Source organism: Streptomyces sp. NPDC053432, assembly GCF_055585365.1.
In genome coordinates this window covers 323,293-378,647 of record NZ_JBVJKF010000005.1, presented here as the reverse complement: position 1 = coordinate 378,647, position 55,355 = coordinate 323,293, and the positions used below count along the sequence as shown (strand labels likewise).

The window sequence follows — 55,355 nt, the reverse complement described above, 5'->3', positions numbered from 1 at the left end:
GGGCGCATGTCCGACATGAACGCCCTTTAGCAGACAAGACACTTGCCTGTCGCGCACACACGCGCAGGGTCCCTCTCATGTGTGACAGTCAGCACACCCACCAGGTAAAGCTCTCATCAAATAGTTTGTGATACCGTTCACTAAACCCGGCGACAGAGCCGAAGGACCGTAGTGCGACGGTCCATTGGCCCGAGGACCTCACTCGGACCGGGCTTACGCTCGTCCCGTACGAGTCCCGTGCCCCCACCACCACGCGGAGCAAACCGCCATGCGGTCAAACGACGTCCGATCTCTCCTGCAAGCCGCTGTACCCACGGCTGTCGCCGGCGCTGTCGCCGCTGCGATCAGTGCCGTCGTGGTCGGCGGCAAGGGTGCGCTCGGGGCCGTCATCGCGACGCTGCTGGTGATCCTGTTCATGGGCATCGGATTCGTCGTTCTGCAGCGCACGGCGAAATCACTTCCGCATCTCTTCCAGGCCATGGGGCTCATGCTCTACGCGGCCCAGATCCTGCTGCTCTTCGTCTTTCTCGCCGCGTTCAAGAACACCACTCTGTTCAACCCCAAGGCATTCGCGATCACGCTCGTGGCCACCACCCTCGTGTGGATCGGCGCACAGACCCGTGCTCACATGAAGGCCAAGATCCTTTACGTGGAACCGGACTCGACTCCGGGCGACAAGCCCGGAAATTCGGGACCGAAGACGTGAAGGGTAGGGCCGGGATAAGTGCGCGTTCGAGATCCTGCTATCGTCCGGTGCCATATGCGGCACTGCGGGCGCGGGCACCTGAGCTGACGCCTGTTCCATCGCGAGGCTCGATGCCTGAATGCCGCCCCACCATCCGTAACACCAGTCCAGTGCCGAACCGCGGCTTCGCGCCGCGCCGACACAACGAGGTTGCCGTACCTATGCGCCACGCTGAAGGAGCCCGCGGTGAGTGCTGACCCGACGCAGGTCCTCGCCTTCGAGACCGACTGTCACATCTTCGACGGATGTGGCTTCCCCGGCCCGGGCCTGCACTCGTTCCTCTTCGAGCCGCTGTGGGGCGAACCCGGCACCACCAGCACGTACTTCAACAAGCCGATGCTGCTGGCCCTCCTGGGCTCCCTGATCATCGTGGGCTTCTTCTGGGCCGCCTTCGGCAAGCCGAAGGTCGTCCCGGGCAAGCTCCAGATGGTCGCCGAGGCCGGCTACGACTTCGTGCGCCGCGGCATCGTCTACGAGACGCTGGGCAAGAAGGAGGGCGAGAAGTACGTCCCCTTCATGGTCTCGCTGTTCTTCTTCGTGTGGATCCTGAACGTCTGGTCGATCGTCCCCGTGGCCCAGTTCCCGGTGACCGCGATCATCGCGTACCCGGCCATCCTCGCCGCGATCGTGTACTTCATCTGGATGTCGGTGACGTTCAAGCGTCACGGCTTCGTCGGCGGCTTCAAGAACCTGACGGGCTACGACAAGTCGCTCGGCCCGGTCCTCCCGCTGGTCATGGTCATCGAGTTCTTCTCGAACGTCCTGGTGCGCCCGTTCACCCACGCGGTCCGACTCTTCGCGAACATGTTCGCCGGTCACACCCTGCTGCTGCTCTTCACGATCGCCAGCTGGTACCTGCTGAACGGCATCGGCATCGCCTACGCGGGTGTCTCGTTCGTGATGGTGATCGTGATGACCGCCTTCGAGCTCTTCATCCAGGCTGTCCAGGCGTACGTCTTCGTCCTCCTGGCCTGCAGCTTCATCCAGGGCGCGCTCGCCGAGCACCACTGAGTCCGGCCCACTCCCAAACCCCCTTGTCGTCCGGTGGCCAACCCCCACCGGATCCGTGAAAGAGAAGGAAGAACTGGCATGTCCCAGATCCTCGCCGCCGCCGAAGGCGTCACCGGTTCCCTCAGCTCCATCGGTTACGGCCTCGCGGCCATCGGCCCCGGCGTCGGCGTCGGCATCATCTTCGGTAACGGCACCCAGGCCCTCGCCCGCCAGCCCGAGGCCGCCGGTCTGATCCGCGCCAACCAGATCCTCGGCTTCGCCTTCTGTGAGGCGCTCGCCCTCATCGGTCTGGTCATGCCGTTCGTCTACTAAGACGAGCTGCACCCACTAGTCCGATTAGACGAAAGGCACTGATGTGAACCTCCTGGTTCTCGCGGCTGAGATGGAAAACCCTCTCATTCCGCCGATCCCCGAGCTCGTCATCGGTCTGATCGCCTTCGTCATCGTCTTCGGTTTCCTCGCGAAGAAGCTCCTCCCGAACATCAACAAGGTTCTGGACGAGCGCCACGCGGCGATCGAGGGCGGTATCGAGAAGGCAGAAGCCGCTCAGACCGAGGCTCAGAGCGTTCTGGAGCAGTACAAGGCCCAGCTCGCCGAAGCCCGGCACGAGGCCGCGCGCCTGCGCCAGGAAGCGCTGGAGCAGGGCACTGCGCTCAAGGAAGAACTGCGCGCAGAGGGCCAGCGGCAGCGTGAGGAGATCATCGCTGCCGGCCACGCCCAGATCGCGGCCGACCGCAAGGCCGCCGCTCAGGCGCTGCGTCAGGACGTGGGCAAGCTTGCCACCGACCTGGCCGGAAAGCTCGTCGGCGAGTCCCTTGAGGACCACGCCCGGCAGAGCCGTACGATCGACCGCTTCCTCAGCGAGCTCGAGGAGAAGGCCGAGGCGGCCCGATGAACGGAGCGAGCCGCGAGGCGCTGGCCTCCGCGCGCGAGCGTCTCGACGCGCTGACGGACAACTCGTCCGTCGACGCGGCGAAGCTCGCCGGCGAGCTGGCAGCCGTCACCGCGCTGCTCGACCGTGAGGTCTCGCTGCGTCGGGTCATCACGGACCCGGCGCAGTCCGGTGAGGCCAAGGCCGAGCTGGTGGGCCGACTGCTGTCCGGCCAGGTGGGCGGCGAGACCGTCGACCTGGTGTCCGGCATGGCGCGGTCCCGCTGGTCGCAGTCCCGTGACCTGGTCGACTCGCTGGAGGAGCTGGCGGCCACCGCCGACCTCACGGCGGCCCAGAAGGCCGGCGCGCTCGACGACGTCGAGGACGAGGTGTTCCGCTTCGGGCGGATCGTCTCCTCGAACACCGAGCTGCGTGCCGCGCTGACCGACCGGGCGGCCACCGCCTCCGCCAAGAGCGAGCTGCTGCGCAGCCTGCTCGGAGGCAAGGCGAACGCCGTCACCGAGCGCCTGGTCACGCGTCTCGTCACGCACCCGCGTGGACGTAGCCTGGAAGCGGGACTCGAGTCCCTTTCCGTGCTCGCCGCGGAGCGCCGCAACCGCATGGTCGCCACCGTGACCAGCGCGGTTCCGCTCAGCGACGTGCAGAAGCAGCGTCTCGGCGCGGTGCTGGCGAAGCTGTACGGCCGCCAGATGCACCTGAACCTCGACGTGGACCCCGCGGTCCTCGGCGGAATCCAGGTGCGGGTCGGTGACGAGGTCATCGACGGCACCATCGCGGAGCGTCTCTCCGAGGCGTCCCGTCGCATGGCCGGCTGACCAGCCACCAAGTAGTACAACGCATTCCTAGCGGCCCGGTTGGGCCGTGCAGAACTTGCAGAAGATTCCTGGGGGTCGCCCCCAGACCCCTAAGAAGCTTCAGGCCCAACAAGGAGAGCAGGGAACCCAGATGGCGGAGCTCACGATCCGGCCGGAGGAGATCCGGGACGCACTGGAGAACTTTGTCCAGTCGTACCAGCCGGACGCGGCCTCGCGCGAGGAGGTCGGAACGGTCAGCGTTGCCGGCGACGGCATCGCGAAGGTGGAGGGCCTGCCCTCCGCCATGGCGAACGAGCTGCTGAAGTTCGAGGACGGCACCCTCGGTCTCGCCCTCAACCTCGAGGAGCGCGAGATCGGTGCGATCGTCCTCGGCGAGTTCAGCGGTATCGAGGAGGGCCAGCCGGTGCACCGCACCGGTGAGGTTCTCTCCGTAGGTGTCGGCGAGGGCTACCTCGGCCGCGTTGTCGACCCGCTCGGCAACCCGATCGACGGCCTCGGCGAGATCGCGACCGAAGGCCGCCGCGCCCTCGAGCTGCAGGCCCCGGGCGTAATGGTCCGTAAGTCGGTGCACGAGCCCATGCAGACCGGCTACAAGGCCGTCGACGCGATGGTGCCGATCGGCCGTGGCCAGCGTCAGCTGATCATCGGCGACCGTCAGACGGGTAAGACCGCTCTGGCCGTCGACACGATCATCAACCAGCGTGACAACTGGCGCTCCGGCGACGTGAACAAGCAGGTCCGCTGCATCTACGTCGCCATCGGCCAGAAGGGCTCGACCATCGCGTCCGTTCGCGGCGCCCTGGAAGAGGCCGGCGCGCTCGAGTACACGACGATCGTCGCCGCCCCGGCGTCCGACCCGGCCGGCTTCAAGTACCTGGCGCCGTACACCGGTTCCGCCATCGGCCAGCACTGGATGTACGCCGGCAAGCACGTCCTGATCATCTTCGACGACCTGTCGAAGCAGGCCGACGCCTACCGCGCCGTGTCGCTGCTGCTGCGCCGCCCGCCGGGCCGTGAGGCCTACCCGGGTGACGTCTTCTACCTGCACTCCCGTCTGCTGGAGCGCTGCGCGAAGCTGTCCGACGAGATGGGCGCCGGTTCGATGACCGGTCTGCCGATCGTCGAGACCAAGGCGAACGACGTGTCGGCGTTCATCCCGACCAACGTCATCTCCATCACCGACGGCCAGTGCTTCCTGGAGTCCGACCTGTTCAACGCGGGCCAGCGCCCGGCGCTGAACGTCGGTATCTCGGTCTCCCGCGTCGGTGGCTCCGCCCAGCACAAGGCCATGAAGCAGGTTTCGGGCCGTCTCCGCGTCGACCTGGCCCAGTACCGCGAGCTGGAGGCGTTCGCCGCCTTCGGTTCCGACCTGGACGCCGCGTCGAAGGCCTCGCTGGAGCGCGGCAAGCGCATGGTCGAGCTGCTGAAGCAGGGCCAGTACCAGCCGATGCCCGTCGAGGAGCAGGTCGTCTCCGTCTGGGCCGGCACCACCGGCAAGATGGACGACGTCCCGGTCGAGGACATCCGCCGCTTCGAGTCGGAGCTGCTGGAGCACCTGCGCCGCGAGCGCAAGGACCTCCTGACCTCCATCGCCGACGGCGGCAAGATGTCGGACGACACGCTGGGCTCGATCGCCGACGCGATCGCCGCCTTCAAGCGCCAGTTCGAGACCTCGGACGGAAAGCTCCTGGGCGAGGACGTTCCGGCCGTCAACGTCTCCAAGTGACGACGGAAGGGACCTGACTCATGGGAGCGCAGCTCCGGGTCTACAAGCGTCGCATCCGTGCCATCACGGCGACCAAGAAGATCACCAAGGCGATGGAGATGATCGCCGCCTCGCGCATCGTCAAGGCGCAGCGCAAGGTGGCGGCGTCGATGCCGTACGCGACCGAGCTCACCCGTGCGGTGACCGCGGTGGCGACCGGTTCGAACACCAAGCACGCCCTGACCACCGAGGTCGAGGCGCCGACCCGCGCCGCGGTCCTGCTCATCACGAGCGACCGCGGTCTGGCCGGCGGCTACTCCTCGAACGCCATCAAGCAGGCCGACCGGCTCACCGAGCGGCTGCGGGCTGAGGGCAAGGAGGTCGACAGCTACATCGTCGGCCGCAAGGGTGTCGCCTACTACGGTTTCCGTGAGCGCAAGGTCACGGACTCGTGGACCGGCTTCACCGACAGCCCGGCCTACGCCGACGCCAAGCGCGTCGCGGCGCCGCTGATCGAGGCCATCCAGCTGGACACGGCCGAAGGCGGCGTCGACGAGCTGCACATCGTCTACACGGAATTCGTGTCGATGATGACGCAGAACGCGGTGGACGGCCGGATGCTGCCGCTCAGTCTTGAGAAGGCTGTGGAGGAGGACGGCGCGAAGGGCGAGATCCTTCCGCTGTTCGAGTTCGAGCCGTCGGCGGAGGACGTCCTCGACGCCCTTCTGCCGCGCTACGTCGAGAGCCGCATCTACAACGCGCTGCTGCAGGCCGCCGCTTCCGAGCACGCTGCCCGCCGCCGCGCGATGAAGTCGGCGACCGACAACGCCGGAGACCTCATCAAGAGCCTCTCCCGGCTTGCCAACGCGGCCCGCCAGGCCGAAATCACCCAGGAAATCAGCGAGATCGTCGGTGGCGCCAGCGCCATGGCCGACGCGACCGCGGGGAGTGACAAGTAATGACGACCTCTGTTGAGACGGCCGCTGCCACGGGCCGCATCGCCCGGGTCATCGGCCCGGTCGTCGACGTGGAGTTCCCCGTCGACGCGATGCCCGACATCTACAACGCGCTGAAGGTCCAGGTCGCCGACCCGGCCGAGGACGGCGCGCTCAAGACGCTGACCCTTGAGGTCGCCCAGCACCTGGGTGACGGCCTGGTCCGCACCATCTCCATGCAGCCCACCGACGGTCTGGTCCGCCAGGCCCCGGTGACCGACACGGGCGAGGGCATCACCGTCCCGGTCGGCGACTTCACCAAGGGCAAGGTGTTCAACACCCTGGGTGAGGTGCTCAACTACCCCGAGGCGAACGCCGAGGTCACCGAGCGCTGGCCCATCCACCGCAAGGCCCCGAGCTTCGACGAGCTCGAGTCCAAGACGGAGATGTTCGAGACCGGCGTCAAGGTCATCGACCTTCTCACCCCGTACGTCAAGGGTGGAAAGATCGGTCTGTTCGGTGGTGCCGGTGTCGGCAAGACCGTTCTGATCCAGGAAATGATCTACCGCGTCGCCAACAACCACGACGGTGTGTCGGTGTTCGCGGGCGTCGGTGAGCGTACCCGTGAGGGCAACGACCTCATCGAGGAAATGGGCGACTCGGGCGTCATCGACAAGACGGCGCTCGTCTTCGGCCAGATGGACGAGCCCCCGGGCACCCGTCTGCGCGTCGCGCTCGCCGGTCTGACCATGGCGGAGTACTTCCGCGATGTTCAGAAGCAGGACGTGCTGTTCTTCATCGACAACATCTTCCGGTACACCCAGGCCGGTTCCGAGGTGTCGACCCTGCTCGGCCGTATGCCCTCCGCGGTGGGTTACCAGCCGAACCTGGCCGACGAGATGGGTCTCCTCCAGGAGCGCATCACCTCGACCCGCGGTCACTCGATCACCTCGATGCAGGCGATCTACGTCCCCGCGGACGACCTGACCGACCCGGCGCCGGCGACCACCTTCGCCCACCTCGACGCGACGACGGTTCTCTCCCGTCCGATCTCCGAGAAGGGCATCTACCCGGCCGTGGACCCGCTGGACTCGACGTCCCGCATCCTCGACCCGCGGTACATCGCGGCGGACCACTACGCGGCCGCCATGCGTGTCAAGGGGATCCTGCAGAAGTACAAGGACCTCCAGGACATCATCGCGATCCTCGGTATCGACGAGCTGGGCGAGGAGGACAAGCTCGTCGTCCACCGTGCCCGTCGTGTCGAGCGCTTCCTGTCGCAGAACACCCACGTGGCGAAGCAGTTCACCGGTGTGGACGGTTCGGACGTTCCGCTCGACGAGTCGATCACCGCGTTCAACGCGATCTGCGACGGTGAGTACGACCACTTCCCCGAGCAGGCGTTCTTCATGTGCGGTGGCATCGAGGACCTGAAGGCCAACGCCAAGGAGCTGGGCGTCTCCTGATCCGGTGCGCTCCGCGAGGAGCGCATCCGGTTCGCAGGTTTCGAAGGAGAGGGGCGGGTGTGTCCCGTCCCTCTCCCCACGCCCATTAGAATTTGACCCAACACCCGGCTGACCCGCCGGGTGGTGACCCGAGGAGCCACCTTGGCTGCTGAGCTGCACGTCGAGCTGGTCGCGGCGGACCGCAATGTCTGGTCCGGCGAGGCCACCCTTGTTGTCGCCCGCACCACGTCCGGCGACATCGGCGTCATGCCCGGTCACCAGCCGCTTCTCGGTGTGCTGGAATCGGGCCCGGTGACCATCCGTACCAGCGAGGGCGGCACCGTCGTCGCCGCGGTGCACGGCGGATTCATCTCGTTCGCGGACAACAAGCTGTCCCTGCTGGCCGAGATCGCCGAGCTCGCGGACGAGATTGACGTCCAGCGTGCGGAGCGGGCACTGGAGCGCGCCAAGTCGGACGCCGATGCGGCATCCGAGCGACGCGCCGAAGTCCGGCTGCGCGCCGTAAGTGCGGGGCACTGACCCCGTACCACTGTGTGAAACCTCAGCCGCGGTCCGTTCCGGAATTATCCGGAGCGGGTCGCGGCTGAGGCGATGCAGGTCTGTTTTTCGTCTGTATTCGATGAGCGAGGAGGTCGGTGAAGATGCTCCTCGCTCTGCTTGTGAGCGGCCTGGTCGTAGCCCTGGTGGTGATCGGGCTGTTCGTGTTCGGGCTGCGGCGCCGTCTGATCCAGCGTTCGGGCGGCACCTTCGACTGCAGCCTTCGCTGGGGTGTGGCCGAGGAACCCGACGTGTCCGGCAAGGGCTGGGTGTACGGGGTCGCCCGCTACGGCGGTGACCGCATCGAGTGGTTCCGGGTCTTCAGCTATGCGCACCGCCCGCGCCGGGTGCTGGAGCGGGCCTCCATCGAGGTGATCGCGCGCCGCGCGCCCGAGGGCGAGGAAGAGCTGGCCCTGCTGTCCGACGCCGTCGTGCTCGGCTGTCTCCACCAGGGGACGCGCCTGGAGCTGGCGATGAGCGAGGACGCGCTGACCGGGTTCCTGGCGTGGCTGGAGGCCGCCCCGCCCGGGCAGAGGGTCAACGTCGCGTAGGCGCGTACCGCGTACAGGACGTGGAGAAGCCGGGAAGACGGGGGCGGACCCGTCTTCCCGGCTTCCGTCCTTACTGCCCCGCCGGCCTTACTGGAGACCGGTGTGGATCGCGTTCGCGAGTTCACCGTTCGTGGTGTCGCCGCTGAACTCCCAGAAGAAGGCGCCCTTGAGTCCCTGCTGCTTGGCCCAGGTCATCTTCCCGGCGATCGTGGCGGGGGTGTCGTAGCTCCACCAGTTGCTGCCGCACTTGGCGTAGGCCGTGCCGGCGACGGTGCCGGTGGCCGGGCAGCTGTTCTTCAGCACCTTGTAGTCCTCGATGCCCTGCTCGTAGGTGCCCTGCGCGGGGCCGGTGGCGGTGCCGCCAGGGGCGGCCTGGGTGACGCCGGTCCAGCCGCGGCCGTAGAAGCCGATGCCGAGGTTGAGCTTGGAGCCGGGGATGCCCTTGCCCTTGAGCTTGGTGATGGCCGCCTCGGAGTTGAAGCCGGCGATCGGGATGCCGGCGTACGAGGTGAGGGGGGAGTGCGGTGCGGTCGGGCCCTTGGCGTCCCACGCGCCGAAGAAGTCGTAGGTCATGACGTTGTAGAAGTCCGCGTACTGCGCGGCGCCCGCGTAGTCGGCCAGGTCGAGCTTGCCGCCGTTGGAGCCGTCCGCGGAGATCGCGGCGGTGACCAGGTTGGAGCCGCCGAACTTCGCGCGCAGCGCCGACATCAGGTTCTTGAACGCGGCCGCGCCGCTGGTGTCGCAGGACAGACCGCAGGCGTTCGGGTACTCCCAGTCGATGTCGATGCCGTCGAAGACGTCGGCCCAGCGCGGGTCCTCGACCAGGTTGTAGCAGGACTGGGCGAAGGCGGCCGGGTTGGCCGCGGCCTGGCCGAAGCCGCCGGACCAGGTCCAGCCGCCGAAGGACCACAGGACCTTGATGTTCGGGTACTGCTTCTTCAGCTTGCGCAGCTGGTTGAAGTTGCCGCGCAGCGGCTGGTCCCAGGTGTCGGCGACGCCGTCGACGCTCTGGTCGGCGGTGTACGCCTTGTCGTAGTCGGCGTAGGCGTCACCGATGGTGCACTGGCCGTTCTGGACGTTGCCGAACGCGTAGTTGATGTGGGTGATCTTCGCGGCCGAGCCGGAGGTGACCAGGTTCTTCACGTGGTAGTTGCGGCCGTAGACGCCCCACTCGGTGAAGTAGCCGAGCTTGACGGGGCCGCCGGGCTGCGGGGGCTCGGTGGTGCCGCCGGTGGTGGTGACCGCGAGGCTGCCGGAGGAGGGGCCGGTCTGGTCGATGGTGTCGCGGGCGGTGACGGTGTAGGTGTACGTGGTGGCCTTGGTCAGCCCGGAGTCCGCGTACGTGGTGCCGGTGACCGTCGCGATCTTCGTGCCGCCGCGGTAGACGTCGTAGTTCTTGACGCCCTTGTCGTCGGTGGCCGCCCCCCAGCTCAGGGTCAGCGAGGTCTCGGTGACCCCGCTCGCGGTGGGGGTGCCCGGTGCGGTGGGGGGAGCGTCACCGGGCTGGGTGGTGCCGTCGCAGGAGCCGCCGTTGACCTTGCAGCCGCTGGGGGAGCCGCCGCCGGTGCCGTTGAAGCCGAAGCTGGCGGTGGCGCCGGGGGCGAGGGTGCCGTTCCAGCCGACGTTCTTGCCGGTCCAGTGGGTGCCCGAGCTGGTGACGGTGCCGTCCCAGGCGGAGGTGACCGCGGTGCCGGCGGGGAAGTCCCATTCGACGGTCCACGAGGTGATGGTCGTGGTGCCGGTGTTCTTGACCGTCCACTTGCCCTCGAAGCCGGTGCCCCAGTCGGAGACCTTGGTGTACGTCGCGGTCGCGGAAGCGGCGGCCTGGGCCGGTCCGGCGAGCGCGACGAGCCCGGTGACGGGCACGGCGAGGGCGGCGACGACGGCCGCGACTCTGGTGAAGAACCGGCTGCGCCTGGTGCGGGGTGGGGATGCTGTGCTCAAGGGTGCTCCTCCGTAGGTCCGTCTGCGTCGTGGGGCCGACGTCGACATGGGGGTGGGACCTGCGCCGCCCGTGAGCACGCTTTGTCATGGCACGCTCACCACAGTGTTGCGGTGAGCGTAGAAAGGTCTGGACCAACCGTCAAGAGGTCCAGACCGGTGTCCGCGGGGCTCTGCTAGAGGCCCAACTCCTGTGCCAGTACGGCTGCTTGGAGGCGGCTGCGGAGTTCCAGCTTGCCCAGGAGGCGGCTCACGTGCGTCTTCGCCGTCGCCTCCGCCATGTCCAGCCGTACGGCGATCTCCGCGTTCGACAGCCCCTCGCCCAGGCACGACAGCACCTCGCGCTCCCGGCGGGTCAGCGTCTCCAGGGCCGGCGGGGCGGCGGGCCGGGCCGGGCGCGCCGGGGCCGCGAACTCCGCGATCAGCCGCCGCGTCACCGCCGGGGAGATCAGGCCCTCCCCGCGCGCCACGGTCCGTACCGCCCCGATCAGCTCCGCCGCCTCCGCGTTCTTCAGCAGGAAGCCCGCCGCGCCCGCCCGCAACGCCCCGAACACGTACGCGTCGAGGTCGAAGGTGGTCAGTACGAGGACGTCCGCCAGCCCGTCCGCGACCACCTGGCGGGTCGCCGACACCCCGTCGAGCTTCGGCATCTGCACGTCCATGAGGACGAGGTCCGGCCGCAGCTCCCGGGCCAGGCGCACCGCTTCCTCCCCGTCGGCGGCCTCGCCCACCACCTCGATGTCGCCCGCGCTGCGCAGGATCAGCACCAGTCCCGCTCGTACCGCGCTCTGGTCCTCCGCCACCACCACCCGGATGGTCATGCCTCCACCGCCTCCAGTTCCGCGGGCAGGATCGCCCGCACCCGCCACGATCCACCGCTGTGGCCCGCCTCGAACTCCCCGCCGAGCAGTTCCGCCCGCTCCCGCATGCCGACCAGCCCGGCCCCGGAGCCCGGCGCGCGGGGGCCGGGGCGGTCCCCGTAAGGGGAGTCCACCGCCACTGTCAGGGCGGCGTCGGTGCGCACCACGCGGACCGTGACCGTGCCCGGGCAGGCGTGCTTCAGGGCGTTGGTCAGCGACTCCTGGACGATCCTGTACGCCGCCAGCTCCACCGGCGCCGGCAGGGCCAGGCCGGGGGGCCGCTCGTCGGCGAGCACGAAGTCCAGCCCGCTCGCCGATCCGTTGGTCCGGGCCTGCTCCAGGAGGGCCTCCAGCCCGTCCAGAGAGGGCACGGCGGCCGCCTCCTGCTCCGCCCCGGCGTCGCGCAGCAGCCCGATCAGCCGACGCATCTCGGCCAGCCCCTGCACGCTGTTCTCCCGGATCACCCCGAGCGCCTCCCGGCTGGTCTCCACCCGGTCGATGGTCAGCGCGGCGGTGGAGTGGATGGCGATGGCCGAGAGGTGGTTGGCCACCATGTCGTGCAGCTCCCGCGCCATCCGGGCCCGCTCGGCGGCCACGGCCTGGCTGCGGTCCATCTCGGCCAGCAGCGCGGTCTGCTCGGCGCGCAGCCGGGCGGCCTCGGCGGCCTCCCGGTGATTGCGCAGGGTGGCGCCGGTCAGTGCGGGGGCGAAGCTCACGATGCCGGTGATCGTGCCGATCAGCAGGGCCTGCGGGGTGCGCAGCCAGGCCACCGACGCGATGGTGACCACGACGGTGATCAGGCCGGTGGTGACGGGAAGGCGGCGGGCCATGGAGGGCGTGCCGTACACGACGGCTGCGTACATCAGATCCGTGAAGATCACGACGGTGGCGAGGCTGCCGACCGTGAACTGGTCGGCGATCACCCCGGCGGTGCCGACGGCCAGGGTCAGGGTCGGCAGGGTCCGGCGCACCAGTTCCATCGAGCCGAGGAGCACGAGCGGGACCAGGGCCGCCCAGGCCGGCAGCGCGTCCCGGCCGGGGCTGCTGTAGACGCCGAGCGACCAGAACAGCAGGCCCGCGGCCGTGCTGACCACCGCGAGGAGGACGTCGTCACGGTGGGGGCGCAGGTTCTTCCGGGTCACGGTCCCATCCAACAGGGTGTGCGGGCTCCGCACCTCGGCGGAGAGGGCGAGGTGCGGGTACATCGAACGATGCAGGCCCACATGGTCAGTGGAGACGACGTATCGGGACCGGCCGGACGGGAGCCTTGGAGGGAACGGAGAAACCGAGCGGACGGAGAGTCCCGTGATCGTCGCGCTGATCATCGCCTGCGAGGCCGGCTTCTGGGTGCTGCTGGCGGCCGGCCTGGCCCTGCGCTACCTCGCGAAGCGCCCCGGGCTCGGGGCGGCGGTCCTGCTGTGCGAGCCCCTGATGGAGCTGGTCCTGCTGGTGGTCACCACGGTCGACCTCAAGAACGGTGCGGAGCCGGACTGGAAGCACGGACTGGCCGCCCTGTACATCGGCTACACCGTCGCCTACGGCCACTACACCGTCACATGGCTCGACGGCCACGCCGCGCACCGGCTGGCCGGGGGACCGAGGCCGGCCGGCCCCGGACACGGCAAGGCCCGGGCCGTCCACGAGTGGAAGCTGTGGCTGCGCACGGTCGTCGCCGCGGCCGTGGCCCTCGGCCTGCTCCAGGCCGCGATCGCGTACGTGGGCGACGCGGGCGACGTGAGCTCGCTCCGGGCCTGGCAGGCCGGTGCGCTGCGGGCGGTCGGCATCCACGCCCTGATCGCCGCCACGTACACGATCTGGCCGAAAAAGGCCCCTGCGGCGCAGGGGCCGCAGCCGGATCGTGTCCAGCCGGACGGCGTCCGGCCGGGTCGCCGCTAGCGTTCGCCGCCGGGGACCCACAGCACGTCGCCGACCTCCTTGTTGGCCACCCGCGCCAGGATGAACAGGAGGTCGGACAGGCGGTTGAGGTAGGTGGCGGTCAGCGGGTTCATCACCTCGCCGTGCACCTCCAGCGCCGCCCAGGTGGAGCGCTCGGCGCGGCGGACGACGGTGCAGGCCTGGTGCAGCAGGGCCGCGCCGGGGGTGCCGCCGGGGAGGATGAAGCTGCGCAGCTTCTCCACCTGCTCCAGGTACGTGTCGCAGTCCGCCTCCAGCTTGTCGACGTAGAACTGCTCCACGCGCAGCGGCGGGTACTCCGGGTTCTCGACGACGGGGGTGCACAGGTCCGCGCCGACGTCGAACAGGTCGTTCTGCACGCGGACCAGGACCTTCACGACCTCCGCGGGCAGGCCGCCGAGCGCGATCGCCGTCCCGATGGCCGCGTTGGCCTCGTTGGCGTCGGCGTACGCGGAGATCCGCAGGTCGGTCTTGGCCGTACGGCTCATGTCGCCGAGGGCGGTCGTGCCCTTGTCGCCGGTACGGGTGTAGATGCGCGTGAGGTTCACCATGCGGCCAGGGTAGACGGGGCCGCCGGGGAAATTCCGGGCGCGGTGGCGCCCGCCCCCCGTACTGTCGGGCGGTGATCCGGGGAAGGAACAGATTGACCGACTTCTACGCGATACGGCTGCGGGCCGAGGCGCTCCAGCAGATCGACCTCCTGGCCGGCTTCCTCGCCGCCTGCCACCGGGACAGCCCGGACGTCCGGCGCGAAGTGGACGAGTGCGCCGGGCGCGGGCGGGCCCTGGCGGCCGAGGGGCGCGTGGGCGAGGCCTGGGACCGTGTCCTCGACCTGCGCGACCACGCGCACCCCTGGACCGGGCACCCGCACCACCCCGGGGAGCCCGGCGCCGCCGAATACGACGCCAGGGTCTGGGACTACACGAAGGACCTGCTGCGCGAGGAGCTCGCGGCCGGGGACCGCCGCGTTCCCGAGGCCGCTCACACCCTCTCGATGCTGGGCTACCTCCGCCGCACGGTCTGTTCGCTGCCCGGCGCCGACGAGCGGGCCAGGGCGGACGCCCACTACATCCACGGACGCGGCGTCATGGCCGTCGAACTCGGACATCCGGGGCCGGCGCGCAGGGAACTGGAGCGGCTGCGCGAGCTGGCCCGCCGGTTCGAGGAGGACGACCCCGACCGCGACGACGCGTGAACTGTGAGGCAGCGCACGGCTGCTGGGCCGGACCGGTGTGATGTCCGTCATCTGAGACGTGACGCGTGTTACTTCAGGGTCACTCCGCGCCGCACGGGCGCTAGTCTCCGCCGGAGTGGCTACGAGACCGGGCCCTGACGGGGCCGGGGTCCAATCGAGAACTTGGGGTGTGCAGTGGCTGGGAAGCTCGCCGTCATCGGTGCCGGGCTGATGGGTTCCGGAATCGCTCAGGTTTCCGCTCAGGCGGGTTGGGACGTCGTGCTGCGCGACGTCACCGACGCGGCGCTGACCCGGGGCACGGACGGGATCAAGGCCTCCTACGACAAGTTCGTCTCCAAGGGCAAGCTGAGCGCCGAGGACGCCGAGGCCGCGCTCGCCCGCATCACGACCACCACCGACCTCGACGCCGCCGCCGATGTGGACATCGTGGTCGAGGCCGCCTTCGAGAAGATCGAGATCAAGCACGAGATCTTCCGTGCCCTCGACAAGATCGTCCGCGAGGACGCGATCCTCGCCTCCAACACCTCCGCCATCCCGATCACCAAGATCGCGGCGGTGACGGAGCGCCCGGAGCGGGTCGTCGGCGCGCACTTCTTCTCGCCCGTCCCGATGATGCAGCTCTGCGAGCTGGTCCGCGGCTACAAGACGAGCGACGAAACCCTCGCGGCCACCCGCGCGTTCGCCGAGTCCGTCGGCAAGACCTGCATCGTCGTCAACCGCGACGTCGCCGGTTTCGTGACGACCCGTCTGATCTCCGCGCTGGTCGTGGAAGCCGCGAAGCTCTACGAATCGGGCGTGGCCTCCGCCGAGGACATCGACATCGCCTGCAAGCTGGGCTTCGGTCACGCGATGGGCCCGCTGGCCACCGCCGACCTCACCGGCGTCGACATCCTGCTCCACGCCACCAGCAACATCTACACCGAGTCGCAGGACGAGAAGTTCGCGCCGCCGGAGCTGATGCGCCGCATGGTGGACGCCGGCGACATCGGCCGCAAGAGCGGACAGGGCTTCTACAAGCACTGAGCCGCCGGCCCCAGGCCGGGCCGAGCGGGCCCGGCCACTGAGCACCAGTTCGAACGCCATCACCCGTCGGGGTGAATTAGGTATCGGTTCGCTCACGGTCGGCAACTTCCCTGCCCGTGCGGCAGTCAGTTGCAGTGAGAGTTGCCGACCACGGACCAGTCGGACCATACGTACGCGGTACTGCCGGGAGCACACATGCACATCAGGGGCGACCACGCCGAACTCGCTGTCGGGGGCCGCCTCGACGTGCGCAGCGCGGCGGACGCCCGTACGGCCCTCCACACCGCCCTCGACGACGGACACGGCGACCTCGTGCTCGACCTGACCGGACTCGACTCGTGGGACGCCACGGGACTCGGCGTGATCATGGGTGCGCACCGGCGGGCCGGCCGGACCGGACGGCGTCTCGTCCTGCGCGGGGTACCGCCCCAGATGCAGCGGCTGCTCGTGGCGACCCGGCTGCACCGGATCCTCGCGATCGAGGGCGGCCTGGAGGCCGAGTCCCTTCCCCGGGTCTGACCCGCCGCGGCCACGGTGACCACGGTGACCGCCCCGACCCCAGGCCCGCCACCTGCACATTTCCTGCGGAAACGTAACGGTCCGGTGGTGATGGCACCCCTGCGGTTCCCCGCACGACCGGCCACCGTCTAGGGTTCGGGCGGAAACCGGACCAGTAGCGAGAGCGGCGTGTGCGAAGGCCGGGCGGGAAGACGGCGACGGCGCGCAGCGCGATCGGGGGACTTGGTCATGGACCTTACGCAGGGGCAGACCGATCCGGAGAAGCGTTCCGGAGCGGCGGCCGGACGGTCCGCCGGTGCACCCGCGTCCGCGTCCGCCTCCGCTTCCGCGCCCGCCGCGCGGCTGGTCCGCCTGACCGCGGGTGAATACACCCTCGCCGTCAACCCCGTCGACGGCAGCGAGATCGAAGTGCTGCGCCCCGGCACCGACGCCGGCCGCCCCGCCAAGCGCGACGCGGCCTCCCGCGCCGCCCGGGACACCGCCGCTCGCCCGCCCGCGCTGCCCGGACCGCCGATACCCGCCCGGCCGCTCCTCGGGCGCGAGCAGGAACGCGATCGGCTCGTCGGGCTGCTCGCCCGCGGCCGCTCCGTACGGCTGACCGGCCCCGCCGGATCCGGGCGCACCACCCTGCTCGACGCGGTCGCCGCCCGCTGCGCGAACCTCGCCCCCGACGGCGTCGTACGCCTCTCCGGCCACGGGCACCAGCAGTCCGGCGAGCTCCTCCAGGCCCTGTACTCCGCCGTGTACGAGGCCCCGCGCGAGCGGCCCGACCGGATCACGCTCCTCGCCCGGGTCCGGGACATCGGCGCCATCGTCCTCCTCGACGACCTGGACCTGAGCGGCAACGCCCTCGACGAGCTGCTGCGCGCCACCCCCGAGTGCGCCTACCTGCTGGCCGCGACCCCCGAGGCCAAGGGCGCCGCCGACGACGCGCACCTCGAAGAGGTCTTCCTCGACGGCCTCGGCAAGGCCGAGTGCACCGCGCTCCTGGAGGCGGGCGTCGGACGCCGGCTGACCGAGCCGGAGGCGGCCTGGGCGGCCGACCTGCGGTTCGCCTCCGAGGGGCTGCCGCTGCGCTTCGTACAGGCCGCCGCGCTGCTGCGGCAGCGCGACGAGCTCAACCACAGCGAGACGGACGATTTCGAGGAAGAGCCCGGCGTCTTCGAGGAACGCCCCCGCGGCGGTGCCCACGTCCCGCTCCCCACGCTCGCCGAGGGCGCGGCCCCGGCCGAGCTGCTGGCCTCGCGGGTCAGCGAGTCGGCGCGCGCGGCCCTGCGGATCGCGTGCGCGCTGGGCGGGGAGATGCCGCACCACACGCACCTGCCGGCGCTGGTGGGGGACACCCACGCGGACTCGGCGGTGGCGGAACTGCTCGCCTGCGGGCTCCTGACCCCGGTCGGTGCCCGCTACCGGCTCGCCGAGGGCGTCGCACGCCAGCTGGAGGAGGCCGGGTACGGGGACACCGCCGCCGAGGAGGCCCGTACGGCCGCCCGGCACTACGCCTGGTGGACCGGCCACGCGTCGGTGACCCCCGAGCGCGTCGCGGTGGAGGCCGAGGCGGTGCTCGCCGCGCTGGGCGGCGCGGACGTGGTGGCGGCGGTGCTGCTCGCGCGGACGGCCGCTCCGGCGTTCGCGGCCTCGCTGCACTGGGAGGCGTGGGAGCGGGTGCTGCGCGCGGGCGCGGAGGCCGCGCGCAAGGCGGGGGAGGTCGCCGAGCAGGCGTACTTCCACCACGAACTCGGCGTGCTCGCCCTGTGCGAGGCACGGCTGGACCGGGCGCGGGCCGAGCTGGAGACGTCGATCGGGCTGCGGGGCGCGCTGGCCGACAAGCGCGGCACGGTGGCCGGACGGCGGGCGCTGGCACTGGTGGTGGACCGCGAGGCGGCGGGGGTGACGTCGTCCCCGCCGCTGCGCCTGGAGCCCCCGGCGGCGACGGGTGGTCAGGCGGCCCGCCCCGGCCCCGGCAACGCGGCACGCTGGGCGGGCACGGGCGGCGGTGGCCCGGCCGGGCAGGGCGGCCCCGGTGCCGGCGCCCCCGCCGGGCAGGGCGGTACGGCCGGGCTCGCACTGCGCGGGCCGGGCGCGGCCGGTGCGGGCGTTCCCGGTGTTCCCGGTGTTCCGGGTGTTCCTGACGGTGCGGACGGCGGTCCGGGTGTTCCCGGGGGTACGGACGGCCTTCCCGCGGGTCCGGTGGGCGCGGGCGGCGCCGCGGGTGCCGCCGCCCTGCCCGGCCCGGGCGGTGCGGTCGGGGCGGCGGGCGGACTCACGCTGCGCGGGCCGGGCGCGGCCGGCGGCCGGGGCACGGCCGGGGCCGGGAGCGCGGCCGCCTCCGCGGAGGGCCGGGCCGGCTCGGCCGGCCCCGCGGGCGACGCGTCCGCCGGGCGCGGTGGCGCCGGCACGGCCGGAACCTCCGCCGGCTGGCCCGCGGTCCGTGGCCCCGGCGTCGGCGGCGCGAAGGGGGCGGGGAGCACCGGGGCGGTGACGTCGCCGTTGCCCGTGCCGGTCTCGCCGGAGGCGGTGACGCGGGTGACCCCCGTGGTGCCCGTGCTGCGGGGTACGGACACGCCCACGACGCTGTCCGCGGTGTTCGAGGACGCGTTCCCGCTGGACCCCAAGCCCACCACCGCCCCCGAACCGGAGCCCGCCGCGCGGCCGGACGCGGACCGCGGCCGTCGCCGCACGGTGCTGCTGGCCGCGGCCGGTGCGCTGACCGTGGTGGCGCTGGGCACCGTCGTGAGCCTCTCCATGAGCTCCGAGGACACCGCGCCCCCGGCGAAGAGGCCCTCGGTGTCGGGGAACCCGACCCGGGTCGCCCCGTCGTCCGCGCCCGGCACCACCGACTCCGCCGTACCGCCGCCCGTGGCACCCGCCACGTCGGAATCCCCGGCGCCGGGAGAGAGCACCGCGCAGACCACCCCGGGCAGGACCCCGTCCCGCAAGCCGTCCGCGAGCCCGGCGAAGAGCCGGCCGCCGTCCTCGGCCTCGCAGCCGCCGGCGACGTCCGCGGAGCCGACGCCCACGCAGTCGAGCCCGTCCCCGTCGGCCTCCGGGGGCCCCACGCCCTCGGCGAGCGCGACGGGCCCGCAGCCGGGCACCCCGTAGGGCGCCCCGGCGTACGGGCCCGTCGCGTCGGCCTCAGAACAGGCGGAGCTTGTCGTCCTCGATGCCGCGCATGGCGTCGTAGTCCAGGACCACGCAGTCCATGCCGCGGTCCGTCGCCAGCACCCTCGCCTGCGGCTTGATCTCCTGCGCCGCGAACACGCCGCGGACGGGGGCCAGGTGCGGGTCGCGGTTCAGCAGCTCCAGGTAGCGGGTCAGCTGCTCGACGCCGTCGATCTCGCCGCGCCGCTTGATCTCCACGGCCACGGTCGCGCCGGAGGAGTCCCGGCACAGGATGTCCACCGGGCCGATGGCCGTCATGTACTCGCGGCGGATCAGCGTGTAGCCCTCGCCCAGCGTTTCGATCCGGTCCGCGAGGAGCTCCTGGAGGTGCGCCTCCACGCCGTCCTTGATCAGGCCGGGGTCGACGCCGAGTTCGTGGGACGAGTCGTGGAGGACTTCCTCCATGGTGATGATGAGTTTCTCGCCCGCCTTGTTGACGACCGTCCAGACACCGGCCTCGTCACCGTTCCCCTCCTTGAGGGTGCACGGGGGCGACATCCAGTTGAGCGGTTTGTACGCCCGGTCGTCCGCGTGGATCGAGACACTGCCGTCGGCCTTCACGAGGATCAGACGGGGTGCCGAGGGCAGATGGGCGGTGAGCCGGCCCGCGTAGTCGACGGAGCAGCGGGCAATGACGAGACGCATGGTCGGCAACGCTACTCGACGGGGAGGCCTCCACGCGATTCGCCCCTGAAAGCCCCCTTCGCCGATGGCGCGTTGTATGCGCATTCTCCTGGTGCGTCACCCATGGGGCGCCTACCGTGGTGAGCGGGAGGTTGCGGAGCGTGCACGCTGCGTCGCGATCTCCTTCCCTGCCCGTAAGGCTCCGGCAACCCAATGGGCCGGGGCCGCGAGAGGAGAACCCATGTCGCTCGACGTCTCACCGGCCCTACTCGAACAGGCCGAGCGAGGCGAGGTCGACGAAGCCGCCTTCGTCGACTGCGTCCGGACCTCCCTGCCCTATGCCTGGGAGATGATCAGCTCGCTGGTGGCCCAGCTGAAAGTGGACGGCGGAGAGTTCGCCGACAACCAGACGCCGCCGCCGGACGAGCAGGCGCGTGGGCAGCTGCTGCGCGCTCTTGCGAGTGACGCGATACGAGGTGCCCTGCAGCGGCACTTCGGAGTGCGCCTGGCATTCCAGAACTGTCACCGGGTAGCGGTGTTCCCGCTCGATTCCTCGGTGGACGACCGGCTGGCCAAGTTCACTTCGATCCGCGGTCAGCTGCTCAACCAGTCACCGGAACTGCGCGACTGCTAGCCAGTCCCGTCCGTACCACCCGCACCACCAGTACTGCCCTCCGGCGGACTCAGCCGAGACGGGGCAGGACCTCGGCGCCGAGGCGCCGTACGTTCTCCTCCGTCGCGGCGAGGTCCCCGGAGCCCTCCGTCAGGAGGGCGAAGCGCGTGATGCCGGTCCGGGCGGACGTGGCCGCCAGCCGGTCCGCCGCCAGGGCCGGGGTTCCCACCGGGTGCAGGTCGCACAGCAGTTCCGTGTACGCGACGGGATCCCGCATCGAGCGGAGCCGGCCGTCCACCGTCACGTGCGCGTCCAGCCCCTGCCTCAGCCAGCCCGGCATCGACTTCAGCAGCGTTTCGCGGGCGTCGGCCGTGCTGTCCGCCAGCTGGCACACCCCGGCGGACACGTGCCCCGCGCCGGCCACGACGTCCCGCGAGTGGCCCGCCGCCAGGGCGGTGCGCCGCCACAGCGCGACCATCTCCGCCTTCTCCTCGTCCCCGCAGTGCATGCCGAGCAGCATCGGCAGCCCCCGCTGCGCGGCGAGCCGGACCGACTCCGGCGACGTGCAGGCCACGATGACCTCCGGTCCCGTCCCGTCCCCGTCGATGGCTTCCGAGGGGCGCGGTACGACGGCCACCTCGCGGAAGCCGTACCGATCGCCGTCCGCTCCCACGCGGGGCTCGGCCAGCCAGCGCCGCAGCAGGTCCAGCGCCTCCGGGAAGCCGTTCTCGTACGAGTCCAGGCCGCCCCCGAAGACCTCAAGGTCCACCCACGGCCCACCGCGGCCGACACCGAGCGTGAACCGGCCGCCGGAGGTCAGGTGCAGCAGGGCGGCCTGCTCGCCGAGGGCCACCGGGTGCGCGTTCGGCAGCACGCTCACCGCCGTGCCCACCCGCAGCCGCCGGGTCCGGCCCAGCAGCAGCGCGGCCAGGGTCACGGCCGAGGGGCACACCCCGTACGGGACGAAGTGGTGCTCGGCGAGCCAGACCGCGTCGAGCCCGGCCTCCTCGGCCACTTCCGCCGTCCGCACCGCCCGGTGCAGTGCCTCGCCCTGTCCCTGGCCCGGGAACTGGGCTGCCAGTACAAACGCTCCTACGCGCATCGCCTTTAGCCTCCTCGCGGCTGACGCGGCCTCCCCCAGGTGGACCGGTTCTTCCTATGGCAACAACGTCTGACACGTGCCAAAGGCACGGGCTGACAGGAAAGTTATTGGGATTGTCGGGCCATCTCCCGTCGAGCGGCCGCCTTCTCCGACCACCCTGCGGGTTGCGGGGCTCGCTGCGCGTAGTCTGGGAGAAAGTCCCTGCCGCCCGCTCATCCGTGAGGTATACGTGTCACCGCGCCACAACCGCCCCCGAGGCGGCGAGACCCCGGAGGAACGCCCCAGCACCGGCTTCGACCGGTACGGGCTGGAGCGCACCGAGGAGTACCTGGGCGAGGACTGGAAGGTGCGGCACGTCGCGGGCGCGAGCGCGGCGGGCAAGCGCTACCGCTGCCCCGGCTGCGACCAGGAGATCCCCTCGGGCACCCCGCACCTGGTGGCCTGGCCGGAGTACGGCGGCGTGGACGACCGGCGGCACTGGCACAAGGCCTGCTGGAACGCGAAGGACCGCCGCACCTCGAAGGTGCAGCGGTCCCGCAACGCGCCCAGGTACTAGGCCGTCACCTGGAACTCCCCGGCGCTCAGACGTCCCGGCGGCCGACCGCCACGTAGGAGGCGGTCACCGCGGCGCCGGTGACCAGCAGGATGAGCACCAGGTGGGAGAGGTCGCTGGTCGGGACACCCATGTCGGCCCCGGCCGGCATGCCGAACAGCTTCATCAGCGCCACCGGCGCGTTGTGCCGCAGGATCGTCGCGCCGATGGGCTGGAGCGCCTCCCAGCTGCTGAGCATCCCGCCTATCACCGGGGGCAGCGTGACCACGCCGAGCATCACCGCGATCGCCCCGGCCGAGTGGCGCAGCAGCGCGCCCACGGCCAGCGCGAGCACGCCCAGCAGCGTCACGTAGAAGGCGCCCGCGACCGCACCGAGCCACTCGGCGGCCGCGTGCGGTCCGGCGGCGGAGCCGTCGTGGACGAACGCGGCGAAGATGCCGACCAGGAAGACGGAGCCGGCGGTGGTGAGGAAGGCCGTGAGGCCGAAGACGAGGTACTTGGCGGTGAGCACCCGGTGCCGGTCGGGCGCGGCCGTGAAGGTGGTCCGGGCGAGACCGGTGGCGTGCTCCGAAGTGATCGTCAGTACGCCGAGGACCATCACCGCGAGCTGTCCCACCAGCAGGCCGAAGAGGGCAGGGGTGGTGAAGGAGATCTCCGCGTAGTCCCGGTCCACGGTCTGCGCGACGAACAGCAGCCCGATGCCGACCACGGTCGCGACGAGGGCGCCGAGCGTCCACAGGGTGGAGCGGACCGAGATCATCTTCGTCCACTCCGAGGCCAGCGCGTGCCCCAGGTGCGGCCGCGGTGTCGGCAGCGGCGAGCTGTAGGTGGCCGGGGCGGTCATCGTGCGTCCTCGGGGTCGTTCTTGACGGCGCCGGCGAGCCGGCCGGGGTCGCTGGGCATCAGGAAGGGCCGCCCACCCGCTCCGGGCGGCGGGGGAGCGAAGAACCCGGCCTGCGGGACCTCCGGCGCCGCCGCGTCCTCCTCCCACGCCGGGACCGTGAGCGGCTCCGGCTCCCACAGCTCGGCCCGGGGGTCCTCGGTGGAGGTGTACTCGACGGAGGACTGGGTCATCCGCATGTACGCCTCCTCCAGCGAGGCCCGGTGGGGCGACAGCTCCCACAGCCGTATGCCGGCCGCGTGCGCGAGGTCGGAGATCCTCGGCAGCTCCAGGCCCGTCACGCGCAGTGCCCCGTCGGCCTCCTGCAGGACCCGGCCGCCCGCCTCGCGCAGGACCGCACCCAGTGCGTCCCGGCCACCGGGGCCGGTGTCGGCCGCGCGGACCCGAGCGAATCCGGCCGAGTTGTGCGTGATGAATTCCTGCGTGCCCATGTCGGCCAGCAGCCGGCCCCGGCCGATGACGATCAGGTGGTCGGCGGTCAGGGCCATCTCGCTCATCAGGTGCGAGGAGACGAAGACGGTACGGCCCTCGGAGGCGAGCCGCTTCATGAGGTTGCGCACCCACAGGATGCCCTCGGGGTCGAGACCGTTGACCGGCTCGTCGAACAGCAGCACCTGGGGGTCGCCGAGCAGGGCGGTGGCGATGCCGAGCCGCTGGCCCATGCCGAGCGAGAAGCCCTTCGTACGCGTGCCCGCGACGTCCTGGAGACCGACCACGGCCAGCACCTCGTCCACCCGCCTCTCGGGGATGCCGGAGAGCTGGGCGATCGACAGCAGGTGCTTGCGCGCCCGGCGGCCGCCGTGCACGGCCTTGGCGTCGAGCAGGGCACCGACGTGGCGCTGGGCGTTCGGCAGCTCCCGGAAGGGGTGGCCGTTGATGGTGACCCGGCCGGACGTGGGCCGGTCCAGGCCGAGGATCATGCGCATGGTGGTGGACTTCCCGGAGCCGTTCGGGCCCAGGAATCCGGTGACGTGACCCGGCTTGACCTGGAAGGACAGCTGGTCGACGGCGGTCTTGGCGCCGTAGCGCTTGGTCAGGCCGACTGCCTCGATCATCTTTACTGCCCCTTACCAGGCCGGGACGACTCTCGCCCGCGTAAGGCTTAAGAGGATAACGAGCTTCCCGTGGTTCCGTCCCGGGCCGATCCCCGAGCCGGCCCCTGAGACCGACCCGGGGATGACCCGTAGTCCTTGAGACGGAGGCGGGACTCAGGCGTCCCTCTTCTTGAGGACGAGGTAGCCCCCCAGTACGGCGGCCAGTGCCCACAGCGCCATGATCCCGAGACCGCCCCAGGGCCCGTAGGGCGCGTCGGCGTCCGCGGCCGTCACGGTCTGCATGATCGCGGAACCGGCCATGTTGGGCAGGTACTGGGCGATCTTGCGAGTGGCGTCGACCAGGTTGAGGACGATGGGCAGGATCAGGATGAAGCTGATCAGGATCGAGATCGAGGCGGCCGAGTTCCGCAGCATCATCGAGACGCCGATCGCGAAGACCGCCAGCAGGGCCATGTACAGGCCGACACCGATCACCGCGCGCAGGACGTTCTCCCCGTCCAGCCCGGTGGAGTGGTCGCCGAGGAGCGCCTGGCCCAGGAAGAACGACAGGAAGCCGGTGGCCAGGCCCACCACCAGGGCCAGGGCGGCGGCGACGCCGACCTTGCCGAGCAGCAGGCTCCCGCGGTGGGGAACGGCGGCGAGGGAGGTGCGGATCATGCCGGTGCCGTACTCGCTGCCGACCACGAGCGCGCCGAAGACGAGCATCGCGAGCTGCCCCAGGAGCATCCCGGAGAAGCTCATCTGCGTGGCGTCGAAGGTGATCTGTTCGCCCTTGGGCATGTCCTCGAAGGTCGCGTTGACCGCGGCGCACAGCCCGGCGCTCATGCCGACGGTGACGGCCAGGGCGGAGACGAGGGTCCAGGTGGTGGAGGCGACCGTGCGGATCTTGGTCCACTCGGACTGAAGGACGGCGGGGAAGGAGGGCACGGTCACTCGCCGCCCTTGCGCGTCGCCTCGAAGCCGGCGCCCCACGCGGGGACGTCGGCCGGCCGGGCCGGACCGCCCGCGATCCCCGCGGGCACGGGCGCGCCCGGAGCGTGGGCGTGGTACTCGACGGAATCCGCCGTCATGCGCATGAACGCTTCCTCCAGTGAAGCCCGTTGCGGGCTGAGTTCGTGCAGCACGATCTGGTGCTGGGCGGCGAGCTCGCCGAGCCGCTCCGACTCCACACCGTCGATCTCCAGCACGCCGGTCGCGGGGACGCTGACGGCCTGGATGCCGGCCTCGTGGAGGACGTCCTTCAGACGCTCCTGCTGAGGCGAGCGCAGTCGTACGTAACTGCGCGAGTTCTGTCGGATGAAATCGGCCATCGACAAATCAGCCAGCAGCTTTCCCTGTCCGATGACGACCAAATGGTCTGCGGTCAGGGCCATTTCGCTCATCAGGTGGGACGAAACGAAGATCGTCCTGCCCTCGGCCGCCAAGCCCTTCATCAGATTGCGGATCCAGAGAATTCCCTCCGGGTCCAGACCATTGACGGGTTCGTCGAACATCAGGATTTCCGGATCACCCAGCAGCGCGGAGGCGATTCCGAGGCGCTGGCCCATGCCCAGTGAAAATCCTTTGGCCTTCTTCTTCGCCACGGCCGTCAGTCCGACCAGGTCCAGCACCTCGTCGACCCGGCGCTTCGGGATCCGGTTCGACTGCGCGAGGCAGAGGAGGTTGTTGTACGCGCTGCGACCGCCGTTCATGGCTTTCGCGTCCAGCAGCGCCCCGATGTACTTCAGCGGCTCCTGCAGGTCCCGGTAGTGCTTCCCGTCGATCCGGACCGTGCCGCTGGTCGGGTTGTCGAGGTCCAGCATCATGCGCATGGTCGTGGACTTGCCCGCCCCGTTGGGGCCGAGGAAGCCGGTGACCACCCCCGGTCTGACCTGGAAGCTGAGGTTGTCCACGGCGGTCTTCGCGCCGAATCGTTTGGTGAGGCCCTCGAGCTCGATCATGCAGGCCACGCTAGAACGCCGAAGGGCCGTACGCCACCTACGAAAGGTGACGCACGGCCCATGCTTTGGTCGCGAAGCGGGCGAACCGTACCGCCCGGTAACCGCGGCCGGGGCGTCAGCGGGTCTGCTGCGCCGGGACGCCGCGGGAGACGGGCTCGTCGTCGACGATCGGGTTGGCCGCCGCGACGGCCGCACCGGTCAGCGTCGCCAGCATCTCGCGGACGTTCGTCAGCTGGGCGTTGATCGAGTCGCGGCGGTTGGTGAGCGCCGCCAGCTCGCGCTCGGACTCGCTGCGGATGCGGTCCGCCTTGGCGTTGGCGTCCGCCACGATGTCCTCGGCCTGGCGCTGCGCGGTCTCCACCGTCTGACGGGCCCGGCGCTCGGCGTCCGTACGGAGCTTCTCGGCCTCCAGGCGCAGCTGCTCGGCGCGGTGCTCGATCTCGGCGAGGCGCTTCTCCGCCTTCGCCTGGCGCGAGGCCAGGTCGCGCTCGGACTGCTCGCGGCGCTTGGCCAGGTTCGTCTCGAAGTCCGCGGCGGCCTGGGCGGCCTTGGCGCGGGTCTCCTCGAACAGGGCGTCGGCCTCCTCGCGCTTGGAGGCCGCGTCCTTCTGGGCCTCGGAGCGCAGGGTGGCGGCATCGCCCTTGGCCTTCTCGACGATGCGGACGCCCTCGTCCTCGGCCTTCGCCTTGCGGTCGGCGGCGAACGACTCGGCGTCGTTGCGCACCTGCTGGGCGGCCGACTCGGCGAGCTCGCGGTGCTGCTCGGCCGCGCGACGGGCCTCCTCGCGCAGGTCCTTCGCCTCCTCCTCGGCCAGGCGCAGGATCTTCTCGACCCGGGCACCGAGGCCGGCGTACGACGGCTCGGCGTCGCTCACCTGGGCCTGGGCGTTCTGCGTTTCGAGGTGCAGCTCCTCGATCCGCTTTTCCAGAGAGTTGATACGTCCAAGGGCGCTGTCGCGGTCGGAGACCAGCTTGGTAATGCGGTCGTCCACCTGACCGCGGTCGTAACCGCGCCGCACGAGCTCGAAGCCGAAGGGGGAGGAAGGGTCGCTCATGGGGTTCCTGTCGAATGAGACCGATGAGGTGCTACGTGAGGTGTTAGGGGAATCCTAGGCGCCAGGACGGCGTGTCTTCGAGTCAATCCGCGATTGATCTGGACAATGACACCCCTTTTGAGTGGCAAGGCGACAGAAAGCTTGTCACTCGTTCGCCTGAACCACCGTCAGAAGCACACTCACCGCTCGCGGACTACCCCTCCGACGACTTCCCACCCGAACGAGTGGAACCCGCAGTCGCGCCGGCCTTCGCTCCCCCCGAACCCTGGCTGCCGATCGACGGCTTCGCGCCGCCCGAAGGCGCCTCGAATGATTCCAACGCCTCAAGAACGTCCTGGACACGGGAGATCTCGCCCTGGATGTCCTGCCGCCTGCGCACCAGGACCTCCAGCTCCCGGCGGCCCTCCTCGACGAGCCGCTCGGCCTCCGCCTTCGCCTCGGCCAGGGCGTTCTCCGCCTCCCGGGCCAGTTCCGCCTTCTTCTGCTCGGCCTCCTTGAGCAGCGCCTCGGCCTTGCGCACCGCGGCGATGCGCACCTTGCTCGCCTCGCTGCTCGCGTCCGACACCAGCGCCTTGGCCTTCGCCTCGGCCTCGACGCTCTGCTCGGTCGCCGCGCGCACCAGCTTGTCCACGCGTTCGCCGGCCGACTTCATCTGCTCGGCCGACTCCCGGCGGGCCCGCTCGTGCAGCTCCTCGACCTCCGACTCGACGCGGCTGCGCAGCTCCTCCGCCCGTTCCCTTATGGCTGCGGCGTCCGACCGCGCGCCGACCAGCAGCTCGTCCGCGTCCGTACGGGCCTTCTCCACCAGGGAATTGCCCTCGACGGTCGCCTCCGAGGTGATCCGCGCGGCCTCCTTGCGGGCCGCGTCGACCATCGCGTCAGCCTGCTCCTCGGCGCCCGTGGTGGCGGCCAGGGCCTGCTTCGCCGCCTCGGCCGTCAGCTTGTCGGCCTCCGCCGCCGCCTCGGTGATGAGCCGGTCGACCTGCTCCGCGGCTTCGCTGCGGCGCTTGTTCGCCGCCTCGCGCGCCTCGTCCAGCAGCCGCTCGGCATCCGTACGGGCCTCGGCACGGATGCGCTCGGCCTCGGTCGCCGCCTCCGCCTTGACCCGCTCGGCCTCCGACCGGGTCCGGGTGGCGTGCTCCTGCGCCGAGGACAGGGACTCCGCCGCCTCCGCGCGCAGCCGTTCGGCCTCGTTCGCGGCCTCGCCGACCGTCCGCTCGTTCGCCTTGAGGGTCTCGGCGGTGAGCTTCTCGGCCTCCGACACGGCTTCGGTGATGAGCCGGTCCGCCTGCTCGGCGGCCTCGGTGCGCAGCCGGTTGGCCTCGGCGCGGGCCTCGTCGAGGGTCCGCTCGGACTCCCGCTCGGCGCTCGCCAGCGTCTCGTTCGCCGCGGCCGTGACGCGCTCCGCCTCCGCGGTGGCCTCGCCGATGATCCGGCCGCCCTCCGCCCGCGCGTCCTCCAGGACCTTCGCCGCCTCGGCGACCGTGGCCTCGTTGGCCACGCGGGTCTCGTCGACCAGCCGGTCGCCCTCGGTGCGGGCGTCGACCAGCACGCGCGCCGCGTCCCGCTCGGCCGCGACCAGCGTCTCGGCCGCCTGGGCCGTGAGCCGCTCCGCCTTCGCGCGCAGCGCCTCCGCGGCCGCCTCGGCCTCGCCGACGGCCGCCGCGTTCGCGGCTCGGGTCTCCTCCGTGAGCCGCTCGGCCTCGGCAGTGGCCTCCGTGATGAGCCGGTCCGCCTGCTCGGCGGCCTCGGTGCGCAGCCGGTTGCCCTCGGCGCGGGCCTCGTCCAGGATGCCCGCGGCCTCGGCGCGGGTGGCCTCCGCGGCCTCGGCGGCCTCGCGGGTCAGCCGCTCGGCCTCCGCCTCGGCCTCGGCGACGGTCGCCGCGTTCGCGGCGCGGGTCTCCTCGGTGTGCCGCTCCGCCTCCGCGGTGGCCTCGGCGGTGATCCGCGCGCCCTCGGCGCGGGCCGCCTCCAGGGACTCCGCCGCCTCGCCGCGGATCCGGTTCGCGTCCTCGCGGGCGTCCGCCCGGGTACGGGCCGCGTCCCGCTCGGAGGCGGCCAGCGCGTCCGTGGCCTCCGTGCGCACCCGCTGCGCGTACTCCGCCGTGTCGCTGCGCAACTGCTCCGCCTCGGCGATCGCGTCGGCGACCGTGCGCTCGGCCAGCGCCTTCGCCGCGTCCGTCTCGGTGCGGGCCTCGCTGCGGATCCGGTTGGCGTCCTCGGTGGCGCGCTCGCGTTCCGCGTACGCGTCGGCGCGGACCCGCCCGGCCTCTTCCTCGGCCTCCGTCCTCGTACGCTCCGCCGCGTGCTCGGCGGCGCTGCGCAGCCCGCTGACCTCTTCCTCGGCCTGCTCGTGCAGACCGGCCACGGCGTCCCGTACCTGCTGGGCGGTGGCCTCAGCCGCCGACACCAGCTCCGCGGCGCGGCTCTCGGCCTCCTCGGTCAGGCGGGCCGCCTCGGCCTGCGCCTCCTCCGAGCGGCGGCGGGCCGCGGCCAGCAGCTCCTCGCTCTGCTCGCGGGCCTGTGCCCGCTCCTGGTCGGCGTCGGTCCGCGCCGACGCCAGGGTCTCCTCGGCCTCCCGGCGGCGCCGGGCGGCCTCCTCCTGCGCGGCGGCCAGCGCCTCCGCGGCCTCCGCGGCGACCCGCTCGGCCGCCGCCTTCGCCTCGGCGCGCAGCCGGTCCGCGGTCTCCAGCGCCTCGGTGCGCACCCGCTCGGCCTCGGTCTCGGCCTCGCTGCGCAGGCGTACGGCCACCTGCTCGGCCTCCGCGCGCACCCGGCCCGCGTCGTCCGCGGCGTCGGTGCGCAGCTGGTCGGCCTCGGCCTCCGACTGCGTCTGGAGCGCGCGGATCCGCTCGGCGGCCTCGGCGCGCAGCCGGTCGGACTCCTCCGCCGTCTCCCGGCGGATGTTCTCCGCCGCCGCGCGGGCGTCGCGCAGCGTCTGCTCGGCCGTGGCCAGCCGGCCCTCGGCGTCGGTGTGCAGGCGACCGAGCTCCTCGTCGGCCTCCGCCCGCTTCGCGGCCAGCGCCTGCTCGGTCTCCTCGCGGCGGGCGAGGGCGGCCGCCTCCGCCTCGGCCAGCGCGGCCTGCGCCTGCTCCTCGGCCTCGGCGCGCATCCGCTCCGCCTCGGCGCGGGTCCGCTCCAGGGTCTCCTCGGCCTGCTTGCGCAGCGTGCCGGCCCGCTCGACGGCCTCGGCGCGGACCCGCTCGCTCTCGGCGGTCGCCCCGCCGCGCAGCTCGTCCGCGTCCGCCTTGGCCTTGCCGAGCAGCTCCTCGGCGGTCCGGGCGGCCTCCTCGATCTGCTGGACCGCCTCGCGGCGGGCCTCGCCGCGGATCCGCTCGCCCTCGGCGACGGCCTCCGCGCGCAGCTGCTCGGCCTCGCCGCGCAGCCTGCGGGCCTCCTCCTGGAGTTCGACCGTACGGGCCCGGTACTCCTCGGTGTCGTCCTTCGCGGCGCCCTTGAGCTCATCGGCGGTCGCCGCCGCCTGGAGGCGCAGCCGGTCGGCCTCCGCCTCGGCCTCGCGGCGGATCCGCTCGGCCTCCTCGGACGCGGCGCGGGTGGTGGCCCTGGCGTCCTCGGACGCCTTGTTCAGTACGTCCTCGGCGGTGCGGGCCGCCTTCGCCAGCTGCGCCGCCATGTCCTCGGCGGCGGCCGTCCGGGCCAGCTCCCCGGCCTCGGTGCGCAGCCGCTCGGCCTCCGCGCGGGCGTCGGCCAGGGTGTGCTCGGCCTCCGCCTTGAGGGTCTCGGCCTCCTTGGTGGCCTCGCCGACCAGCCGGGCGACCTGCTCCTTGGCGGTGCGGGTGCGCTGCTCGTTGACGGACTCCGCCGACGAGAGCTGGCGGGCCGCGCTCTCCTTGGCCTCGGCGAGGAGCTTCTCGGCCTCGGCCCGGGCCGAGCGCAGCGCCGCTTCGGCCTCCTGCGCCCGCGCCTCGGCCACCCGGCCGAGATCCAGCGTCTGCTGCCGGGTCTGCTCGGCCTCGGCGGAGGTGGTGGAGCGCAGCCGCTCCGCGTGCTCGGTGGCCTCCTGGGCCTGCGCGGAGGCGGCGGTCAGCAGCCGCTCGGCCTCCTTGCGGGCGCGCAGCAGCGTGGCCTCGGCCTCCGCGCGGGTGGCTTCCGCGTCGGCGGCGATGCGGCGCCGGGTCTCCTCGGCGACGCGGGCGGCCTCGGCGCGGGCGGCGTTCAGGGACTGCTCGGCCTCGGCGCGGGACTCCTCCATGAGCCGGCGCGCCTGGGACTCGGTACGGGCGCGGAGCTGCTCGGCCCAGGCCACGTTCTCGTTGACGTGCGCCTCGACGGTCTGGCGGCGCTCGTTGAGCTCCTGGTCCAGCCGCTGGCGGCGGTTGACGGCCTCGGCGTGCAGCTCGGCCTGGAGGCGTGCCTGGTGCTCGGCGTGCTCCTGGAGGATGCGCTGGGTCTGCGCCCGGGCGTCGCGGAGCTCGCGCTCGGCGTCGGAGCGCATCTGGTCGGCCTGGATCTGGGCGTTGCGGAGCAGTTGCTCCGCCTGGTAGCCCATGTCCGCGCCGTCGTAGGCGGGTCGGGACGCCAGGGCCCGTCGCACCTCGTGGAGCTTGGCGCGCAGCACCTCGACCTGGTAACCCAGGTCCTCAGCGTGCTGGACGGCCTTCCCGCGCTCCTTCTTCAGCCGCTCCATCTCGGCCTCGAAGCGCGAGAGATGGTCGGCCTCGGCCTGATGGCTCTCCTGGCTTTCGTAGCCCCGCACAGCGCGGTCCCATCCGTCCCCTGGTCGCAAGCTCACTCCCAATGAGCATCGCTCGCCCGCTGAACGACGCCCCCGGGGGAATGGTGTCAGATACCGGGGCAGAGCTCACAGGCTCCGACCCCGTCTCCGCACCGAACCCCGGCCGAGCCATGGCCACTCTACCGGCCGGGGATACGGGACATCAGTGCGCTCTTGCGGCATCTGCGGATGCCGCGCCCGCGGCAATTCCCCCGCGGGGTCCAGGGAGGGGTGATTTGCGGCGTTCAGCCACTGATGCGGAGCGTATGGGTCCGGAAGGGCGGGCCGTCGGGCGTGTGATCAAGGAAACGCGCGGTGTCCGTACGGCGGACGGCACACCACGGCCGGTGGTGTGCCGCGACGCGGGGCCGTCAGTGCTGGTCGGCCGGCCGGTCGGGGGCCGAGGTGACCAGCTCCGTCAGCACGCCGTGGCAGTCCTTGGGGTGCAGGAAGGTGATCGAGGAGCCCATGGAGCCGGTGCGGGGCTGGTCGTAGAGGACGCGGACGCCCTTGCCGCGGATGGCCTCCGAGTCGCCGAGGACGTCCTCGGTGCCGAAGGCGATGTGGTGGACGCCCTCGCCGTTCTTCGCCAGCCACTTGCCGACCGCGGAGTCCTCGCGGGTGGGCTCCAGGAGCTGGAGGTAGGAGGCGCCGCCGTCCGAGGTCCCGTTGATCTTGAGCATGGCCTCGCGGACGCCCTGTTCCTCGTTGACCTCGGAGTGGAACACCTCGAAGCCGTACGTGGCACGGTAGAACTCGACGGTCTTGTCCAGGTCGAAGCAGGCGATCCCGATGTGGTCGATTCTTGTCAGCATGGGACCAGTGCACCGCCCGCGGGGGTGGTCACGCAACGTGCCAGCGATCACACCGACATGCCGGTGACGGCGCGGGTACCGCTCAGTACATTCGGGTAAACCCTCGTTCACTCCTCATCTTCAAGGGGCTGTGCCTCATGTCCGGAACGAACAACACCACGTCAGTGATCGTCGCCGGGGCCCGCACCCCCATGGGGCGGCTGCTCGGCTCGCTGAAGTCCTTCTCGGGTGCCGACCTCGGCGGTTTCGCCATCAAGTCCGCCCTGGAGCGGGCCGGAATCTCCGGCGACCAGGTCCAGTACGTGATCATGGGCCAGGTCCTCCAGGCCGGCGCGGGCCAGATCCCGGCCCGCCAGGCCGCCGTCAAGGCCGGCATCCCGATGAACGTCCCGGCGCTCACCATCAACAAGGTGTGTCTCTCCGGCCTCGACGCGATCGCCCTGGCCGACCAGCTCATCCGCGCGGGCGAGTTCGACATCGTGGTCGCGGGCGGCCAGGAGTCCATGACCAACGCCCCGCACCTGCTGCCGAAGTCCCGCGAGGGCTTCAAGTACGGCGCCATCGAGATGCTCGACGCGATGGCCCACGACGGCCTCACCGACGCCTTCGAGAACATCGCGATGGGCGAGTCCACCGAGAAGCACAACACCCGCCTCGGCATCGAGCGCGCCCCGCAGGACGAGTTCGCCGCGGCCTCCCACCAGCGGGCCGCCGCCGCGCAGAAGAACGGCGTCTTCGAGGCCGAGATCACCCCGGTCTCCATCCCGCAGCGCAAGGGCGACCCGGTCGTCTTCTCGCACGACGAGGGCATCCGCCCCGAGACCACCGTCGAGTCCCTCGGCAAGCTGCGCCCGGCCTTCGCGAAGGACGGCACCATCACCGCCGGCACGTCCTCGCAGATCAGCGACGGTGCGGCCGCCGTGGTCGTGATGAGCAGGGCCAAGGCCGAGGAGCTGGGCCTGGAGTGGATCGCCGAGATCGGCGCCCACGGCAACGTGGCCGGTCCCGACAACTCCCTGCAGTCGCAGCCGTCCAACGCGATCCTGCACGCCCTGAAGAAGGAGGGCCTGGAGGTCGGCGACCTGGACCTCATCGAGATCAACGAGGCCTTCGCGGCCGTCGCCGTGCAGTCAATGAAGGACCTCGGCGTGGACCCGGAAAAGGTGAACGTCAACGGCGGCGCCATCGCCCTGGGTCACCCGATCGGCATGTCCGGCGCCCGCGTGGTGCTCCACCTGGCGCTGGAGCTCAAGCGCCGCGGCGGCGGTGTCGGCGCGGCCGCGCTGTGCGGCGGCGGCGGGCAGGGCGACGCGCTGATCGTGCGCGTGCCGCAGGCCTGACGGCCGCAGTCCCATCCGGTCCGTACCCCAGAAGCACCCGAGGAGCGCAGCACGTATGACGGCGGTGGACGTCCCCCAGCTGGTGGCCCAGGCCCGTGAAGGCAGGCCGAGGGCGGTGGCCCGGCTGATCTCGCTGGTCGAGGGGGCGTCCCCGCAGCTGCGGGAGGTGATGGCTGCCCTGGCCCCGCTGACGGGCGGGGCGTACGTGGTGGGGCTGACGGGGTCGCCGGGCGTCGGCAAGTCGACGTCGACCTCGGCGCTGGTGACCGCGTACCGCAAGGCGGGGAAGCGGGTCGGCGTCCTCGCCGTCGACCCGTCCTCGCCCTTCTCGGGCGGGGCGCTGCTCGGTGACCGGGTGCGGATGTCGGACCACGCCTCGGACCCGGGCGTGTACATCCGGTCCATGGCCACCCGGGGGCACCTGGGCGGTCTGGCGTGGGCCGCGCCGCAGGCGATCCGGGTGCTGGACGCCGCGGGCTGCGAGGTGATCCTGGTCGAGACGGTCGGGGTCGGGCAGTCGGAGGTGGAGATCGCCTCGCAGGCAGACACCTCGGTGGTGCTGCTGGCCCCCGGGATGGGCGACGGGATCCAGGCCGCGAAGGCGGGCATCCTGGAGATCGGCGACGTGTACGTGGTGAACAAGGCCGACCGGGACGGCGCCGACGCCACCGCGCGGGAGCTGAACCACATGCTGGGCCTGGGCGAGGCGCGCGGCCGGGAGGACTGGCGGCCGCCGATCGTGAAGACGGTCGCGGCGCGCGGCGAGGGCGTCGACGAACTCGTCGAGGCGCTGGAGAAGCACCGGGCGTGGATGGACAAGCGCGGGGTGCTGGCCGAGCGGCGGGCCGCTCGGGCCGCGCGGGAGGTGGAGACCATCGCGGTGACCGCGCTGCGGGCGCGGATGGCCGATCTGCACGGGGACGCGCACCTGGACGCGCTGGCGGCGCGGGTCGCCGCGGGTGAGACCGATCCGTACGCGGCGGCCGACGCGTTGCTGGCCACGCTGACCGAGGGCTGAGGCCGGGCCGCGGGCCGCGGGCCGCTTGGGCGCGGGGCGGCCGGTGCGGGTGCCGTGCGGCGCCGTTGCCGGGGCGCTGCCCCGGACCCCGCGCCTCAAACGCCGGCGGGGCTGTAGAGCGGGGCTCCGCCCCGGACCCCGCGCCTCAAACGCCGGCGGGGCTGTAGATCGGGGCGCTGCCCCGGGCCCCGCGCCTCAAACGCCGGCGGGGCTGGGTTGGCCGGCCGGGGCTGCGCTGGGCGGCCGGGGCTGGGTTGGCCGGTCGGGCTGGGGTGGCGTCAGGGGTTGTTGTCCGAGGACGGCTGGGACACCGTCGCCTTTCCGGTGGTGGGGTCGACGTTCACGTCGGTGGTCTTGCCGCCCGACGTGACCTCGACGTGCCAGTAGCGGGCGCCGTCGCCGTCATCGTCGTCCCACTCCACCGACCAGACCTTCCCGGGGTGGGCGGCGAGGGCCGCCTTCATCGCCTGCTGGGCGGTGACCTCCGCGGCGAGGAGCGCCTTGTTCCCGCCGTTGTCGTCGTCGCCGTCGTCCGCGTTCTCGGTGAACACCTTGCCGCTGCGGGTGTCGACCGTCAGTTCCGCGTGCTTGCCGTTCCCGCCGATGACGTCGACGTGCCAGACCGCGTCGTCCTTCTCCACGGACTCGACGACGCCCGGGTACTTCTGCAGAGCCGCTTCCGCGGCCCCCTGGGCGTCCATGTCGGCCCGGGCCACCCCCGCGGGGCCGGTTCTCACCGTGTCGGCGGTCGCCGCTGCCGCGGCCGCCACCGGGCCTCCCGCGATCAGGACCACGGACGCGGCCGCACACACGTACGCGTTGCGTTTCATGGCTTGGACCTCCTCGGGCCGGCCATGACGCGCAGGGTGCCCGGCGATCGGCCGGCAGTGGGCGGACAGTGCCCATTGTCCGGCCGACCGGCGAGCGGCGCCCGGCGGGCCTCAGGCCTTGCCGCGGTTGGCGCGCAGGTGCTCGGCCACCGGGGTCAGGGAGGCGCGGACGGCCGCCAGGTCCTCCGGTGCCAGCAGGTCGATGAAGTGCCGACGGACCGATGCCACGTGGTGCGGGGCGACCTTGCGCATGGTCTCCATGCCCTGGTCGGTGAGGACCGCGTACAGGCCGCGGCGGTCGGACTCGCAGTTCACGCGGACGACCAGGCCGGCCGCCTCCATGCGCGTGATCTGGTGGGACAGCCGGCTCTTGGACTGCAGGGTGGCGGTCGCCAGATCGCTCATGCGCATCCGGTGGTCGTCCGACTCCGAGAGGTTCACGAGGATCTCGTAGTCGTTGTTGGTGAGCCCGAAGGGCTGGAGATCCTTCTCCAGCTGGTGCATCAGCAGCCTGCTGACGTCCAGGTGGGTGCGCCAGAGGCACTGCTCGGCGTCCGTCAGCCAGCGTGTGGCGGTCTCTGTCTCCATGGTCTCCATGAGTGAACTCTACCTAAGAAGTTGAATTACGTACAAAAAACCGGACGGGACGGTCGCGCGGATCACAGTCCGAGGCGTCGCTGCAGATCCCCCAGCTGCCCCGGCATCCGCGGCACGCCCAGCTGACCCAGCGGCCCCTGACCGGCCCCCGGAACGCCCTGCGCGTCACCCGTGGCCGCCCCGGCGCCGACCGCCCCCACGTTCTGCTCCGCCATGAGCATCTCCGAGGACTGCAGGAGCACCGTGCCGGCCCCCACGAACTCGAACTGGTGCTCCTCGCCCGAAGTTCCCCCGATGCCGGTCAGCGAGCGCAGCCCGCCCATGACGCCCGACATGTAGCCGTGGTCGTAGTGGTGGCACGGCGACGGGCAGTCCGCCCAGCCCACCAGCGCCTGCGGGTCCACGCGCAGCGGCGGCTCCATGAACACGACCGGGCCGTTGGACGCGGCCACGAACTTGCCGGTGCCGATCAGCGTAAGGAAGCCCGGGACGATCGACTGCTTCAGGGCGAGGGACGGCTGGTAGGCGAGCAGGTTGCCCGACCGGATCGTCAGGTTGCCCTTGTCCAGATCGTACGAGTTCACGTCGAAGGCCCGGTCGGCCAGCAGCATCTTGCCCTGCCCCTCGGCCACCACCCAGTCGCTGGCGTGCAGCGGCGAGTGGAAGCTGGTGCGCAGCAGGCGGTCGAAGCGGCCGTTGCCGATGCCGTTGAACTCGATGCTCCCGTAGTACGAGATCATCTTGCCCTTCTGCAGGAACCACTGGCTTCCCTTGAGTTCCACGCAGAAGGTGTACGCGTTCACGTTGTCGTCGGAAGGCAGTGAGTACGGGTCGAAGACCGTCGGGCCGCCGGGGCCGCCGGGGCCCGCGGGCGGGGGGCCGAAGCCGCCCTGGCCGGGGACCGGGGCCGAACCGTATCCGGATGCGGGTCCGTAGTTCACAGCTTTTCCTCCGAGGCCTGTACGTACACCGCGCCCTGACCGGACAGCTCCAGCTGGAACGCCTCACCCGAACCGCGCCCCACCATGTCCCGCCAGCCGAGCGCGGTGGAGAGCTTGTTGCGGACGTCCCCGTGGTGGGCGACGTACGCCTGCGGGTCCACGTGCACCGGCCGGTTCGGGTGGATCGGGAGCTCGATGACCCCGCCGTGGGCCATCACGGCCACCGAGCCGTGGCCCTTGAGGGTGGTGGTGAACAGGCCCTGGCCGGTCACCTGCCCGCGGACCATGCCCATGATCCCGCCCTGGGAGCCCATGAACATCGTGCCCTGCTGGAGGGTGCCGTCGAAGGCCAGCAACCGGTCCGCCTCGACGTACAGGGTCTCGCCGGTCAGGTTGATCACCTGGATGTGGTGGCCGCCGTGACCGAACATCACGGTGCCGCTGCCCTCGACCGACATCAACGGGGTCTGCTCGTTCGCCACGCGGCGCCCGATCATGCCCATCACCCCGCCCTGACCACCTGTCAGGCTCGGGGTGAAGGAGACCTCGCCGCGGTACGCGAGCATGGCGCCGCGCTGGCTGTACATCTTCTGCCCCGGGATCACCTGGGCCTCGACCATCTTCGAGTTGATCTCGCGGAACGGCATCAGATGTCGCCGCCGATCGTGTTGCGCTCGCTGGGCTGCACGTACACCAGGCCCTCGCCCTCGAAGCGGATCTGGAAGGCCTCGCCGGAGCCCTCGCCGATCAGCGTGCGGAAGTTCACGCCGGACTGGAAGGACTGCGAGAGGTTGCCGGTGTGCGCGATGTACGCCCCCGGGTCCACGGAGAGCGGGTACTGGGAGCTCACGCGGAGCACCACCGCCGGGCCGTCGGACATGATGGCCGCCTGCCCCGAACCCTCGACGGTCGTGGTGAAGAGGCCGTTGCCCGTCGTCGCTCCGCGCAGGCCGGTGAAGGTCGTGCCGGTGCGCAGCCCCGCGTCGGTGCACAGCAGGTTGCTGGACTCGACGTAGAGCTTCTCGCCGCGCAGATTGACGAGATTGATCTCACTCGCGCGGTCCGCGAAGAAGCAGGTGCCGTGCCCCTGCACCTCCATCACCGTCATCTGTTCGCCGGTCAGCCGGCGCGTCACCATGCCGCGCAGGCCTTCGCCGCCGCCGGTCATCTTCTTGAAGGCCATCTGCCCGTCGTACGCGACCATGGAGCCGTTCTTCGCTTTCACGGCATCCCCGGTCAGGTCGACGGCGAGCACCTTGCTGCCTTGGAGTCGGAACTGAGCCACGGGGAGACGTTATCGGCAGCGGGCGGACGCGAACAGGGCGCGGCGGCCGATATACGCCACACCCGGGCGGCGCAACCGGGAGCGGCCGCATCCGCTCCGGCCCCCGGGGCCGGGTCAAGATCCCGCAAAAGCGGCTGAGACACTGGGACGAACTGACCTCCACCCCGAAGGCTCCCCGTGGACATCAAGACCGCCTCCGCCCTGCACCGGCTGCGCCTCATCTCCGTCCCGGAGGCGCTGTCGTTCCCGGCCCTGCTGATCTTCGGCTCGCTGCTGAGCCGGATCTCGGACGTCGACTACCTGATGATGCCTCTGGGCATCCTCCACGGGATCCTGTTCGTGATCTACGCGATCTTCCTGCTGGACGTCTGGAACAAGGCGAAGTGGCCGCTCAAGAAGGTCGCCCTGTTCTTCGGGCTCGCGCTGCTGCCCTTCGGCGGCCTGTACGGCGACAAGCTCCTCAAGCGGGACGAGGCCGACAGCGTGGTGGCGGCCCGTGCGCGTGAGGTGGCCGGCGCATGATCGTCGCGTTCTCCGTGACCCCGCTCGGGGTCGGTGACGAGGTCGGCGAGTACGTGGCCGACGCGGTGCGGGTGGTCCGCGAGTCGGGCCTGCCGAACCGCACCGATGCCATGTTCACCACCGTGGAAGGTGAGTGGGACGAGGTCATGGACGTGGTCCGGCGAGCCGTGGCGGCGGTCGAGGAGCGGGCGCCGCGCGTCTCGTTCATCCTCAAGGCCGACATCCGGCCCGGTGTCACGGACGGGATCACGTCGAAGGTCGAAACGGTGGAACGCCACCTCGCACAGGGCTGACCTCCCCGCCACCATGGGTTCCGAGCGCCCCCGGCCGATCGCGGCCGGGGGCGCTTTCGCGGGTCAGTCCTCGGCGCGGCGGGCCAGGCCCAGGGCAAAGTCCGGCCACCACGTGCCGGCCGCCGGGCCGCCGCGGCAGGGTCCGTCGGAGTCGCCCGGCCGTCTCACCCACAGGTACGCGTCGACGAGCGGGTCGTCCGTGCGGTCGGTCGGCGGCCGCCCGAGGGAGCGGCCCGGGGGATTGCACCGGGCCCGGGCGTCGTCGGCGCCGGGCAGCGGGCCGGCGCCGTTGCGGCCGGTGTCGATGACGAAGTGCGCGTTCTTCGCGGCCTTCGAGATCTCGGCGCCGTAGGCCCTTGCGTCCGCGTCGCTCCGGAAACCGGAGACGTTCACGGCGAAGCCGTCGGCGTGCTCCAGGCCCGCCTTGCGGAGGGGCGCGACGAGGTCCGCCGGCCTGCCGGTCCGGCCCGGACCGCCCGCGTCGAGGTAGACCTTGGTCTTCGGGTTCCGCTTGAGCCGGTGCACGGCCTCCGAGAGCAGCCGGTAGCGCTCGGCGTGTTGAGCGGGGGGAGTGCACCCGTCGACGGTGTGCACGACGGCGTCCGGCTCCAGGACCACGAGGGCCTTGCCGTCGCCGATCGCGTCGGCGACGGTCCCGATCCAGCCGCGGTAAGCGCGGGCGTCCTCGGCGCCACCGGCCGGACGCCGACCGCAGTCGCGGTACGGGATGTGGTACGCCGTCAGCAGCAGCGTCCGCCCCGCGGCGCGGGCCCCCGCCGCGGCCCGCCGGATCCCGGGGCCGGGGTCGTCACCCGCCGCCCACAGGGCCGTCGGCCGGTCCGCGATCCTGCGCAGCACCTGGGCGTCACCGTTGCGGCCCGCCGCCTCCCAGGCGGCGACCTGCCGGGCGGCCGCGCTCTGCGGGTCGACCCAGTAGGGGGACTCGGCGGCGGGCGCGGGCGCGGGTGCGGCCCCCGGGGCGCCGGGCCGGGGCGGCGGCGGTTCCCCGGAACAGGCCGGGGCGGCCACGAGGAGCAGGAGCAGGCCGATGAGGGCCGGCGGACGGCGTCGTGGAGCGGCGGGGTGCATCCGGCTTCCTCGGGGCGCAGGGGCGGGAACGAACCGTCGTCAATCGTGACATGACGGTCATTCATCGCCCGCCTGCGACACCGAGGTCACCGAGGTCAGGGCGATGGCCAGCGGGGTGCGCTCGTACAGGACTTGGTGGCCGTGGCGGGCCGAGGCGAGCAGACCGGCCGCGTGCAGGACGCCGAGGTGCGCCGAGACCGTGGACGGGGCGAGGCCGAGCCGGCGGGCCGGGGCGGTGGTCGAAGCCGGCTCGTCCAGCGCGCAGAGCACCTCGGCCCGGGCCCGGCCGAGGAGGCGGGCCAGCGCGTCAGGGGCCGGCCCCGCCGGGGCCGTCCACAGCGCGCCGATGCCGCGCGCGGGGTAGTCGAGCGTGGGTTGCCAGGGCGGGTCGTAGCCGCCGCCGGGACGTCGGCCTCCAGCAGGACCCGCAGCCGGTGCCAGTCCGGGGCGACCGGATTGTGCCCGGTACGCGGCATGAGGAGCCAGAGCGGCCGCAGGTCCGGCCCGTCTTCTGGGCCGGCTCCGCGCTCACCGCCCGAACGCGTTCGCGGATCGTGGCTCCGCTCGCCGCCGCCGGACTCCTCCCGCTCCTCCTCCACGGCGTCCGGCCCGGCGTGCCCGGTGTCCTCCTCGCCCTGCTGCTCGCCGGCCTCGCCCACGCCCACACCCTCGGGCTCGACCAGTGGTACGCCGACGCCGTCCCCGAGGAGCTCCGTGGCCGCGCGATGACCCTGCTCAGCACCGGACCGATGACCCTCCAGGGCGTCGGCATGGCCCTGACCGGCCTCGCCGCCGAGTTCCTGCCCGTGCACGGGGTCGTCGCCGGGGCCGGAGCGGTCGGGACCCTGGTGGTCCTGCTGCTCCTGGCCGAGCTCCGGGCGAGCGGCCGTTCCCGGAGAGGGCCGAGGAATGAGACGGGGGTGGTCACCAAATGACCGCCCGGTAGGGTCGGGTGCGTGCCCAAGCCGCTCAGCCTTCCCTTCGACCCCATCGCCCGCGCCGACGAACTCTGGCAGCAGCGCTGGGGGCCGGTGCCCTCGATGGCCGCCATCACCTCGATCATGCGGGCGCACCAGATCCTGCTCGGCGAGGTCGACGCGGTGGTCAAGCCGTACGGACTCACGTTCGCGCGCTACGAGGCGCTGGTGCTGCTCACCTTCTCCAAGGCGGGCGAGCTGCCGATGTCGAAGATCGGCGAGCGGCTCATGGTCCACCCGACGTCGGTGACGAACACCGTGGACCGGCTCGTGCGCTCCGGGCTCGTCGACAAGCGGCCCAACCCCAACGACGGGCGCGGCACGCTCGCCTCCATCACCGACAAGGGCCGCGAGGTCGTCGAGGCGGCCACCCGGGACCTGATGGAGATCGACTTCGGTCTGGGCGTGTACGACGCGGAGGAGTGCGCGGAGATCTTCGCGCTGCTGCGCCCGCTGCGCGTGGCCGCCGCCGACTTCGACGACAAGTAGCCCGCGTCAAGATCGCTCAAAACGGACGGTTACGCTCGACGGCATGAAACGAAGCGTGCTGACCCGCTACCGCGTCATGGCCTACGTGACCGCGGTCATGCTCCTGATCCTCTGTGCCTGCATGGTGGCGAAGTACGGCTTCGACACCGGCGCCGACCTGACCTTCGCGGTCTCGCAGGCCCACGGTGTGCTCTTCATGATCTACCTGGTCTTCGCCTTCGACCTGGGCTCCAAGGCCAAGTGGCCCTTCGGCAAGCTGCTGTGGGTGCTGGCCTCCGGCACCATCCCGCTGGCCGCGTTCTTCGTCGAGCGCAAGGTCCGCGCCGAGGTCGAGCCGCTCGTGCCGGGCGCTCCGGCCCCCGCGAACGCCTAGTGACCGGCTAGATCCGCACCGCGACATCGGACCCCGGGGAGACACTCCCCGGGGTTTCCCATCGACATTTACTAGGACGTCCTAGTAAATTCACGGGTATGGACGCAGACGCCATCGAGGAGGGCCGCCGCCGCTGGCAGGCCCGTTACGACAAGGCCCGCAAGCGCGAGGCAGACTTCACCACGCTCTCCGGGGATGACGTCGATCCCGTCTACGGACCCCGCCCCGGGGACTCGTACGAGGGCTTCGAGCGCATCGGGTGGCCGGGGGAGTACCCCTACACCCGCGGCCTGCACGCCACCGGCTACCGGGGGCGGACGTGGACGATCCGGCAGTTCGCCGGCTTCGGCAACGCGGAGCAGACCAACGAGCGCTACAAGATGATCCTGGCCGCCGGCGGCGGCGGGCTCTCCGTGGCCTTCGACATGCCGACCCTCATGGGACGCGACTCCGACGACCCGCGTTCGCTGGGCGAGGTCGGGCACTGCGGCGTCGCCATCGACTCCGCCACGGACATGGAGGTCCTCTTCAAGGACATCCCGCTCGGTGACGTCACGACCTCCATGACGATCTCGGGCCCCGCCGTGCCCGCCTTCTGCATGTACCTGGTCGCCGCCGAGCGGCAGGGCGTGGACCCGGCCGTGCTCAACGGCACGCTCCAGACCGACATCTTCAAGGAGTACATCGCCCAGAAGGAGTGGCTCTTCGAACCGGAGCCGCACCTGCGCCTCATCGGCGACCTCATGGAGTACTGCACCAAGGGCATCCCCGCCTACAAGCCGCTGTCCGTCTCCGGCTACCACATCCGCGAAGCCGGGGCCACGGCCGCGCAGGAGCTCGCGTACACGCTGGCGGACGGCTTCGGTTACGTGGAGCTCGGGCTCTCGCGCGGCATGGACGTGGACGACTTCGCGCCCGGCCTCTCCTTCTTCTTCGACGCGCACCTCGACTTCTTCGAGGAGATCGCCAAGTTCCGTGCCGCCCGCCGGATCTGGGCCCGCTGGATGAAGGAGGTGTACGGCGCCAAGAGCGACAAGTCGATGTGGCTGCGCTTCCACACCCAGACGGCCGGCGTCTCGCTGACCGCGCAGCAGCCGTACAACAACGTCGTGCGCACCGCGGTGGAGGCGCTCGCGGCCGTGCTCGGCGGGACCAACTCCCTGCACACCAACGCCCTGGACGAGACCCTCGCGCTGCCCAGCGAGCAGGCGGCGGAGATCGCCCTGCGCACGCAGCAGGTGCTGATGGAGGAGACCGGCGTCGCCAACGTGGCCGACCCGCTGGGTGGTTCGTGGTTCGTCGAGCAGCTCACCGACCGCATCGAGGCCGACGCCGAGAAGATCTTCGAGCAGATCAAGGAGCGCGGCCTGCGCGCCCACCCGGACGGGCAGCACCCCATCGGGCCGATCACCTCGGGCATCCTGCGCGGCATCGAGGACGGCTGGTTCACCGGCGAGATCGCCGAGTCGGCCTTCCAGTACCAGCGTTCGCTGGAGAAGGGCGACAAGCGGGTCGTCGGCGTCAACGTCCACCACGGCTCGGTCACCGGCGACCTGGAGATCCTGCGGGTCAGCCACGAGGTGGAGCGGGAGCAGGTCCGTGCGCTCGGTGCGCGCAAGGAGCGCCGCGACGACGCGAAGGTGACGGCCGCCCTGGAGGCCATGCTGGCCGCCGCCCGCGACGGGTCGAACATGATCCCGTCCATGCTGGACGCGGTGCGCGCGGAGGCGACGATGGGCGAGATCTGCAACGTGCTCCGCGAGGAGTGGGGCACGTACACGGAGCCCCCGGGCTTCTAGCCGGCCCGGCACCGCCGAGGTCCGGGTGCGCCGCCGCTGCCGGGGCCGGCCCCCGGACCCCCGGTCCTCGAACGCCGGACGGGCCGGATTTGCCGCACCTGGCGAGCGGGCGGGCGGGGCGAATCCGGCCTCGCCGGCGTTTGAGGTGCGGGGTCCGGGGCGGAGCGCAGGGGAACGACGGAAGGGCGGGTAGGGGACAGGCCCCGCGGGGACCCGCCGGTCCGGCGGCGCCCGGTCAGGCGGGGGCCGGTCCGGCAGGGGCCGCCCCGCGGAGGCCGTGCATCAGGAGGGTCGTGAACATGCCGGCCCACAGTTCGTCCACCGGCTCCGAGCTGACCAGCGCACGGTGCACCACCGTGCCCGCGATCACGTCGAAGATCAGGTCCGTGGTGTGGCCGGCGACGTCCTGGTCCTCCTCTTGGGGGAGCTCGCCACGGGCCTGCGCCCGTTCGCGACCCAGTACGACGAGACGTTTCTGCCGGTCCACGATCGCCGACCGGATCCGGTCACGCAGGGCCTCGTCCCGGGTGGACTCGGCGACGACCGCCATCAGGGCCGTACGGGCCTCCGGGCGCCGCAGCAGCGCGGCGAACTGGAGCACCACGTCCTCGATGTCGGCTTCGAGGGAGCCGCGGTCCGGGAGTTCGAGGGAGTCGAAGAGCTCCGCCACCGCGTCCACGACCAGCTCGTTCTTGCCCGCCCAGCGGCGGTAGAGGGTGGTCTTGGCGACGCCCGCCCGGGCCGAGACGTCGCCCATCGTCAGCTTCGACCAGCCCAGCTCGACCAGCGCGTCGCGCGTCGCGGCGAGGATCGCCGCGTCCGCCGCGGCGCTGCGAGGACGGCCGGTGCGGCCGGGGCTGGCGTTGCGCATGGCCGAGACCATACCCGTCAGTAGCGGAACCGTCGGATCCCGAATCGCTGTGGTTCAAATCACGGGGCGCCGAAGGCTCCGGAAGAGTTACGCTACGGGCCGTAGCGTAAGAGCGACAACCACGCGAAGACCTACAGGCGCCAGGTGGGGACCCGGCGCCGACCGGCAGCAGAACAGCATGACGATCGCGCCACGGCGGCACCACGGCCAATTCACGCGATCTTTTTCGTCGGCGCGCGCACACGGGGGAGGATGTACGCATGCAGCCCAGAAACATGTCCATGAGCGGCGTCGTCGACCTCGCCGCGGTGAAGGCGGCCGGTGAGGCCAAGGCCAAGGCCGAGCAGGCCCGCGCCGAAGCGGCGCGCCAGGCCGGCCAGGGCGGCGGAAGCGGCCCGGCCGCAGGCGCCGTGCCGCCGTCCGCGCTCGTCGTCGACGTAGACGAAGCCGGGTTCGAACGCGATGTGCTCCAGCTGTCCGCAGAGGTCCCGGTCGTCCTGGACTTCTGGGCCGAGTGGTGCGAGCCCTGCAAGCAGCTCAGCCCCCTGCTGGAACGCCTGGTGGTCCAGGCGAACGGCCGCCTCGTGCTGGCCAAGGTCGACGTCGACGCCAACCAGATGCTGATGCAGCAGTTCGGCATCCAGGGGATCCCGGCCGTCTTCGCCGTGGTCGCCGGCCAGGTGCTGCCGCTGTTCCAGGGCGTGGCCCCCGAGCAGCAGATCCGCGAGACCCTCGCCCAGCTGGTCCAGGTCGCCGAGGAGCGCTTCGGGATCATCGGCATCGAGGTCGACCCGAACGCGGAGCCCGTCAGTGCGGCCGCCGGCGAGGCCGAGGTCCCGGCCGGTCCGTACGACGCGCTGCTGGAGGCGGCCGTCGTCGCGCTGGACGCGGGTGACCTGGGCGGCGCCGTGCAGGCCTACAAGAACGTGCTCGCCGACGACCCGTCCAACAGCGAGGCCAAGCTGGGCCTGGCCCAGGCCGAGCTCCTCGCCCGGGTCCAGCACATGGACCCGCAGGCGGTGCGCACCGCGGCCGCCGAGAACCCGCGCGACCCGGCGGCGCAGATCGCCGCGGCCGACCTCGACCTCGTCGGCGGTCACGTGGAGGACGCCTTCGGGCGTCTGGTGGACACGGTGCGCGTGACGTTCGGTGAGGAGCGGGACTCCGTGCGGCTGCGGCTGCTGGAACTGTTCGAGGTCATCGGCGCGGACGACCCGCGCGTCACGGCCGCGCGCACGGCGCTGGCGCGGGTGCTGTTCTAGCGCGGGCCCGGAGCCTGTCGGCGCCGGCTCGAGAAGCCGGCGATTTGTTGACACGGAGATAAACAGCGGCCGCACTTTGCCAAAACTTGGCAATCGCGGCCGCTGTTACTCGTAGTAAGTCGAACCCCGTGAACTGTCCGGAGTGTTCGCTCTTCCACCGTTCTGTCGTGGCCCTCGGTAACACCCTGTGTCGCCACCCGGCGGCAGTGGGTCGTATCCCGGTTATCTTGCCGTTACCCGCCAGTAACGAACCCCCTTGTGCCCCGGCCTGGAATGGACCACGATCGGCGACGCTCGGTCCTTCCCGCAGAGCCGCTCACTCGGAACGCGGTGGAGGGTCCCCACCGAGCCGGCCGGTGGCAGTGGCACCGGCCGTTGGACAGGGGGGTTCCCGCTACACGGTGGGGCCTGTCCTCCAGGTTGCGCGAACGCGTGGCCCAGTGGTTGTCGCTCGGGGGTGATCGCCGGTGTTTCGGACGTGGCACAGCCGCGGCCCGGCCGCCTGCGCTCCTTCCCGAGGACGTAGCACTTCTCCCATCCCAGGACGGGCAGGGCCCGGACCGGAGATGTACGTCCGAGAAGGAGGAACGAAATGAGTTCTCAGGTTCGTGGCGGGACCAGATGGAAGCGCTTCGCGCTCGTCATGGTGCCGAGCATCGCGGCCACCGCCGCGGTCGGTGTGGGTCTGGCGCAGGGTGCCCTCGCGGCGTCCTTCAGCGTCTCCGGCCAGGACTTCAAGGTCTCGGCCGACAAGCTCGACGGTGACAACCTCATCCAGTACGGCGGCATCGCCGAGGGTCACGACCTCAAGGGCAACGCGCAGCACCACCCGGTCACCATCTCCGGGTTCAGCCACGCCGAGATCACCAACATGTGCCAGTCGCTGGTGACCCCGACTCCGCTGGGCAACGTGACCCTGCAGCTGCGCACCGGCCACAAGGGCAAGCCGGCCGTCGCCGACAACATCTACCTGGATGTGGCCGAGCTCGACACCGACGCCGAGTTCCAGAACCTGGACATCGGTGTCGCGGTCGGTGACCCGAGCCACAAGACGAAGCCGCAGGCCGGCACGGTCGCCAGCCCGTACGCGTTCTCGCAGCGCGCGGACAAGGCGGTCCTGACGAACGTGCGCCAGAAGGCGTGGGCGACCACGGCGGGCACGTTCAAGCTCCCCGACCTGAAGCTGCGTCTGCTCGGTGGCGACCAGCCGTGCTACCAGGACGAGAAGTAATCCGTCCCGGTTGAGCGACCGGAGGGGCGGCCGGCGGCGCGATGCGACGCCGTCCGCCCCGTCCGGGCTCCACAGAGTTCTCCGTACCACCCGTTTCCAGGGAGCTGTTGTCCATGAACCCCAAGGCCCCCGTTTACGTTCGCGCCGAAGACGACGCCTGGCTCACCGTGGTGTACTACTACGTCCACGCCTGGACCGGCCGCCGTCCCTTCTGGGCCGGGCTGTTCACGCTCGTCAGCGGTTTCCCGATCGCGTACTTCCCGTACGCCGACCTCCGCCTGGGCAACATCACCCTCGCCATGGCCACCACGGGTGGCGCCGGCGCGCTGATCATCGGCGTCCTGCTGATCACGCTGGGCCTGGCCCTGTGGTTCCAGCAGGCCATCCGCGTCTTCGCCGGTGTCGCCTCGATCCTGCTGGCCCTGGTCTCGATCCCGGTGTCCAACCTCGGCGGCTTCGGCCTGGGCTTCATCCCCGCGATGATCGGCGGCGCCCTCGCGCTGTCGTGGGCCCCCGGGCAGCCGGCGGACGAGGAGCCCGGGGACCAGCCTCCGGCCGCCGCGGTCGACATGGCCAAGGCGGAGCACATGGTGGCCCCCCAGGGAGTACCCGCGCCCCGCGCGACGGAAACGGCACACGCGAGCGAGACGACTGCCCACGCCGATGGCGGGAGGAACAGTGCGGGGTGACGAGACGCAGCGGGGCGTGGCCCCAGGCGCAGAGTCCCGTGAGATCAAGGGTCCGCGGCACGCGGCCCCCAGGAAGTCGCTGCTGAACAAGCTCCAGATACCCGTCGGCAAGACGATGGCGCTGGCGGCCATGCCGACGGCCGTGTTCGTGGGCATGGGCATGGCGCCGAAGCTGGCCCTGGCCGACGACAAGGACATCCCCTTCGCGCCCGGACCGTGCGTGACGCGGTCCGACGAACCCGCGGAGGCCTCGAAGTCGCCGTCGCCTTCGAAGTCGCCGTCCCCGGGCGCATCGGCCACGCAGACCCCCGCACCGACCGCGTCGGCGAAGCCGAAGCAGAGCGGGACGGCGTCCCCGAACCCGACGGCCACCAAGTCCGCGGACGCGTCCCGGACCGCCACGTCCACCACGGACAAGCAGCCGGCCCCCTCGGTGACACCGACGCCGACCAAGAGCACCAACCCGCTGGACCCGCTGGGTGTCGGGGACGCGCTCAAGGACCTCGTCGGCGGGCTCACCAAGCCCCTGACGGACCCGAAGGCCACTCCCACGCCCACTCCGTCCACCACGCCGTCCACGACGCCGACGAAGACCCCGCCGAAGACCCCCGCTCCGGACCCGGCCGCGGACGCGATCCGCGACGCCGCGAAGAAGGCGGGCGTCGACGTCGAGGAGCTGTCCGACGACGTCAAGGACACGGTCACGAACCCGAAGGACGAGACGGGCGCGAAGGCCGGCGAGGACAAGGCCGCGGACGGGGCGTCGAAGGACCCGGACGGGAAGGAACCCTTCCCCTGCCCGACCTACGACGCGAAGGCCCTGGCCGACGCCGAGCTGGAGCAGGGCATCCCGCTCCTGCCGGACGAGCCCTGGTACCTGGACAGCTCGCTGCTGACCCTCTACGGCCTGGACTACCACGGCATCGTCGAGGTGAAGACGGCGGGCGGCAAGACCAAGAAGGTCCTGAAGTTCACCGCGGACTCGCTGGACATCAAGGACCTGTACCAGACGGTCGGCAAGGACAGGAACGTCGCCCACCTCAAGTCGCGTCCGGGCTCCACCTCCAGGATCCGCGGCGGCACGGTGACGATGTACACGGAGAGCCTCAAGGGCAACCTCTTCGGTCTGATCCCGATCGAGTTCACCCCGAACAGCCCGCCGCCGCTGAACGTCCCCTTCGCGTTCTTCACGAACGTCAAGGTCGTCCAGGCCGGCCAGTTCGGCGGCACCCTGACGGTGCCGGGACTGAAGAACTACATCGGCCCGCCGGAGTAGTCCCGCGCGGTCCGCGACGCGTACGAGCACATGCCGAGGGCCGGCACCCGATCGATCGGGTGCCGGCCCTCGGCCTCTGTGCGGCAGAGTTGCGGGCGGCGCGCAGCGGCGACGTCAGTCGCGCTCGCCGCCACCCAGGTGGTGGACCCGGACCATGTTGGTGGTGCCCGGGACGCCGGGGGGAGAGCCGGCCGTGATCACCACGGTGTCGCCCTCGTTGTTGCGGCCGAGCTTCAGCAGCTCGCCGTCGACCAGGTCGACCATGGCGTCGGTGGTGTCCACGTGCGGGACGATGTACGACTCGACGCCCCAGCTCAGCGTGAGCTGGTTGCGGGTGTGCGGGTCGGTGGTGAAGGCCAGGATCGGCTGCACGGCGCGGTAGCGCGACAGGCGGCGGGCCGTGTCACCGGACTGGGTGAAGGCGATGAGCGCCTTGCCGTCGAGGAACTCCGCGATCTCGCAGGCCGCGCGGGCGACGGAGCCGCCCTGGGTGCGGGGCTTCTTGCCCGGGACCAGCGGCTGCAGGCCCTTGGACAGGAGCTCCTCCTCCGCCGCCGCGACGATCTTCGACATCGTCTTGACGGTCTCGATCGGGTAGGCGCCGACCGAGGACTCGGCGGACAGCATGACCGCGTCGGCACCGTCGAGGATCGCGTTGGCGACGTCGGAGGCCTCGGCGCGGGTCGGCCGCGAGTTGGTGATCATCGACTCCATCATCTGGGTCGCGACGATCACCGGCTTGGCGTTGCGGCGGCACATCTCGATGAGCCGCTTCTGGACCATCGGGACCTTCTCGAGCGGGTACTCGACGGCGAGGTCGCCGCGGGCCACCATGACCGCGTCGAAGGCCGCGACCACGGCCTCCATGTTCTCGACGGCCTGCGGCTTCTCCACCTTGGCGATGACGGGGACCCGGCGGCCCTCCTCGTCCATCACCTTGTGGACGTCCTTGACGTCGTTGGCGTCGCGGACGAAGGACAGGGCGACCATGTCGCAGCCCATCCGCAGGGCGAAGCGGAGGTCGTCGACGTCCTTCTCCGACAGGGCGGGGACGTTGACCGCGGCGCCCGGCAGGTTGATGCCCTTGTGGTCCGAGATGACACCGCCCTCGATGACGATGGTCCTGACCCGCGGGCCCTCGACCTCGGTCACCCGGAGCTCGACGTTGCCGTCGTTGATCAGGATCTGGTCACCCTTGGCGACGTCGCCCGGGAGGCCCTTGTAGGTGGTGCCGCAGATGGACTTGTCACCGGGGACGTCCTCGGTGGTGATGGTGAACTCGTCACCGCGCACCAGCTCGACGGGACCCTCGGCGAAGGTCTCCAGACGGATCTTCGGGCCCTGGAGGTCGGCGAGGACGCCGACGGCGCGCCCGGTGTCCTCGGAGACCTTCCGGACGCGGTCGTACCGCTCCTGGTGTTCTGCCTGGGACCCGTGGCTGAAGTTGAATCGGGCCACGTTCATACCTGCCTCGATGAGCGCTTTCAGCTGCTCATACGAGTCGACGGCGGGGCCCAGCGTGCAGACGATTTTGGAACGGCGCATGAAGCGGATCCTATCCGTTTGTTTCGTAGCGGAATATTCCGTCTGGCGGAAAGTCCAAGTGACTACTGAGTAACCAGCGCGTACGCCTGGGAGGCGATCTCCAGTTCCTCATCGGTCGGGACCACGGCCACGGCCACCCGGGCGTACTCCGCCGAGACCAGCCGCGGCTCCGCGGAGCGCACCGCGTTGGCCTGCGGGTCCAGCGCCAGGCCCAGCTCGGCCAGACCCTCCACCGCGGCCTCCCGGATCCAGGAGGAGTTCTCCCCGACCCCGGCGGTGAAGACGACCGCGTCCACCCGGCCCAGCACCGCCGAGTAGGCACCGATGTACTTCTTCAGCCGGTGCACGTACGAGGCCAGCGCGAGCTGGGCCGAGGCGTCGCCCTCCTCCGCCCGCCGCTGCACCTCGCGCATGTCGTTGTCGCCGCACAGGCCCAGCAGACCGCTCTTCTTGTTCAGGAGCGAATCGATCTCATCCACCGAGAGGCCCCCCACCCGGGCCAGGTGGAAGACGACCGCCGGGTCGAGGTCCCCCGAACGGGTACCCATGACCAGGCCCTCCAGCGGGGTCATCCCCATGGAGGTCTCCACGCAGACCCCGCCGCGCACGGCCGAGGCGGAGGCGCCGTTGCCGAGGTGGAGCACGATCACGTTCACGTCCGAGGGCGCCTTGCCGAGCAGCGCCGCCGTCGCCCGCGACACGTAGGCGTGCGAGGTCCCGTGGAAGCCGTACCGCCGGATGGAGTACTTGTCGGCCGTCGCGGCGTCGATCGCGTACCGGGCCGCGTACTCCGGCATCGTCGAGTGGAAGGCCGTGTCGAAGACGGCTACCTGCGGGATGTCCGCACGCAGCGAGCGCGCCACCTCGATGCCCGTCACGTTCGCCGGATTGTGCAGCGGGGCGAGCGGGACCAGGCTCCGGATCTCGGCCAGCACCTCGTCGTCGATCACCGTCGGCTGCGTGAACCGCGTCCCGCCGTGCACCACCCGGTGCCCCACCGCGGCCAGTTCGGGGGAGTCCAGCCCCAGCCCGTCGGCGGCCAGCTCCGCCGCGACGGCCCGCAGCGCCGCCCCGTGGTCGGCGACCGGGCCCAGCCGCTCCCGCCGTCCGCCTGCGGCGCCGCTTCCGGTGCCCGGCTCGTGGACCAGCCTGGAGGTCTCCTCGCCGATGCGCTCCACCAGGCCGGCCGCGAGACGGGACCGGTCCGCCATGTCGAGGAGCTGGTACTTGACCGACGAGGAGCCGGAGTTGAGGACGAGTACGCGCGATGCGGTCACGGTGAGGGGTCTTTCCTTCGGGATGCGGTCGGGTGCGGTCGGTCGGGTGCGGTGGAGGGTCACTGGGCCTGAGGCAGCGGCTGGGACTGCGCCTGGATCGCGGTGATCGCCACGGTGGTGACGATGTCCTGCACGAGCGCCCCGCGCGACAGGTCGTTGACCGGCTTGCGCAGGCCCTGCAGGACGGGACCGACCGCGACGGCGCCCGCCGAACGCTGCACGGCCTTGTACGTGTTGTTGCCGGTGTTGAGGTCGGGGAAGATCAGCACCGTCGCCCGGCCGGCCACGTCGGAGCCGGGCAGCTTGGTCGCCGCGACCGAGGGCTCCACGGCCGCGTCGTACTGGATCGGGCCCTCGACCGCCAGGTCGGGGCGCTGCTCGCGGACGATCTCGGTGGCCTTGCGGACCTTGTCCACGTCGGCGCCCGAACCCGAGGTGCCCGTCGAGTACGACAGCATCGCGATCCGCGGCTCGACGCCGAACGCGGCGGCGGTGGCGGCCGACTGGACGGCGATGTCCGCCAGCTGCTCGGCGTCCGGGTCGGGATTGACCGCGCAGTCGCCGTAGACGAGGACCTTGTCGGCCAGGCACATGAAGAAGACGGAGGAGACGATCGACGCCTCCGGCTTGGTCTTGATGATCTCGAAGGCCGGGCGGATGGTCGCGGCGGTGGAGTGCACCGAGCCGGAGACCATCCCGTCGGCCAGGCCCTCCTGGACCATCAGGGTGCCGAAGTAATTCACGTCGGTGACCACGTCGTTGGCCAGCTCGACGGTCATGCCCTTGTGGGCGCGGGCCTTGGCGTAGTACTCGGAGAACCGTTCCCGCAGCGGGGAGTTCTCGGGGTCGATCAGCTGCGCTCCCGAGATGTCGATGCCGAGGTCGGCGGCCTTCTTCAGGATCGCCTGCTCCTCGCCCAGCAGCGTCAGGTCGCAGACCCCGCGGCGCAGCACCACGTCCGCGGCGCGCAGCACGCGCTCCTCGGTGCCCTCGGGCAGCACCACCCGGCGCCGCTCCGACCGGGCCCGCTCCAGCAGCCCGTGCTCGAACATCATCGGGGTGATCCGCTCCGACCGGGCCACCGACAGCAGGGCGCGCAGTTCCTGGATGTCCACGTGACGCTCGAACAGGCCGAGCGCGGTCTCCAGCTTGCGCGGGGTGGCCGAGTTCAACCGGCTCTGCAGGGAGAAGAGTTCGGCCGCGGTCGGGAAGCTGTTGCCCGCCACCGAGACCACCGGGGTGCCCGGCGCGAGCTTCGAGGCCAGCGTCAGGATGTCCTGCGTCGGGCGCTCGTTCAGGGTCAGCAGCACACCGGCGATCGGCGGGGTGCCCGAGGCGTGCGCGGCCAGCGCCCCCACGACGAGGTCCGAGCGGTCCCCCGGGGTGACGACCAGGCAGCCGGGGGTCAGGGCGTTCAGGAAGTTCGGCAGCATGGCGCCGCCGAAGACGAAGTCCAGCGCGTCGCGGGCCAGCCCGGCCTCGTCGCCGAGCAGCACCTCGCCGCCCAGTGCCCGGGTGATCTGGGCGACGGTCGGGGCGGACAGCGACTTGTCGTCCGGCAGCACGTAGCAGGGCACGGGGAGCCGGGCGGCGAGACGCCCGGCTATGACGTCGCGGTCCTCGGGGGCCACCCGGTTGACGACCATCGCGACGACGTGGCAGCCCAGGCTCTCGTAGGCACGGTAGGCGTTGCGGGCCTCGGCGCGGACGGCGTCGGCGGGGTGCTTGGTACCGCCCACCACGGGCAAGACCACCGCGCCCAGCTCGTTGGCCAGGCGGGCGTTGAGGGCGAGTTCGTCGGGGAGGTTGGTGTCCGCGTAGTCCGTGCCGAGCACGAGCATGACCTCGTAGTCGCGGGCCAGCCGGCTGTAGCGGTCGACCAGCTGCGAGACCAGCTCGTCGGTGCCCTTCTCCGCCAGGATCGCCGAGGCCTCCTGGTACTCCATGCCGTAGGCCGTCGCCGAGTCCTGGTCTATCCGGTAGCGCGCCTTCAGGAGCTCGAAGAGCCGGTCGGGTCCGTCGTGGAGCAGCGGACGATAGACGCCCACCCGTCCCGTCTGCCGGGTCAGGATCTCCATGATCCCCAGCTCGACGACCTGCCGGCCGTCACCCCGCTCGATACCGGTCACGTACACGCTGCGCGTCACGCGTGCTCTCCGTCCATGATGTAGCCGATTGACCCGATTGGTAGAGGCTTGCCCTCTTGACGATACCGCCGCGGACGGATAAGGCGCCCGCCAGGAAATGGCCCTGTCAGGGGGGTCGAAAGGCCTTTCCGGCGGAGCGGCCGGAAGCGCGCCCCACCCCGGGACCATGGAACAATCGGACACGCTTCACCACATACGCCCTTCATATCTACGGCCGGCCGGTCGCCCGCACGCGCCCGGTCGGACGACCAGGAGCAGGAGACACAGCACGATGCGTATCGGAGTTCTCACCGCAGGCGGCGACTGCCCGGGTCTCAACGCTGTCATCCGTTCGGTCGTACACCGGGCCCTGGTCGGCCACGGGGACGAGGTCATCGGCTTCGAGGACGGTTTCAAGGGTCTCCTCGACGGCCACTACCGCCCCCTCGACATCAACGCCGTCAGCGGCATCCTCGCCCGCGGCGGCACCATCCTCGGTTCGGCGCGCATGGAGCGCGCGCGGCTGCACGAGGCTGCCGAGAACGCGCAGGAGCTGGCCAAGCGGTACGGCATCGACGCGCTCATCCCGATCGGCGGCGAGGGCACCCTGACCGCCGCCCGGATGCTCTCGGACGCCGGAATGCCGGTGGTCGGCGTGCCGAAGACCATCGACAACGACATCTCCTCCACCGACCGCACCTTCGGCTTCGACACCGCCGTCATGGTCGCCACCGAGGCCATCGACCGCCTGAAGACCACCGCCGAATCGCACCAGCGCGTGATGGTCGTCGAGGTCATGGGACGCCACGCGGGCTGGATCGCCCTGGAGTCCGGCATGGCCGGCGGCGCCCACGGGATCTGC

General features: G+C 71.3%; 52 protein-coding genes and 2 pseudogenes (1 of these 54 running past the window's edge). 30 read left to right on the top strand and 24 right to left on the bottom strand.

What is annotated here, in order from left to right:
* Positions 1 to 268: 268 nt before the first annotated feature.
* From ACZ6Y1_RS12075 to ACZ6Y1_RS12030, 10 genes are all read left to right on the top strand, one after another.
* The gene (locus ACZ6Y1_RS12075; RefSeq protein WP_403880424.1) at positions 269 to 706 is read left to right on the top strand and encodes a hypothetical protein; all 438 of its coding nucleotides are present in this window, start codon (positions 269 to 271) and stop codon (positions 704 to 706) included.
* 210 nt (positions 707 to 916) lie between these two features.
* Positions 917 to 1,756 carry a F0F1 ATP synthase subunit A gene (gene atpB, locus ACZ6Y1_RS12070; protein WP_376658952.1) on the top strand — a complete coding sequence of 280 codons (840 nt, stop codon included), beginning with the start codon at positions 917 to 919 and terminating at the stop codon, positions 1,754 to 1,756.
* 78 nt (positions 1,757 to 1,834) lie between these two features.
* Entirely contained in the window at positions 1,835 to 2,068 is a 234-nt protein-coding gene (gene atpE / locus ACZ6Y1_RS12065) for an ATP synthase F0 subunit C (protein WP_355965164.1), read from the top strand.
* 70 nt (positions 2,069 to 2,138) lie between these two features.
* On the top strand, positions 2,139 to 2,651 hold the full coding sequence (locus tag ACZ6Y1_RS12060) for a F0F1 ATP synthase subunit B (protein ID WP_376658939.1): 513 nt from the start codon (positions 2,139 to 2,141) through the stop codon (positions 2,649 to 2,651).
* On the top strand, positions 2,648 to 3,463 hold the full coding sequence (locus ACZ6Y1_RS12055; RefSeq protein ID WP_469626476.1) for a F0F1 ATP synthase subunit delta: 816 nt from the start codon (positions 2,648 to 2,650) through the stop codon (positions 3,461 to 3,463). The genes ACZ6Y1_RS12060 and ACZ6Y1_RS12055 overlap by 4 nt, the downstream gene beginning before the upstream one ends.
* A gap of 130 nt (positions 3,464 to 3,593) precedes the next feature.
* A complete protein-coding gene (gene atpA / locus ACZ6Y1_RS12050) occupies positions 3,594 to 5,189 on the top strand; it encodes a F0F1 ATP synthase subunit alpha (RefSeq protein WP_384746993.1) in 1,596 nt (531 codons plus the stop codon).
* Positions 5,190 to 5,209: 20 nt separating this feature from the next.
* Positions 5,210 to 6,127, top strand: a complete 918-nt coding sequence (locus ACZ6Y1_RS12045) for a F0F1 ATP synthase subunit gamma (RefSeq protein ID WP_469626472.1) — start codon at positions 5,210 to 5,212, stop codon at positions 6,125 to 6,127.
* Positions 6,127 to 7,569, top strand: a complete 1,443-nt coding sequence (atpD, locus tag ACZ6Y1_RS12040) for a F0F1 ATP synthase subunit beta (protein WP_183067350.1) — start codon at positions 6,127 to 6,129, stop codon at positions 7,567 to 7,569. Before ACZ6Y1_RS12045 ends, atpD begins: the two co-directional genes overlap by 1 nt.
* 141 nt (positions 7,570 to 7,710) lie before the next feature.
* The gene (locus ACZ6Y1_RS12035; RefSeq protein ID WP_365165847.1) at positions 7,711 to 8,088 is read left to right on the top strand and encodes a F0F1 ATP synthase subunit epsilon; all 378 of its coding nucleotides are present in this window, start codon (positions 7,711 to 7,713) and stop codon (positions 8,086 to 8,088) included.
* Between the two features lie 122 nt (positions 8,089 to 8,210).
* On the top strand, positions 8,211 to 8,657 hold the full coding sequence (locus ACZ6Y1_RS12030; RefSeq protein ID WP_384588951.1) for a DUF2550 domain-containing protein: 447 nt from the start codon (positions 8,211 to 8,213) through the stop codon (positions 8,655 to 8,657).
* A gap of 87 nt (positions 8,658 to 8,744) precedes the next feature.
* Here ACZ6Y1_RS12030 and ACZ6Y1_RS12025 read toward each other — a convergent pair whose 3' ends face one another.
* The 3 genes from ACZ6Y1_RS12025 to ACZ6Y1_RS12015 all read right to left on the bottom strand — a co-directional run bounded on the left by ACZ6Y1_RS12025 (position 8,745) and on the right by ACZ6Y1_RS12015 (position 12,681).
* The gene (locus tag ACZ6Y1_RS12025) at positions 8,745 to 10,649 is read right to left on the bottom strand and encodes a glycosyl hydrolase family 18 protein (RefSeq protein ID WP_469626468.1); all 1,905 of its coding nucleotides are present in this window, start codon (positions 10,647 to 10,649) and stop codon (positions 8,745 to 8,747) included.
* Between the two features lie 125 nt (positions 10,650 to 10,774).
* A complete protein-coding gene (locus ACZ6Y1_RS12020; protein WP_469626465.1) occupies positions 10,775 to 11,419 on the bottom strand; it encodes a response regulator in 645 nt (214 codons plus the stop codon).
* Positions 11,416 to 12,681 carry a sensor histidine kinase gene (locus tag ACZ6Y1_RS12015; protein ID WP_469626462.1) on the bottom strand — a complete coding sequence of 422 codons (1,266 nt, stop codon included), beginning with the start codon at positions 12,679 to 12,681 and terminating at the stop codon, positions 11,416 to 11,418. Before ACZ6Y1_RS12015 ends, ACZ6Y1_RS12020 begins: the two co-directional genes overlap by 4 nt.
* 82 nt (positions 12,682 to 12,763) lie before the next feature.
* Here ACZ6Y1_RS12015 and ACZ6Y1_RS12010 point away from each other — a divergent pair, with 82 nt between their 5' ends.
* Entirely contained in the window at positions 12,764 to 13,354 is a 591-nt protein-coding gene (locus ACZ6Y1_RS12010; protein WP_469626458.1) for a hypothetical protein, read from the top strand.
* On the opposite strand, the gene ACZ6Y1_RS12005 is transcribed toward ACZ6Y1_RS12010, so the two are convergent.
* On the bottom strand, positions 13,351 to 13,923 hold the full coding sequence (locus ACZ6Y1_RS12005) for a cob(I)yrinic acid a,c-diamide adenosyltransferase (protein WP_469626455.1): 573 nt from the start codon (positions 13,921 to 13,923) through the stop codon (positions 13,351 to 13,353). The two genes, ACZ6Y1_RS12010 and ACZ6Y1_RS12005, sit on opposite strands and share 4 nt — an antisense overlap.
* Before the next feature lie 92 nt (positions 13,924 to 14,015).
* On the opposite strand from ACZ6Y1_RS12005, the gene ACZ6Y1_RS12000 reads away from it, so the two are divergent.
* From ACZ6Y1_RS12000 to ACZ6Y1_RS11985, 4 genes are all read left to right on the top strand, one after another.
* On the top strand, positions 14,016 to 14,567 hold the full coding sequence (locus ACZ6Y1_RS12000; RefSeq protein ID WP_469626452.1) for a hypothetical protein: 552 nt from the start codon (positions 14,016 to 14,018) through the stop codon (positions 14,565 to 14,567).
* 174 nt (positions 14,568 to 14,741) lie between these two features.
* Entirely contained in the window at positions 14,742 to 15,590 is an 849-nt protein-coding gene (locus ACZ6Y1_RS11995; RefSeq protein ID WP_469283031.1) for a 3-hydroxyacyl-CoA dehydrogenase family protein, read from the top strand.
* Between the two features lie 195 nt (positions 15,591 to 15,785).
* Complete coding sequence (locus tag ACZ6Y1_RS11990; protein ID WP_030153791.1) at positions 15,786 to 16,109, top strand: STAS domain-containing protein; 324 nt, start codon at positions 15,786 to 15,788, stop codon at positions 16,107 to 16,109.
* 228 nt (positions 16,110 to 16,337) lie between these two features.
* Positions 16,338 to 19,211, top strand: a complete 2,874-nt coding sequence (locus tag ACZ6Y1_RS11985; protein ID WP_469626446.1) for an ATP-binding protein — start codon at positions 16,338 to 16,340, stop codon at positions 19,209 to 19,211.
* Between the two features lie 33 nt (positions 19,212 to 19,244).
* Here ACZ6Y1_RS11985 and nucS read toward each other — a convergent pair whose 3' ends face one another.
* Entirely contained in the window at positions 19,245 to 19,916 is a 672-nt protein-coding gene (nucS, locus tag ACZ6Y1_RS11980; RefSeq protein WP_469626444.1) for an endonuclease NucS, read from the bottom strand.
* 220 nt (positions 19,917 to 20,136) lie between these two features.
* On the opposite strand from nucS, the gene ACZ6Y1_RS11975 reads away from it, so the two are divergent.
* Positions 20,137 to 20,529 carry an SCO5389 family protein gene (locus tag ACZ6Y1_RS11975; protein ID WP_365165872.1) on the top strand — a complete coding sequence of 131 codons (393 nt, stop codon included), beginning with the start codon at positions 20,137 to 20,139 and terminating at the stop codon, positions 20,527 to 20,529.
* A gap of 49 nt (positions 20,530 to 20,578) precedes the next feature.
* On the opposite strand, the gene ACZ6Y1_RS11970 is transcribed toward ACZ6Y1_RS11975, so the two are convergent.
* Complete coding sequence (locus ACZ6Y1_RS11970) at positions 20,579 to 21,610, bottom strand: LLM class flavin-dependent oxidoreductase (protein ID WP_469626438.1); 1,032 nt, start codon at positions 21,608 to 21,610, stop codon at positions 20,579 to 20,581.
* Between the two features lie 229 nt (positions 21,611 to 21,839).
* On the opposite strand from ACZ6Y1_RS11970, the gene ACZ6Y1_RS11965 reads away from it, so the two are divergent.
* Positions 21,840 to 22,166: an ATP/GTP-binding protein gene (locus tag ACZ6Y1_RS11965; protein WP_469626435.1), complete on the top strand. Its 327-nt coding sequence runs from the start codon at positions 21,840 to 21,842 to the stop codon at positions 22,164 to 22,166.
* 25 nt (positions 22,167 to 22,191) lie between these two features.
* On the opposite strand, the gene ACZ6Y1_RS11960 is transcribed toward ACZ6Y1_RS11965, so the two are convergent.
* From ACZ6Y1_RS11960 to mce, 7 genes are all read right to left on the bottom strand, one after another.
* On the bottom strand, positions 22,192 to 23,007 hold the full coding sequence (locus ACZ6Y1_RS11960) for an ABC transporter permease (protein ID WP_469626431.1): 816 nt from the start codon (positions 23,005 to 23,007) through the stop codon (positions 22,192 to 22,194).
* A complete protein-coding gene (locus tag ACZ6Y1_RS11955; protein WP_469626428.1) occupies positions 23,004 to 24,119 on the bottom strand; it encodes an ABC transporter ATP-binding protein in 1,116 nt (371 codons plus the stop codon). Before ACZ6Y1_RS11955 ends, ACZ6Y1_RS11960 begins: the two co-directional genes overlap by 4 nt.
* A gap of 153 nt (positions 24,120 to 24,272) precedes the next feature.
* Complete coding sequence (locus tag ACZ6Y1_RS11950) at positions 24,273 to 25,046, bottom strand: ABC transporter permease (RefSeq protein WP_469626628.1); 774 nt, start codon at positions 25,044 to 25,046, stop codon at positions 24,273 to 24,275.
* Positions 25,047 to 25,048: 2 nt separating this feature from the next.
* A complete protein-coding gene (locus ACZ6Y1_RS11945; protein ID WP_469626425.1) occupies positions 25,049 to 26,059 on the bottom strand; it encodes an ABC transporter ATP-binding protein in 1,011 nt (336 codons plus the stop codon).
* 115 nt (positions 26,060 to 26,174) lie between these two features.
* Complete coding sequence (locus ACZ6Y1_RS11940; RefSeq protein ID WP_469626422.1) at positions 26,175 to 27,113, bottom strand: cellulose-binding protein; 939 nt, start codon at positions 27,111 to 27,113, stop codon at positions 26,175 to 26,177.
* Between the two features lie 193 nt (positions 27,114 to 27,306).
* Positions 27,307 to 31,830 carry a polarized growth protein Scy gene (gene scy, locus ACZ6Y1_RS11935; protein WP_469626419.1) on the bottom strand — a complete coding sequence of 1,508 codons (4,524 nt, stop codon included), beginning with the start codon at positions 31,828 to 31,830 and terminating at the stop codon, positions 27,307 to 27,309.
* Between the two features lie 389 nt (positions 31,831 to 32,219).
* Positions 32,220 to 32,663, bottom strand: coding sequence for a methylmalonyl-CoA epimerase (gene mce / locus ACZ6Y1_RS11930; protein WP_469626416.1), 444 nt, complete (start codon positions 32,661 to 32,663; stop codon positions 32,220 to 32,222).
* Between the two features lie 137 nt (positions 32,664 to 32,800).
* On the opposite strand from mce, the gene ACZ6Y1_RS11925 reads away from it, so the two are divergent.
* Positions 32,801 to 34,003 carry an acetyl-CoA C-acetyltransferase gene (locus ACZ6Y1_RS11925; RefSeq protein ID WP_469626412.1) on the top strand — a complete coding sequence of 401 codons (1,203 nt, stop codon included), beginning with the start codon at positions 32,801 to 32,803 and terminating at the stop codon, positions 34,001 to 34,003.
* 55 nt (positions 34,004 to 34,058) lie between these two features.
* Entirely contained in the window at positions 34,059 to 35,021 is a 963-nt protein-coding gene (gene meaB / locus ACZ6Y1_RS11920) for a methylmalonyl Co-A mutase-associated GTPase MeaB (RefSeq protein WP_469626409.1), read from the top strand.
* A 278-nt stretch (positions 35,022 to 35,299) separates the two neighbouring features.
* Here the strand turns inward: meaB and ACZ6Y1_RS11915 are convergent, their stop codons facing one another.
* From ACZ6Y1_RS11915 to ACZ6Y1_RS11895, 5 genes are all read right to left on the bottom strand, one after another.
* Positions 35,300 to 35,851 carry a PepSY domain-containing protein gene (locus tag ACZ6Y1_RS11915; protein ID WP_469626406.1) on the bottom strand — a complete coding sequence of 184 codons (552 nt, stop codon included), beginning with the start codon at positions 35,849 to 35,851 and terminating at the stop codon, positions 35,300 to 35,302.
* 111 nt (positions 35,852 to 35,962) lie between these two features.
* The gene (locus tag ACZ6Y1_RS11910) at positions 35,963 to 36,439 is read right to left on the bottom strand and encodes a MarR family winged helix-turn-helix transcriptional regulator (RefSeq protein ID WP_469626625.1); all 477 of its coding nucleotides are present in this window, start codon (positions 36,437 to 36,439) and stop codon (positions 35,963 to 35,965) included.
* A gap of 71 nt (positions 36,440 to 36,510) precedes the next feature.
* The gene (locus tag ACZ6Y1_RS11905) at positions 36,511 to 37,269 is read right to left on the bottom strand and encodes an AIM24 family protein (RefSeq protein ID WP_469626622.1); all 759 of its coding nucleotides are present in this window, start codon (positions 37,267 to 37,269) and stop codon (positions 36,511 to 36,513) included.
* Positions 37,270 to 37,385: 116 nt separating this feature from the next.
* A complete protein-coding gene (locus ACZ6Y1_RS11900) occupies positions 37,386 to 38,036 on the bottom strand; it encodes an AIM24 family protein (RefSeq protein WP_469626403.1) in 651 nt (216 codons plus the stop codon).
* Positions 38,036 to 38,674 carry an AIM24 family protein gene (locus tag ACZ6Y1_RS11895; protein WP_469626400.1) on the bottom strand — a complete coding sequence of 213 codons (639 nt, stop codon included), beginning with the start codon at positions 38,672 to 38,674 and terminating at the stop codon, positions 38,036 to 38,038. The genes ACZ6Y1_RS11900 and ACZ6Y1_RS11895 overlap by 1 nt, the downstream gene beginning before the upstream one ends.
* A 177-nt stretch (positions 38,675 to 38,851) precedes the next feature.
* Here ACZ6Y1_RS11895 and ACZ6Y1_RS11890 point away from each other — a divergent pair, with 177 nt between their 5' ends.
* Complete coding sequence (locus ACZ6Y1_RS11890) at positions 38,852 to 39,196, top strand: DUF3817 domain-containing protein (RefSeq protein ID WP_469626398.1); 345 nt, start codon at positions 38,852 to 38,854, stop codon at positions 39,194 to 39,196.
* A complete protein-coding gene (locus tag ACZ6Y1_RS11885) occupies positions 39,193 to 39,489 on the top strand; it encodes an MTH1187 family thiamine-binding protein (protein WP_469626395.1) in 297 nt (98 codons plus the stop codon). Before ACZ6Y1_RS11890 ends, ACZ6Y1_RS11885 begins: the two co-directional genes overlap by 4 nt.
* 63 nt (positions 39,490 to 39,552) lie before the next feature.
* Here the strand turns inward: ACZ6Y1_RS11885 and ACZ6Y1_RS11880 are convergent, their stop codons facing one another.
* Entirely contained in the window at positions 39,553 to 40,578 is a 1,026-nt protein-coding gene (locus ACZ6Y1_RS11880; protein ID WP_469626392.1) for a glycoside hydrolase family 6 protein, read from the bottom strand.
* A 57-nt stretch (positions 40,579 to 40,635) separates the two neighbouring features.
* Positions 40,636 to 40,977, bottom strand: a pseudogene (locus ACZ6Y1_RS11875) (ArsR/SmtB family transcription factor); the annotation flags it as partial.
* Between the two features lie 113 nt (positions 40,978 to 41,090).
* Between ACZ6Y1_RS11875 and ACZ6Y1_RS11870 the strand changes: the two are divergent.
* From ACZ6Y1_RS11870 to ACZ6Y1_RS11855, 4 genes and pseudogenes are all read left to right on the top strand, one after another.
* Positions 41,091 to 41,513 (top strand): annotated as a pseudogene (locus ACZ6Y1_RS11870) (MFS transporter); the annotation flags it as partial.
* Positions 41,514 to 41,534: 21 nt separating this feature from the next.
* The gene (locus ACZ6Y1_RS11865) at positions 41,535 to 42,044 is read left to right on the top strand and encodes a MarR family winged helix-turn-helix transcriptional regulator (RefSeq protein WP_469626389.1); all 510 of its coding nucleotides are present in this window, start codon (positions 41,535 to 41,537) and stop codon (positions 42,042 to 42,044) included.
* 43 nt (positions 42,045 to 42,087) lie between these two features.
* Positions 42,088 to 42,417 carry a DUF3817 domain-containing protein gene (locus tag ACZ6Y1_RS11860; protein WP_469626386.1) on the top strand — a complete coding sequence of 110 codons (330 nt, stop codon included), beginning with the start codon at positions 42,088 to 42,090 and terminating at the stop codon, positions 42,415 to 42,417.
* Positions 42,418 to 42,515: 98 nt separating this feature from the next.
* Positions 42,516 to 44,216: an acyl-CoA mutase large subunit family protein gene (locus tag ACZ6Y1_RS11855; RefSeq protein WP_469626383.1), complete on the top strand. Its 1,701-nt coding sequence runs from the start codon at positions 42,516 to 42,518 to the stop codon at positions 44,214 to 44,216.
* 235 nt (positions 44,217 to 44,451) lie between these two features.
* Here ACZ6Y1_RS11855 and ACZ6Y1_RS11850 read toward each other — a convergent pair whose 3' ends face one another.
* Positions 44,452 to 45,087 carry a TetR/AcrR family transcriptional regulator gene (locus ACZ6Y1_RS11850; protein WP_469626380.1) on the bottom strand — a complete coding sequence of 212 codons (636 nt, stop codon included), beginning with the start codon at positions 45,085 to 45,087 and terminating at the stop codon, positions 44,452 to 44,454.
* Positions 45,088 to 45,347: 260 nt separating this feature from the next.
* Here ACZ6Y1_RS11850 and ACZ6Y1_RS11845 point away from each other — a divergent pair, with 260 nt between their 5' ends.
* The 4 genes from ACZ6Y1_RS11845 to ACZ6Y1_RS11830 all read left to right on the top strand — a co-directional run bounded on the left by ACZ6Y1_RS11845 (position 45,348) and on the right by ACZ6Y1_RS11830 (position 49,545).
* Entirely contained in the window at positions 45,348 to 46,349 is a 1,002-nt protein-coding gene (locus ACZ6Y1_RS11845; RefSeq protein ID WP_469626376.1) for a tetratricopeptide repeat protein, read from the top strand.
* Between the two features lie 592 nt (positions 46,350 to 46,941).
* Positions 46,942 to 47,580: a DUF6230 family protein gene (locus ACZ6Y1_RS11840; protein ID WP_469626373.1), complete on the top strand. Its 639-nt coding sequence runs from the start codon at positions 46,942 to 46,944 to the stop codon at positions 47,578 to 47,580.
* A gap of 113 nt (positions 47,581 to 47,693) precedes the next feature.
* Entirely contained in the window at positions 47,694 to 48,269 is a 576-nt protein-coding gene (locus tag ACZ6Y1_RS11835; RefSeq protein WP_469626370.1) for a DUF6114 domain-containing protein, read from the top strand.
* Complete coding sequence (locus ACZ6Y1_RS11830) at positions 48,259 to 49,545, top strand: hypothetical protein (RefSeq protein ID WP_469626367.1); 1,287 nt, start codon at positions 48,259 to 48,261, stop codon at positions 49,543 to 49,545. The genes ACZ6Y1_RS11835 and ACZ6Y1_RS11830 overlap by 11 nt, the downstream gene beginning before the upstream one ends.
* A 114-nt stretch (positions 49,546 to 49,659) precedes the next feature.
* Here ACZ6Y1_RS11830 and pyk read toward each other — a convergent pair whose 3' ends face one another.
* The 3 genes from pyk to pta all read right to left on the bottom strand — a co-directional run bounded on the left by pyk (position 49,660) and on the right by pta (position 54,514).
* Entirely contained in the window at positions 49,660 to 51,090 is a 1,431-nt protein-coding gene (gene pyk / locus ACZ6Y1_RS11825; protein WP_469626364.1) for a pyruvate kinase, read from the bottom strand.
* A 62-nt stretch (positions 51,091 to 51,152) separates the two neighbouring features.
* On the bottom strand, positions 51,153 to 52,367 hold the full coding sequence (locus ACZ6Y1_RS11820) for an acetate/propionate family kinase (protein ID WP_469626361.1): 1,215 nt from the start codon (positions 52,365 to 52,367) through the stop codon (positions 51,153 to 51,155).
* Between the two features lie 59 nt (positions 52,368 to 52,426).
* Positions 52,427 to 54,514, bottom strand: coding sequence for a phosphate acetyltransferase (gene pta, locus ACZ6Y1_RS11815; protein WP_469626357.1), 2,088 nt, complete (start codon positions 54,512 to 54,514; stop codon positions 52,427 to 52,429).
* Between the two features lie 271 nt (positions 54,515 to 54,785).
* Between pta and ACZ6Y1_RS11810 the strand changes: the two genes are divergently transcribed.
* Positions 54,786 to 55,355, top strand: partial view of an ATP-dependent 6-phosphofructokinase gene (locus ACZ6Y1_RS11810; protein ID WP_469626354.1) — the 5' portion only. Its footprint extends 456 nt past the window's final position; only the first 570 of its 1,026 coding nucleotides appear in the window; the start codon lies at positions 54,786 to 54,788; its stop codon lies beyond the right edge, outside the window.

Coding starts and splice junctions, on each gene's coding strand:
- ACZ6Y1_RS12075 (WP_403880424.1), top strand. CDS start 269: ATGCGGTCAAACGACGTCCGATCTCTCCTGCAAGCCGCTGTACCCACG.
- atpE (WP_355965164.1), top strand. CDS start 1,835: ATGTCCCAGATCCTCGCCGCCGCCGAAGGCGTCACCGGTTCCCTCAGC.
- ACZ6Y1_RS12060 (WP_376658939.1), top strand. CDS start 2,139: ATGGAAAACCCTCTCATTCCGCCGATCCCCGAGCTCGTCATCGGTCTG.
- ACZ6Y1_RS12055 (WP_469626476.1), top strand. CDS start 2,648: ATGAACGGAGCGAGCCGCGAGGCGCTGGCCTCCGCGCGCGAGCGTCTC.
- atpA (WP_384746993.1), top strand. CDS start 3,594: ATGGCGGAGCTCACGATCCGGCCGGAGGAGATCCGGGACGCACTGGAG.
- ACZ6Y1_RS12045 (WP_469626472.1), top strand. CDS start 5,210: ATGGGAGCGCAGCTCCGGGTCTACAAGCGTCGCATCCGTGCCATCACG.
- atpD (WP_183067350.1), top strand. CDS start 6,127: ATGACGACCTCTGTTGAGACGGCCGCTGCCACGGGCCGCATCGCCCGG.
- ACZ6Y1_RS12030 (WP_384588951.1), top strand. CDS start 8,211: ATGCTCCTCGCTCTGCTTGTGAGCGGCCTGGTCGTAGCCCTGGTGGTG.
- ACZ6Y1_RS12025 (WP_469626468.1), bottom strand. CDS start 10,649: ATGTCGACGTCGGCCCCACGACGCAGACGGACCTACGGAGGAGCACCC.
- ACZ6Y1_RS12020 (WP_469626465.1), bottom strand. CDS start 11,419: ATGACCATCCGGGTGGTGGTGGCGGAGGACCAGAGCGCGGTACGAGCG.
- ACZ6Y1_RS12005 (WP_469626455.1), bottom strand. CDS start 13,923: ATGGTGAACCTCACGCGCATCTACACCCGTACCGGCGACAAGGGCACG.
- ACZ6Y1_RS11990 (WP_030153791.1), top strand. CDS start 15,786: ATGCACATCAGGGGCGACCACGCCGAACTCGCTGTCGGGGGCCGCCTC.
- ACZ6Y1_RS11985 (WP_469626446.1), top strand. CDS start 16,338: ATGGACCTTACGCAGGGGCAGACCGATCCGGAGAAGCGTTCCGGAGCG.
- nucS (WP_469626444.1), bottom strand. CDS start 19,916: ATGCGTCTCGTCATTGCCCGCTGCTCCGTCGACTACGCGGGCCGGCTC.
- ACZ6Y1_RS11975 (WP_365165872.1), top strand. CDS start 20,137: ATGTCGCTCGACGTCTCACCGGCCCTACTCGAACAGGCCGAGCGAGGC.
- ACZ6Y1_RS11970 (WP_469626438.1), bottom strand. CDS start 21,610: ATGCGCGTAGGAGCGTTTGTACTGGCAGCCCAGTTCCCGGGCCAGGGA.
- ACZ6Y1_RS11960 (WP_469626431.1), bottom strand. CDS start 23,007: ATGACCGCCCCGGCCACCTACAGCTCGCCGCTGCCGACACCGCGGCCG.
- ACZ6Y1_RS11955 (WP_469626428.1), bottom strand. CDS start 24,119: ATGATCGAGGCAGTCGGCCTGACCAAGCGCTACGGCGCCAAGACCGCC.
- ACZ6Y1_RS11945 (WP_469626425.1), bottom strand. CDS start 26,059: ATGATCGAGCTCGAGGGCCTCACCAAACGATTCGGCGCGAAGACCGCC.
- ACZ6Y1_RS11940 (WP_469626422.1), bottom strand. CDS start 27,113: ATGAGCGACCCTTCCTCCCCCTTCGGCTTCGAGCTCGTGCGGCGCGGT.
- mce (WP_469626416.1), bottom strand. CDS start 32,663: ATGCTGACAAGAATCGACCACATCGGGATCGCCTGCTTCGACCTGGAC.
- ACZ6Y1_RS11925 (WP_469626412.1), top strand. CDS start 32,801: ATGTCCGGAACGAACAACACCACGTCAGTGATCGTCGCCGGGGCCCGC.
- meaB (WP_469626409.1), top strand. CDS start 34,059: ATGACGGCGGTGGACGTCCCCCAGCTGGTGGCCCAGGCCCGTGAAGGC.
- ACZ6Y1_RS11915 (WP_469626406.1), bottom strand. CDS start 35,851: ATGAAACGCAACGCGTACGTGTGTGCGGCCGCGTCCGTGGTCCTGATC.
- ACZ6Y1_RS11910 (WP_469626625.1), bottom strand. CDS start 36,439: ATGGAGACAGAGACCGCCACACGCTGGCTGACGGACGCCGAGCAGTGC.
- ACZ6Y1_RS11900 (WP_469626403.1), bottom strand. CDS start 38,036: ATGCCGTTCCGCGAGATCAACTCGAAGATGGTCGAGGCCCAGGTGATC.
- ACZ6Y1_RS11885 (WP_469626395.1), top strand. CDS start 39,193: ATGATCGTCGCGTTCTCCGTGACCCCGCTCGGGGTCGGTGACGAGGTC.
- ACZ6Y1_RS11880 (WP_469626392.1), bottom strand. CDS start 40,578: ATGCACCCCGCCGCTCCACGACGCCGTCCGCCGGCCCTCATCGGCCTG.
- ACZ6Y1_RS11860 (WP_469626386.1), top strand. CDS start 42,088: ATGAAACGAAGCGTGCTGACCCGCTACCGCGTCATGGCCTACGTGACC.
- ACZ6Y1_RS11855 (WP_469626383.1), top strand. CDS start 42,516: ATGGACGCAGACGCCATCGAGGAGGGCCGCCGCCGCTGGCAGGCCCGT.
- ACZ6Y1_RS11850 (WP_469626380.1), bottom strand. CDS start 45,087: ATGCGCAACGCCAGCCCCGGCCGCACCGGCCGTCCTCGCAGCGCCGCG.
- ACZ6Y1_RS11845 (WP_469626376.1), top strand. CDS start 45,348: ATGCAGCCCAGAAACATGTCCATGAGCGGCGTCGTCGACCTCGCCGCG.
- ACZ6Y1_RS11840 (WP_469626373.1), top strand. CDS start 46,942: ATGAGTTCTCAGGTTCGTGGCGGGACCAGATGGAAGCGCTTCGCGCTC.
- ACZ6Y1_RS11835 (WP_469626370.1), top strand. CDS start 47,694: ATGAACCCCAAGGCCCCCGTTTACGTTCGCGCCGAAGACGACGCCTGG.
- pyk (WP_469626364.1), bottom strand. CDS start 51,090: ATGCGCCGTTCCAAAATCGTCTGCACGCTGGGCCCCGCCGTCGACTCG.